The sequence below is a fragment of the Paraburkholderia strydomiana genome (genome assembly GCF_031456815.1).
Classification (GTDB): domain Bacteria; phylum Pseudomonadota; class Gammaproteobacteria; order Burkholderiales; family Burkholderiaceae; genus Paraburkholderia; species Paraburkholderia caledonica.
Map to the genome: position 1 here is coordinate 115,343 of NZ_JAVDVL010000013.1, position 57,242 is coordinate 172,584.

Here is a 57,242-nt window from a genome sequence, read left to right on the forward strand (position 1 = left end):
TTTTGCGTGCACGCGACATCAAGTTGCAGGTTTGAATGTGCACCTGACTTTGCGTTCCGCCTGGAGGTTTGGCTCGGTTGTCCGCGGGCGCGGCGCGCGCGCCTGTACAATCCCCGCCTCGCGGCTGCTGCGCTGCACCACATCGGCCGCACGAGTTTGAATCGCATTTTTGGCGCGGCAATCATGCCTGTCCAGATTCGGCTCCGTCTTGTTCAATACCGTAGAGGAACACCCGCAATGAAGATGAATTGGCGAAACACGGCCGCGCTCGCGCTGTTCGCGACCGCAACGGCGACAGTAACGGCAGGCTCCGCAGTGGCGGCGGACATCAAGGAAGTGCGCTTCGGTGTAGAGGCGTCGTATGCGCCGTTCGAATCGAAGTCGCCTTCGGGCGAGTTACAGGGTTTCGACATCGACGTGGGCAATGCTGTCTGCGCGAAGCTGAAGGCCAAATGCGTGTGGGTCGAGAATTCGTTTGATGGTCTGATCCCCGCGTTACAGGCGCGCAAATTCAACGCGATCAACTCGGACATGACGATCACGGACCAGCGCCGTCAGGCAGTGGATTTCACGGACCCGATCTACACGATCCCGAATCAGATGATCGCGAAGAAGGGCAGTGGCCTGCTGCCGACGCCTGCATCGTTGAAGGGTAAGCATGTCGGCGTGCTCCAGGGCACGATCCAGGAAACCTACGCGAAGGCGCGCTGGGCGCCGGCGGGTGTCGACGTCGTGCCGTATCAGACGCAAGACCAGATTTATGCGGATCTCGCGTCCGGTCGGCTCGACGCATCGTTCCAGGATGCTGAGGCGGCGTCGAAGGGCTTCCTGAAGAAGCCGCAAGGCGCGGGCTTCGAATTCGCCGGTCCCGCTGTCAGCGACGAGAAGCTGCTCGGCGCGGGCGTCGGCTTCGGCATCCGCAAGGGCGATGCAGCGCTGAAGGACGCCTTGAACCAGGCGCTGAAGGAACTGAAGGCAGACGGCACGATCGACCGTTTCGCGGCGAAGTACTTCGACGTGAAAGTGGTGCTGAAGTAACGCGTCGCCGCGCTACACCTGAGAGGAACGGCCGCTAGTTGCGGCCGTTTTTTATTTCGGGTTAGAAAACCGGTTCTCTGCTCTTACGAAATTTTTGCGGATATTGTTTTCTCGACATGCCCGTGCAAGACTGCCTGCGCTAGAATCGCCAGGCGTGCTGCCGTCGCAAACGATAAATCAGTCGCAATCTGTACGGTGCGACGCCAGGACAGCGACAAGACGGGCATAAGCGGCAGCAAAAATAAGCAGCAAAAATAAGCAGCAACATAAGCAGCAACATAAGCAGCAACATAAGCAGCAACATAAGCAGCAACATAAGCAGCAGCAATAAGACAGCCAAAACAGCAACAAGCGCCGGGGCGGCGCGTCGCGGGGGACCAGAATGAGCACCATTGCAGTCGAAAATCCGGGCCATGCGGGCGCCACGGACGATGAGCAGTTGAACGCCAGCTTCGCACGGCAACCCATCCTCAATCGGGACGGCATGCTGTGCGGTTACGAGCTCAAGATACGCGCGCCGGAATTGCCGCCGGAACCGCTGCCCGACCTCGATCACGACCTCGACGCTGAAAGCAACGCGGACAACGCAGGCGCCAGGGCAGGCCGCGCGCCCACGCCGGCGCAACGCGTAGCGCGAGCGATCATCCGCGGCCTCACGCAAAGCAACGTGCGCGGCGCACTGACCGGGCATCCGGCGTACATCGACATGAGCCGGGACATGCTGTTCGACGACGCAATCGAGCGGTTGCCCGCCGAGCGCTTCCTGTTCGAGCTGCCGCCCAATATGGAAGTCGACGACGAACTGGTTGCGCGCATCGTGCTCCTGCATGGGCGTCGCTACCGATTCGTGCTCGACGAAGTGACGCAGCCCAACGAGACTTTCGCGAAACTGCTGCCCTATGCGGAAGCCATCAAGATCGACATCACGCGTGCACCCGCCGCGCTATTGCCGAAGCTGACGAGCGTGCTCAAGTCGGCGGGCAAGCTGCTGATCGCATCGGGGCTCGACGCGCAAGCCGACTTCGAAACGGCGCACGGCCTCGGCTTCGACCGCTTCCAGGGGTATTTCTTCGCACGCCCGCAAACTGCACTGACCCGGCGCGTTAGTGCGCCACGCCACGCGCTGCTGAATCTGCTGCAACTGCTCGCGGGCGACCCGACGGTCGCGCAACTCGAAGCGGAGCTCAAGCTCAATCCCGTGCTGGTGATGCATCTGATGAAGCTCGCGAATTCCAGCGGGCTCGCAGTCGGTCATAAGGTGACCACGCTGCGCGAGGCGATCAACGCAACCGGCACCGACCGGATCGCACGCTGGACGCAGTTGCTGCTCTATGCCGACGGCCGCAAGGTCGCGCTCGAAGACGATCCCCTGCTGCAACTCGCGGCGACCCGCGCGCGTTTCATGGAACTGGCGATCGAACGCTTGCCCGAAGCCGGTCGAGACGAAGCCGACGCGGCGTTTCTGACGGGTGTGTTTTCATTCGTCGACGCGGTGTTCGGCGGCTCGCTGGAAAGCACGTTGAATGTGCTCACGCTGTCGCGTCCGATCCAGGCGGCGATTCTGCAACGAGAGGGCGCGCTCGGTTTGTTGCTCGACACTGTCGAGGCGCTGGAAAACGGCTCGTGGGAAGACCTTGCCGCACTCTGCACACATCTTGCGCCGTTGACGGTGGAAGAGGTCGCTCAAATGGGACTCGCCGCCGGCGCATGGGCGGGCGTTGCGGACCGCAGCGCGGAAGGTCTGGAAAGAATCGAGGATTGAAGCTCAGAAATTCGAGCGATGCCGGCATGCAGCGCAAGCCGGCATCGCGAATCTGACTTGCAAAATCAGGCGTCGGGCAAATGCAGAAGCAGGAGACTCACGTACCGTGATCAACGATCACGCCACGTCTTTACATCGTCTCCATTTCCCGCATCTGCCCCAGGCCGAAAAAACGGCCTAACTCCTTGGCCAGTTCGTTCAGCACGCTCATCTCTTTCTGCGAGATGCGCCGTGGCTCCTGAGTGTGAGACCAGTCGCCGTAAAGTAGCGCGACCGTCTGATCGGTCTCATCCACCACCGGTAACAGCACGAAGGCGCGGGCGTCGTCGAAAGAGCGGCGGAACCATTCCGGCAGACGCGCGACCATTTTCGGATCGCGCGCATTTTCGATGAAGATGCCCACCGAATTCGCTATGGCGAGGTGGAACACGTCGGGCTCGAAGGCCGAACCGAACGTGAGCTTGGGCAGCGCCGCATCGATTTTCGGGCCCAGACCCAGGCGCGCGCGGAAGGTGCCGTTGCTGTGCTTGACGAACACCACCGTGCGCGCAAAGCCAAGCGCCGCGAGCACCGTTTCCGACGCCATGCCGAGGGCCGGCGCGAGCGAACTGGTGTCGGGGAGGGCGCGCAGATCTTCGACACCTGCTGCAATGCGCGCTTCCGGATTCAGCGCCTCGCGCGCCATCGCGTCAGCATTCGCGCGCAGCTCGACGATTTCGCGCATCACGCCGTCGCCGCCTTCCTCGCGGGCAAGCGCAACGCTCATTTCGAGCAGCACTTCGGGATCGGTGTTGAGCGCGTGGCTATATTCCTGGGCGAGTTCGGCGATGCGTTCCTCGCGCTCGAAGTCGGGCACGTTCTGCTGCGTGAGGACGTCGGCGACCGCCGTCGAATAATTGGTGATCGCGCGCAGCCACTGCACCTGGCGCGGTTGCTCCGTGTCCTGCGGATCGAACTCGCCCATGCCCGAGCGGATCATGTCGGGCAGGCGCCAGCGCACTGCGGCTTCGGCGCCAATTTCGTCGAACGTCACGCCGAGCACCAGCACACAAGCGTCCGCTTCCTGCGTGCCGCTGTCGATGTGGCGGCGAATCTGATCCCATTCCGCGTCGAGATAGAAGACCACCAGCAGCTTGCCGATTTGCCGCATCAGCGTGCAGACCACGGCTTCCTCGCCGGCACGCAGATCGCCGCGCTCGGTCAGCTTGCGCGCGACGCAGCCCGAGAGCAGCGTGCGGTTCAGTTCGAGCTTCGCGTCGATGCGGCGCGGCGCACTGTGATGAAAGTGATCGACGATCTTCAGGCCAACCACGAGATGGCCGACCGCGTCCATGCCGAGCACCATCAGCGCGCGCGACACGGTGGTGATATTGCCGCCGAAGGCCATATACATGGCCGAGTTCGCGAGCCGCAACACCTTTTGCGTGAGCGCGAAGTCCGAGAGCACGACCTGCACGAGGCCGGTGAAGTCGAGGTCGTCGTTGTTCATCGCCGCCATGGTGGTGCGCAACGACTGCGACAGCATGGGGAAATCGCCGCGCTCGCTCATTCGCGTCCACAGCCGGTCGAGCACAGCCGCCTTTACCATGTGAGTCCCGCAAAAGCCATACATGTTCCAATGAATGCCACGCCGGCCTGAAGCCGGCTTGTGCCGCTGCGTAAGCGCTTCACCTGCACTGCTAGGCGCTGTGCAGGTGAAGCGAGCGCGCTTCGAAACGCTGCGCCAGTTCGTCGGAAGGCAACGCCTGGCAGACGAGCCAGCCCTGTATGTGGTCGCATCCCATTTCGGTCAGCAGGGCGCGCTGCGCTTCGGTTTCGACGCCCTCCGCGACCAGTTCCAGGTCGAGTGTCTGGGCGAGGCCGACCACCGCGCTGACAATCGCCTGGTCGTTTCGGGAGGTTAGCAGATTCTCGACAAAACTCCTGTCGATCTTGAGCTTTGCAAGGGGAAACCGTTGCAGGTAAGCCAGGCTTGAGTAGCCAGTGCCGAAATCGTCGACGGCAAAGCGGATACCCATGGCGGTCAAATCCTCCAGCAACACCTTTGCATGTGCGGGGTCGTGCATCAGCAGACTTTCGGTAATCTCGAACACGAGGCGCCGCGGGTCGATGCCGGTCAGATTGATCGCTTCGCGCACGGCGTCCTTGAAACGCGGATCGCGGAACTGCTGCGGCGACACGTTCACGGCGACGTATTGAAGCGAAATACCCTTGGCGTCCCACTGGATCAACTGCATGCACGCGATTTTCAGCACCCAGTTGCCGAGGAAGTTGATCAGGCCGATCGACTCCGCGAGGGGGATGAACATCGACGGCGGCACGAGACCGTGCACCGGATGCAGCCAGCGGATCAGCGCCTCGACCCCGACCACGCCGTGCGTGCGGCTGCTCGTGATCGGCTGGAAATGCAGCGAGAACTCGCCGTTGCGCACGCCGTCGTAGAGATCCGCCTCCAGCTTCAGGCGCTCCGCGTCGGCGGGATTGTCATCGGGCACGTAGAACGCGAGCGTATTGCCGCCGGCCGCCTTGGCCTGCAACAACGCGTGGTCGGCCCAGCGCAGCAGATGCGTGTCATGCGCGGCGGTGTCGTTGGCGTGGCGCACATCCGGATACAGCGCGATGCCGATGCTCGCCGAAAGATGCACCTGCTGGCCGCTGAATACATAGGGCTGCTGGATCGCGGTCAAGAGGCGCCGGGCCAGCGTTTCGGCGGCGGCGGCCGCGTCGGTGCGGTTCGCAGCGGGCTTCACGAGGATCGCGAACTCGTCGCTCGCCACGCGCGCCACGGTTTCGCTCGGACTCGTCATGTTCATCAGACGCCGCGCAGTGTCGCGCAGCATCTCGTCGCCGGCATCGTAGCCGAGCGCGCGGTTCACGCGCTGATAATCGTCGATGTCGAGCAGCAGCAGCGCGGCCGGGGTACCGTGCGCGTCGGCTTGCCGTTGCGCCTCGAGCACCGCGGGAATCAGCGCGGACTGATTGGCGAGGTTGGTCAGGCGGTCCAGATGCAGTGCCTGGATGAGGCGCTCCTCGCTCGCACGCCAAGCGGACACGTCGAAGCCGGCAATCGCATAGCCGCTGATGCCATTGTGGCTGCTGCGCACCACGCGCAATTCCACGGTGATCGGGTAGGTGAGCGACTTGATGAGCCCGAGCGTGGCTTTTTCCACGTTGCCCGAAGCCGCCGCGCGGGCAAGCAGCGCGTCGAGGCGCGGCACATCGGCCTGGGCCACCAGTTCATGCAGCGTGATCGTCTCGAGATATTCGCGGTGATAGCCGATAAAGCGCAGGCTCGCGTCGGACACATAGATAAAGCGCAGTTCGGTGTCCACGTGCGCGAGCAGATCGACGGCGCCCACCACCTGTTCCAGTTGCGGCGGCTGAGGCGGGGCTGCTTGCGGCGTGTCGTCCACGCGACGGCCAAGCGCAAGAAGCCGGTCGACGACCGTGCGCAAGGAGCCCCGGCGGGGCGCGGTGATCCTGTTCGCTTCCATGTTTGTCGCTGGCAACCTGTGTTCGTCTGCAGGCGGAGCGGCTTGCTTTTCGCCTGGTGAAGGCGGTCAAAAGGTATCAGGCCGCCCCATCAGAACAAGATAACGGCCCGTGCCCTGAAATCTTTAGCCGGCGACCGGGAAAAACTTTTCGTAAGGCACGGCGGGCCGCCATGGCCGGGCGTTCCGGCGATTGGGTTAAAGTGCGGCGACCCGGCGTCCGTTAATACGGCAAACCCCTTGTGCGGTGGCGGTGCGCCGCTGCCGCGCCACACTCCGACAAGCTGCACCGATGATCCATGTCTGAACTTCATTTGGTCCGTGCCACTGCCCGGCGCATCGAGGCGCGTGACTCGTCCAGCGAGGATGCCGAGCGGGCGTCCGCGCCCCAGTTCGTCTATCTTGGCCGCCAGCCGATCCTCGATCGACAGGGCGCGCTCAACGCCTATGAACTGCTGTTCCGGGCCGGCGCCCACAACTATGCGGAAATTACCGACGACGCTCAGGCGACGGCGCAGGTCGTGGCACGCGCCCTCGGCGGAATCGGTGTGCCCGCGGTACTCGGGCGGCATCGCGGCTTCGTGAATATTGATCGGGCGATGCTCTTCGACGACATTGTTCACGTCATGCCGCCCGAACGCTTCGTGCTCGAGATCCTCGAAACAGTGAAGTTCGACGCGCAACTCGCGCGCCGGCTGAACGAACTGAGGCGCAGCGGTTTCCAGGTCGCGCTCGACGACGTCAGCGAACTGTCCGGCGAACTGCTCGCCATGCTGCCGCATGCGGACATCGTCAAGATCGATTTTTTGCAGACGAAGCGAGCGGATCTGCCTGAACTCGCCGCCGCCATGCGAGGCTACGGCAAGACGCTGTTAGCCGAAAAAGTCGAGACACGCGAGGACTTCGCGCTCGCCCGCGATCTCGGCTTCGATCTGTTTCAGGGCTACTTCTTTGCGCGGCCCCAGGTGCTGGCCGCGCCGCGCAACCGGTCTCCGCGTCCGAGCCTTTTGCGACTGCTCGCGCTACTGTCGCGCGATGCGGGTATCGTCGAGCTCGAAGCCGAACTGAAGCTGAACCCGAGCGTGGTCGTCCAGTTGCTGCGGCTCGTCAATTCGAGTGCATTCGGTCTTGGGCGCAATATCGCGTCGTTGCGCGAGGCGATCATCGCGACGGGGACGCGCCAGATCGCGCGCTGGGCGCAACTGCTGCTTTATGCCGACAGCGGCGATCTGCCGTGGCGCGCCGATCCGCTCGTGCAACTGGCCGGTACCCGTTCGCGCTTCATGGAACTGGCGGCAGGCTGGATGCGTCCCGCCGACGACGAATTCGCCGATGCCGCGTTCATGACCGGGATTTTTTCGCTCGTACATGTGCTGCTCGGCAGCACGCCGAAGGCGGTGCTGGAAAAGCTCGGCCTTGCGCCGCAAATCCGCGAGGCAATCGTCACGCATCACGGAGCGCTCGGCACGCTGTTGCGCATCGCGGAGCTGGCGGGCAAAGGCGGCGACGCGGCGTCGATCGCGCTCGGACCCGATGCGCCGCCGGAATTCGCCGCGCTTACGCCCGAGGTACTCGCCGAGCTCAACCTCTCCGCGGCCGCGTGGTTTGGCGCGCACGTGGAAGAAGCGGCCGCCTGATCCGCGCCGTTGTTTGCATCCTGCAAGGGGCGGCGCACGTATTCTGCGTGTACGTGGTCCAATAGAGCGCAGGGCCGGTCGGACATGTCCGGCTTTGCCGCTTAGGTCTGTTCCGGGCTGCCGCCTGGAAGGCGCCCGGATCGTGCCGGGCCGACCGTGGTCACGCCGGACGGCGAGGCCGTAGACTCGTCGCCGGAATCGTGTGCATCAACGCTCAAAGGATCAGCAGATGACAAGAAAATTCATACCGGCGGCGCTGGCCGCTGCCGTGTCGGTGGCCTTCGCCGCGTATTCGTTGGCGGCGAACGCGACACTCAAGCCGGGCGATGCGGCACCGCAGTTCACCACGCAGGCGTCGCTGGGCGGCAAGACGTACACCTATTCGCTTGCCGACGAGCTGAAGAAGGGACCGGTGGTGCTGTACTTCTACCCGGCCGCTTTCACGAAGGGCTGCACGATCGAGGCTCATGAATTCGCCGAGGCCGTCGACGAATACAAGAAATATGGCGCGACGGTGATTGGCGTGTCGCACGACAACATCGACACGTTGACGAAATTCTCGGTGAGCGAGTGCCGCAGCAAATTCCCGGTTGCCGCGGACGCGGAGTCGAAAGTGATTGGCGCATACGACGCGGGCTTGCCGATGCATAGTTCGATGGCCAATCGCGTCTCATATGTGATCGCGCCTGACGGCAAGATCATCTACGAATACACGAGCTTGTCGCCGGAAAAGCACGTCGAGAATACGCTTAAGGCCGTGAAGGACTGGGCCGCGACGCACAAGCAGCCTTAAGGCTCATCGTCGGGAACTCGCCATGCCGATTATTGTTGCGCTACTGGCGCTGATTGCGCTGGTCTATGGCGCGGTGCGCGCATTCTATGGATTGCAGTCGGCCTTCGGCACGACGGTCGCCGTCGGTGCGGCGGTGCTGGCCGCGGTGCTGCTGATTGCCGCCGTCGCGTACTGGTTGCGCCGCCGCAAGGAAGTTGCACCGAATATTCGCGACGGCGACTGGACGCACCGGCTCGACGGCACCTGGGGCTCGGTGCGGCTCGCGTCGGGCAAGCGTCTGTGTGAGATTTATCTCGGCTCGGAGCAGGGCGCGTATATCTTTGCCGATCTGCTCGGAGCCGACATCGAGCGCGACGGCGCGCAATGGCAGGTTGCGCTGAAAGTGAAGGATGCCGCGCATGGCGTGTGGCACTTGCCGATGCAAAGCGAAGGGCAAGCGAAGCAATGGCGGCGCATTTTTCTGCTTGCTATCGACCAGAAACTTTGAGGCCGTTTTGGGCGGTGGAGAGGCGATGAAGCAGCGATGAAGCGGCGGCACTGCCGCTTCAACCGCTGTGCCCCCGCGCATGCGCGACGCTGTGGCCACACAACGCCACAACTGCACAACGCCATGCATCACGCAGACGGAGCAATCCCGCTTCTGCGCGCTTTCCTCGACTCCCAGCGAACGCGAATCCGGTCCATGTAAAGGTAGACCACCGGTGTCGTGTACAAGGTCAGCATCTGGCTGACAATCAGCCCGCCGACAATCGCAATGCCAAGCGGCGCGCGCAACTCTGCGCCTTCGCCGCGGCCGAACGCGAGCGGCACTGCGCCGAGCATGGCCGCGAACGTCGTCATCATGATCGGACGGAAACGCAGCAGGCACGCCTCGTGAATCGCATCGCGCGACGAGCGGCCTTGCCGCGACGCTTCGATAGCGAAGTCCACCATCATGATCGCGTTCTTCTTGACGATACCGATCAGCAGAATCACGCCGATCAACGCGATGATGCTGAACTCGGTCTTGAAGAGCAGCAGCGCCAGCAGCGCGCCCACGCCCGCCGAGGGCAGCGTCGACAGAATGGTCAGCGGGTGAATGTAGCTCTCGTACAGGATGCCGAGCACGATGTACACCGCAGCGAGAGCGGCCAGAATCAGAATCGGCTGGTCCGACATGGATTGCTGGAAGGCCTGCGCCGTTCCCTGGAAGCTGCCGTGGATCGTCGCCGGCATGCCGATCTGCGCCATGGTCTCGTAGATCGCCTGGGTTGCCGTGGACAGCGATACGCCGGGCGGCAGATTGAACGAGATCGTCGAGGCCACGAACTGACTCTGGTGGTTCACTGACAACGGCGTATTGCCCGGACTGAAGCTCGCAATTGCCGACAGCGGCACCATGGTTTCCTTCGAAGTCGACACGGCCGCGCCCGACGAAGCGCTCGACTTGCCACTCGCGGCGATCGAATTGATCGCCTGGTTACGCGCGGAATCGGCCGCAATCGTCGCGGCGCTCGACGCCGTGGTGCCCGCAGTGCCCCCCGCCGAGGCGCTCGTGGACGACGTGGTGGTCGCCTTCGTCACCGTGCCCGCAGGCGCGTTGGTGGTCTGCGCGCCGCTCGCACTGCCGCCCGACGTGCTGACGTAGATCTGCTTCAGCATGTCGGGGCTCTGCCAGTATTTCGGCGCGACTTCCATCACCACGTGATACTGGTTCAACGGGTTGTAGATCGTCGATACCTGGCGCTGACCGAATGCGTCGTACAGCGTGTTGTCGATCTGCGCGGGCTTGATGCCGAGTCGCGACGCGCTCGCGCGGTCGATGGTCACCATCGCTTCGAGTCCGCCTTGCTGCTGGTCGGAATTCACGTCGGTCAGTTCGTGGCGCGCCTGCAGCGCCTCGGTGAGCTTCGGTCCCCACAGGTACAGGTCGGGCGTCGAATCGGCGAGTAGCGTGAACTGATACTGCGCATTCGATTGCCGGCCGCCCACGCGGATGTCCTGCACCGATTGCAGGAACGTGCGTGCGCCGGCCACGTCGCCAAGCGGCGCGCGCAGTTGCTGGATCACCTGATCGGCGGAAAGCTTGCGCTCGCCTTTCGATTTGAGCGACACGAACATGAAGCCCGAATTGGTCTGCCGCCCGCCCGTGAAACCGACCACGCTATCCACGGCCGGGTTCTTGCTGACGATCTCCATCATCTCCGCGAACTTGCCTTTCATGGCCTGGAAAGACGTGCTCTGATCCGCCTGAATGCCGCCGATGAGCCGCCCGGTATCCTGCTGCGGGAAGAAGCCCTTCGGCACGATGATATACAGCCAGATATTCAGGCCGATGGTCGCGAGCAGAATGGTGAGGATCAGGCGCGGATGCAGAAGCGCCCAGCCCAGCGTGCGTTCGTAGCCGCGTTGCATGGACGCAAAACCGCGTTCGAGCCAGCGTCCGAAACGGCCTTCCTCTTTCTGTTCGCGGGGCTCGCGCAGCAGGCGCGAGCACATCATTGGCGTGAGCGTGAGCGAGACGATCAGCGACACGCCGATTGCGAGCGACAGCGTCAGCGCGAACTCGCGGAACAGCCGGCCCACGATGCCGCCCATCAGCAAAATCGGCAGGAACACGGCGACGAGCGAGATGCTGATCGACATGACCGTGAAGCCGACTTCCCGAGCGCCGATGAATGCAGCCTTCATGCGCGGCACGCCGTTCTCGATATGACGCGAGATGTTTTCCAGCACCACGATGGCGTCGTCCACGACGAAGCCCGTCGCGATAGTCAGCGCCATCAACGAAAGGTTGTCGATCGAGAAGCCGAGCAGGTACATCGCGCCGAACGTGCCGATGATCGAGATCGGCACCGCTACGCTCGGAATGAGCGTGGCGCGCCAGTTGCGCAGGAACAGGAACACGACCATCACGACGAGCGCGACTGCGATCATCAGCGTGTACTCGGTGTCTTTCAGCGACGCGCGGATCGTGACCGAGCGGTCGGACGTGGGCGAGATGTCGACGTCGGCCGGCAGCGACGCATGCAGTTGCGGCAGCATAGCCGTGACGCGGTCAACGGTTTCAATGATGTTCGCGCCCGGCTGGCGGTACAGGATCACGAGCACCGAACGCTTGCCGTTGAAGAGCCCGAGGTTGCGCAGATCTTCGACGGAATCGACGACTTCCGCCACGTCCGACAGCTTGACCGCCGAGCCGTTGCGATAGGCGATCACGAGGTCGCGATACTGCGACGCCTTGCTCGCCTGGTCGTTCGTATAGATCTGCACGCGGTTCGGGCCGAACTCGATTGAACCCTTGGGACTGTTCGCGTTGGCCGCGGCGAGCGCCGCGCGCACGTCTTCGAGACCGATGCCGTAGTGAAAGAGCGCCTGCGGCTCCAGTTCGACGCGAACAGCCGGATTCGCCGAGCCGCTCACGTCCACTTCGCCCACACCGTCCACTTGCGACAGCGACTGCTGCAGCACCGTGGCCGCCGAGTCGTAGAGCTGGCCGGTGGTGAGCGTTTTCGACGTAAGCGCGAGAATCATGATCGGCGCGTCAGCCGGATTGACCTTGTGATAAGTCGGATTGCTGCGCAGGCTCGCGGGCAGATCGGCGCGCGCGGCGTTGATTGCCGCTTGCACGTCGCGCGCTGCGCCGTCGATGTTGCGGTTCAGACCGAACTGCATGGTGATGCGCGTCGAGCCGACCGAACTCGTCGACGTCATTTCCGTGACGTCGGCTATCGAACCGAGATGCCGTTCGAGCGGACTCGCCACGCTGGTCGCCACCGTATCCGGGCTCGCGCCCGGCAACGATGCCTGGACCGAAATGGTCGGGAAATCGACCTGCGGGAGCGGCGCAACCGGTAGCTTCGTGAACGCGAAGATGCCGGACAGCGCAATGCCGATTGCCAGCAGTGTGGTGGCGACGGGGCGCGAGATAAACGGACGCGACAGGTTCATCGCATCAGTTCCCCGCGTCCGTGGCGGGCGGTGTTGCGCCCGCCGATGGACCGCCGCGGTTGAAGCGCTCGCGCGTGCGGCGGGCCAGCGAATCGAACGCGAGGTAAATCACCGGCGTGGTAAAGAGCGTCAGCAACTGGCTGACGATCAGACCGCCCGCGATCGCGATACCGAGCGGGCGACGCAATTCCGAACCGGCGCCGGTGCCGAGCATCAGCGGCAGCGCGCCGAGCAGCGCGGCGAGCGTGGTCATCAGGATCGGCCGGAAGCGCAGCAGGCACGCCTGATAAATGGCTTCGCGCGGCGCCTTGCCTTCTTCGCGTTCCGCATAAAGCGCGAAGTCGATCATCATGATCGCGTTTTTCTTCACGATGCCGATCAGCAGCACGATGCCGATAATGCCGATGATGTCCAGGTCGTGGCCCGTGATCAGCAGCGCGAGCAATGCGCCCACGCCTGCCGAAGGCAGCGTCGAAAGAATCGTGATCGGATGGATGAAGCTCTCATACAGCACGCCGAGCACGATATACATCGTGACGATGGCCGCCAGGATCAGGAACAGTTCGTTCGATAGCGACGCCTGGAACGCGAGCGCCGCGCCCTGATAGCGCGTCTGGAACGAGGCCGGCAAGCCGATGTCCTTTTCCGCCTGCCCAATTGCCTTGACGGCCGCGCCGAGCGACGATCCTGGCGCCAGATTGAACGACACCGTCGTGGCGGGAAACTGGCTCAGGTGCGTGACGAGCAATGGAGCCGGTTTTTCGATGAATCTCGCGATCGAGGAGAGCGGCACTTGTCCGCCCGACGAGGTGGAAGAGGGCAGATAGATCGAGTTGAGCGACTCGGTGTAGTGCTGCATCGAGGGCTGCGCTTCCAGGATCACGCGGTACTGGTTCGACTGCGTGAAAATCGTCGAGACGATGCGCTGGCCGAATGCGTCGTAAAGCGCGTTATCCACGGTGGCGGGCGTGATGCCATAACGCGACGCAGTGGCACGGTCGATTTCGATGTAGACCGACTGACCGTTGTCCTGCAGGTCGGTTGCGACGTCCGCGAGTTCCGGCGACTGCTTCAACCGCTCGACGAGCTTCGGCACCCAGGTCGTGAATTCGCTCATGTTCGGGTCGGTCAACATGAACTGGTACTGCGTGGGGCTCACGGTCGAATCGATCGTCAGATCCTGCACCGGTTGCATGTACAGCGACGCGCCCGCGATATGCGCGACGTCCCGTTGCAGTTGCCGGATCACTTCGCTCGCGGTGCTGCTACGGTCGTCGCGCGGCTTCAGGTTGATGAGCATACGGCCGCTGTTCAACGTGATATTGCTGCCGTCCACGCCGATGAAAGAGGTCAGGCTTTCCACGTCCGGGTTTTTCAGAATCTGCGCGGCGAGTTCCTGCTGGCGCTCAGCCATCGACGCATACGACACTGACTGCGGCGCCTGTGTGATCGCCTGGATCACGCCCGTATCCTGCACCGGGAAGAAGCCCTTGGGAATGAACACGTAGAGCAACGCGGTCAGCACGAGCGTCAGCACCGCAACGACCAGCGTGGCGCGCTGCCGGCTCAGGACCCACGTGAGCGCGACCGCATAACGGGCGATCACCCAGTCGATCGTGCGGTGTGCGCGCGCCTCGAAGCGGTGGCTCTCGTGCGGTGGCGTGTGGCGCAACAGTTTTGCGCACATCATGGGCACCAGCGTGAGGGACACGATTGCCGAAATGACGATGGTCACCGCGAGCGTGATCGCGAATTCATGGAACAGGCGGCCTACGACGTCGCCCATGAAGAGCAGCGGAATCAGCACGGCGATCAGCGAGACGGTCAGCGAAATGATCGTGAAGCCGATCTGCTTCGAACCTTTCAACGCGGCTTCGAGCGGCGCTTCGCCTTCCTCGACATAGCGCGCGATGTTCTCGATCATGACGATTGCGTCGTCGACCACGAAGCCGGTCGCGATCGTCAATGCCATTAGCGATAAGTTATCCAGCGAGAAGCCGCACAGATACATCACCGCGAGCGTGCCGATCAGCGAGAGCGGCACCGAGAGGCTCGGAATGATGGTCGCGTAGACGTTGGCGAGAAACAGGTACATGACGAGCACGACGAGCACGACCGACATGGCCAGTTCGAACTGCACGTCGCGCACGGAAGCGCGGATCGTGGTGGTGCGGTCGGTGACGACCTGCACCTCGAGTGCGGCCGGCAGCGATTGCTGCAACTGGGGCAGCAGTTTCTTGATGCTGTCCACGACCTGAATCACGTTCGCGCCCGGCTGGCGCTGCACGTTCAGGATGATCGCGGGCGTGCCGTCGACCCATGCGCCGAGCTTGGTGTTCTCCGCGCCCTGCACGATGGTGGCGACGTCGGTCAGCATCACGGGACGGCCGTTCTTGTACGCGACCACCGCGCTCTTGTACGCGTCGGCGTCGGTCAACTGGTCGTTCGCGTTGATCGTGTAGTTGCGCGTCGGGCCGTCGAAGTTGCCCTTCGGCGTGTTGACGTTCAGGTTCGAAATCGTGGTGCGCAAGTCGTCCAGATTCAACCCATAAGCGGCGAGCGCGCGCGGGTTCGCCTGGATTCGTACGGCCGGCCGCTGGCCGCCCGACAGACTCACGAGGCCCACGCCTGCGACCTGCGAAATTTTCTGCGCAAGACGCGTGTCGGCGAGATCCTGAACCTGCGTGAGCGGCAATGTTTTCGACGTGATTGCGAGCGTGATGATCGGCGCGTCGGCGGGATTGACCTTGGCGTAGATCGGCGGCGCGGGCAGGTCGGAGGGCAGCAGGTTGCCCGCCGCGTTGATCGCGGCCTGCACTTCCTGCTCGGCGATATCGAGCGGCAGGTCGAGGCTGAACTGCAGCGTGATGATCGACGAGCCGGCCGAGCTTTGCGACGACATCTGATTCAGCGAGGGCATCTGCCCGAATTGACGTTCGAGCGGCGCGGTGACCGACGACGTCATTACGTCCGGGCTCGCGCCCGGATAGAACGTTTGCACCTGGATGGTCGGATAGTCGACCTGCGGCAGCGCTGAGAGCGGCAAGAAGCGCAGCGCGACGAGACCGACCAGCATGATCGCCGCCATCAGCAGCGCGGTGCCGACGGGGCGCAGAATAAAGGCGCGGGATGGATTCATGCGGTAAGTGCCGTGCCCTTATTGCGAAGCTTGCGCGGCGTGCTTGCCGTGATGCGGGCGTGCAGCCGAGGCGCCGGAGGCACCCGAGGCCGTAGCTGCGGCTGCACCGCTGGCACCGCTGGCCCCGCGCGCGCCGCGCGGCTTGTCCGCCGGAATCGTGATCTTCGCGCCTTCCTTCAGGCGGTCCGAACCGTCGATCACGACGCGCTCGCCCACTTGCAGACCCGACTTGATGCTGGTGCGCTCGCCGTCGACGGGGCCGACCTTCACCGGGCGCACCGTGACGGTGTTGTCAGGCTTCACGACGTACACGAACTGGCCCATGGAGCCGTTCAGCACAGCCGATGTCGGTACGATCACTGCGTCCTTGATCGTGTTGACGAGCAAGCGTGTGTTCACAAACTGATTCGGGAACAACAGGTTCTTGTTGTTCTGGAAGATCGCGCGCAGCTTGACGGTGCCGGTCGTGGTGTCGATCTGGTTGTCGAGCGTTTCGAGCGTGCCGCCTTCGAGCGACGTGGTGTTGCTGCGGTCGTACGCGGTGACCGAGAGCTTCGTGCCGGATTGCGCCTGCTCGAGAATCTGCTGCAGGTTGTCTTCGGAGGTCGTGAAGATGACGCTGATCGGCTGCAATTGCGTAATCACGACGATGCCGTTGGTCAGGCTCGGCGTCACGTAGTTGCCGGGATCTACCTGCCGCAAGCCGACGCGCCCCGACACTGGCGCGGTGATTCGCGCATAAACGAGGTCGAGCCTGAAGGTGTCGACGTTGGCCTTGTCGGACTTCACGGTGCCTTCATATTGGCGCACGAGCGATGCCTGCGTATCGACCTGCTGGCTCGCAATCGAGTCTTGTGAAAGCAGCGTCTGATAGCGCTTGAGGTCCAGACGCGCGGTTTGCAGCAGCGCCTCGTCGCGCGCGAGCGTGCCTTCGGCGTTGCTGAGCGAGATCTGGTAGGGACGCGGGTCGATCTGCGCGAGCAGGTCGCCCTTCCTGACCATCTGGCCTTCCTTGAAATACACCTCTTGCAGCGTGCCGCTCAGTTGCGGCAATACCGTCACGCTGGCGAGCGGGGTGACGGTGCCGAGCGCAGTCAACACAACCGGCATCTCGCCTTGCGTCGCCGTGGCCACGTGGACCGGTTGCGGCATGTTTGCCATGCCGCCCGGGCCGCCGCGGCCGGAGCGCCCGCTATGTGCGCCGCTCGCGCCCGGTGCGGCGGCGCCGTCCGGCGAGCCCCACGGATGCCAGCGCCACAGCACGAAGCCGAGAATCGCGAGCGCGGCGACGATGAGTGCGATATTGCGGCCGCGATGCGATTTGACGGCGGCGGGCGGCGTGTCCCGCTTATCGCGGCTATGCAACGGACGGTCAGGCCCGCCACTGGCGGGCGTCGGGGAAACCGGAGCGGTGGGGCGTGAAGTTTCCGAATGCTGTTGTTGTTCGTCCATCGGTTCGGTCAGTGACTGGCTTGGAAGTGAGGCGTTCGCGCGATTGTGCCGCATCGGCGCGTGGCGCCTGATGCGTGCGGATCGCACGACAGGCGGTTTCGACAGCGGTCGGTCCGCAAATGTTCAGCGCGATGCTACCTGAGACGTGGCCTACGATGCATGCACAGTGCTGCGGGACACGCGTGCGCTCGGGGATTCGGCGCACCGTGCCGGACGGCCTGAAGCCCGACCGCGCGGGCGGCTCCGCGACAGGAATGCATGATCCTACGTCCCGCGCTCTGTAACAGTCCACCCGCGTATTTTTCGTTTGATTACGCCGGTTACACGATGTGGAATGGCTCCCCGCTGCGCGGGGCGGGCAGTGCGTTTGCGGCACTCCTGCTGTTCAGTTGTCGAGACGGCGCCCCGGCGTTCCCCCGATCTCCAGCACGATTCGCGCGACACAATCGAGCAGGTGGGGTCCGGCACGGTTGATGAGCCAGTCGCGCGGGCACTGGTCGGCGGAGCCCCCGCAGTTGACCGCGTACCGCTCGCCGGACGGGCCGGTGAAGCCGAGCGCGATCGCATTCAGTCCGTCGTGCCATTCGCCGGTCGCGATCGCGAAGCCGCGCTCCATGGTTTCCTGCAGCGCCGTTTCGAGCCGGCCGCCGACGTGGCCCCAGTCGTCGCCCTCGGCGGCCTGCAAACCAGTCAGCAGTTTCATGCGCTCCGGCTCGTCGAGCGCCGCCAGGTAGGCGCGGCCGATGGCAGTGCGGCTCAGGCTCATCCGCGCGCCGACTTCGAGGCGCGACACGAGCACGGCCGAACGTGGCCGGATCACGTCGATCACCACCATGTCGAGCCGGTCGCGCACGGCGAGATGCACCGAGAGCCGGGTGCGCTCCGCGAGTTCGATCAGAAACGGGCGGGCGCGCGCGCGAATGTCGAAATTGCGCAGAAAGCCATTGCTCAGTTCCAGCACCGACGAAGTCAGCACGAAGCGCTCGCTGTCCGGCAACCGGAATAGAAAGCCGGTGCCCACGAGCGTCGCGGTGATACGTGAGACGGTCGGCTTCGGGATGCCGGTGAGTTCGGTCAACTCGCGGTTGCTGAGCGGCGCGTCTGCGGCGGCAATCGCGCGGAGCACTGTCAGACCACGGGCCAGCGCGGTGACTTCGTCGCCGGAGCCGTCTTTTTCCTTGACGGGGTCGGCGAAAGTATTGAGTCGCGTGCGTGGGTTCATGTGAATTGTGAAACGTTATTTCAGATTAATGGCTCAGAGGGGCGCTTAACGGTGAGGCGTACGGTTTGAAACGCCCATCGCACAAGGTTGCTACGCCCCGGATTTTCTTCATCTGATCATTGTAGCGAAATAATTTCCGACGCCGCGCCGAAGGTTCCGAGATTTTGCTTGACTAAGTCAGCATTACCGGAAAAAATGGAACCTCATTTCGAAAGCGGGTGTCAGGGGTCGCGTTTTTTGCCTTTCAGTTTTGGCGGCTCGGAGACTGTAGTGGTCTGCCTACTTTGATACTCGTCGCTTGGCGCCGTCTGTGTTCGACACCGCTCAAGCGCGTTTGGTCACCCCGCCAATTTTTCGAAATACCTTCTCTCAGGTTCTAGCACGGCCCTCGGAATGGCTAGAACTTTTCAAGGCGTCACGGTAACGTGACGCCTTTTTTTTGCTCTTATGAGCACACAACAAAGTTTGCGCCAAAGATAGATGGGCGGTCTATGCACTCTAAAGTTTGCGCCAATCACGAACTTTATTGTGCGCCGCAGCATTGGTGAGTGGCGAGCCATCATGGAACGTGAAGCAAACTACCTAATCCCGCGCGGATTTCAGCAGGCAGCGGTGCCCCGCGAATGTGCGTTAGGTCAGATAGACAGTAACCCCGACGCGGTCCCCGGCGAACTGCGGGTCACTCTATGACAAAGCCTGAAAATTAAGCTAGCAGTTGCCACGGAAGAACGCCGAGAGCGTGAGCGACTGCATCTATGGTGTCCAGCGTAACGCTCACGTGTTTTCTTTCGATTTTGTAAACATAATTCCGCGCGAGTCCAGCCGACGTTGCCACCTCTTCCTGAGTCAAATTCAGGCGGGCCCGAAATCTCCTCAGATTATCGACCACGCAATCTGCGAGCGGTCGCGGTTGGTACTGGCCGTCGGTCGCAGCTGATTCCTGCGAAAGCAGGACGCATGGGTCGACGTCCAGTGAAATGGCCAGGCGGTCAATCGTTTCCAGGTGCACGCTGGGCGACTTCTTCTCGATGTAATACACCGTGTTTCGCGCCAAGCCGGCGGCGAGCGACAGTTCCACCTGCGACACGCCGAGGCGTGTGCGGTAGCGTTTTAGGTTTTCCGAAAGCAACGCTCGGGCAGGAGTGGGTTTCGTCATAGAGCCCACGACTCTATTTAGGTGTCACATCGCCGTCTACATCCAAGAAACGTGTGACCAAATTTCGTGCTAAGAAAGGCGCCGAACTTATCGAGCGGAAACTGCGAAGGAATCGAATTGGGTCATAGATTCAATGCGTAAGGAGACCCGACGAATTCTTGACTTAAACATCCTTTTGTAGTGGTATACAAACTTGGCGAGTTGGATGGCTCACGTTTAGCTCGCGTTTCGGGGCGTCAATCGAGCAAGTATTGAAAGCAGCGGACTCTGCAAATCGACCGAGTACTAACCCTTTAATCGGCCAAGGGTAATGGGCGAAAGTGCAGCATTCCGGTGAGGCCACATCGTCCGACGACCTTCCTGCGTCTCCTTGTGTTTCGGGTTAAAGCGGCTAAAAGTTGTGCCGCGAGCGGTTCTCAGACGTCGGCGTTGCATCCCGGGCGCTGAGCCGGACGCGGGAACTGCTTCCTTCACGCAGAGAGGGAAGGCACTGATGACCGCGGCAGGCAAGTCGGGATTAAGGGACAGGGGTAATGCGTTCAATCCGCGGGGGCCAGACGTCGTGATTCTCAGGTCGGAGTTATCTGATTTGGGGCATCCCTTGCAACTCAGTCGCGTGCTGTCAACACTGGTCAAGGCCGGAGCGTTGGTAAGAGTCGGTTCGGGTGTGTACGCGAAAACAAGGTTGAATAAGTTTTCCGGGCAACTGGCGCCCGCTGCTCCGTTCGAGGTAATCGCTGCCGAGGCGGTCCGAAAGCTTCGCATCAAGGTGAGCCTCGGGACGCTCGCGGCCGAATTCACCTTTGGCCTGTCGACACAATTGCCGATGCTTCCAATGGCGACAGGGCGCCGGCTCATCGGCCGGAAAATCCAGGGTGGAAGCAAGACTCCCATGTATGAGCGACCAACTGCGAAGCAGCGCAAGGACACGAAGTGATGGCTGCAGACAAAGTATCGGTGTCCGAAGACCCAACTTCGCTACGAGATATCACGGGTGTCCAGACGGACGTGTCCGTGTACCTGGGCGACTGTGACGGAGACACCTTAAGCGTTGTGTGCGACGGAACATCGGTGGGAATGGGAGGCTCGATATGGAAGCGAGCCGCAGATGCGCTTGAACATCCGTCGCCGCGTGGTCCGTATCCCGTGGCCTCCCGCTTCACCATTTTCGTCCATCAAACGCTTCCTGACTCCGACTGCGAAGACCGCGTCCTAGCGACCATTCGCATCGACGTCGCATGCCAGAGAAGCACGGCATATGCAACGCCCCGCAGCACCGTTATTGACAGCCCGCTTGCTGGTGTCGGCCCGATACGCTTCTCGTTGGGGGATGACGTCATCGAGATTACGCGAGCAATTTTCAGGGCGGCGTCATGACTCACATGCGCTTACAGATTCTGAGCGAGAACTGGCTGTTGCTTGCAATTTTGTTCCGTTGAGTGCGGCCGTTGCGGGCCAAGCAATAGGCCGACTTCTACGGACCTTGGCAAAAGGAGGAGCAGACTCATGAGGGTCATCGACCTAATGAACGTATTACGCGACGCAAACCCTGACGCCATCGTGATGCTGCTCTCGGATGGCGACGCTGAGGAATATGCGCAGGCCGCTCGTTATGTTTGTGGAGGCATGGAGACGTGGACGTACGAACGCGGAGTCAGCAAGGGCCGGCCGTACTATTCTCTGTACCCTGGTAGTCCGCACCGGGACCTTCGGTACGACTGCGAGCAAGTCTCTTACGAGGCTGTCTCTGTGGTGTTACTTGCAACGAAGGAGTTTCGGTGAGTGACATCGCTGTTTATTGGTGCCGACGCGACTCATGCCGGCATGACGACGTGGTCATTCCGTCGGCTCCTATCGGAGTTCGGTATGGCTAGCAGCGGTTGGGATATCGCTATGCGCGACATCGATATGGAATTCGATGTGCCTCAATTCGTCGCCTCATCGCTTGTACGCAAAATAGCCGCAAACCACTTCCGTCTACCGGCGACCGACCGTCACCGGTTCCAACCAATACCTGACGATGTGATTGCTCGCATAGAAGACATTGTTCGGCAGGCTTACATCGAAGCTGGCGAAGACGTTGGCGGCGACATCTTGCGCGAGCACCTTTGGCAGCAAGCGCTCGAAGGTCGTCGTGAGATGGTTGCAAACGGAAAATTGTTATCGACGACTGACTTCCGTAAGCGCACCGGCGTGACCGAGAAGCGACTTACGCAACTGCTAGACAACTACAGGGTCTTTACGGTCGAGGTGGACGGAGTTGAATACGTCCCCGCATTCTTGTCCCACCCGTCCCTGAATCGTAAGCGTCTGCAAGCAATCTGCCAAATCATCATGCCGGCGCCGCCGTTGAGCCGCCTCGATTTTTTGACGGCACAGAACGGCACTCTTGGCGACCGGACCCCGCTCGATATGCTCGACGATGACGGTGATTACAAGGTGCTCGAGCGAGCCGCTGCGGCTTGGGCGGCCGAATGGTCGCGGACCTCGGTAAGAGTCTACGACGGCCTGCACGAGACAGAGCCGATTGACGTCTCGCCGTTATACACAGCGAGTGCGGAAATTGACCCGCGCCGTCCGTTGTGGGAACGCGCGTCGGAGGCGCTTCACGCCCAAGGATACCAATGGCCACTTGGCCCTTATATGGACGCCCGACAATTCACCCTCTTCGTTGAGCGACAAACAGCTGGGGATGCTGCGTCGACGCCGGAGGCCTGCATACAAATCGTAGTGGACGGCGAAGATGTCCGTATCCGCATCGTTACTGCGCCCGGTGCGACGCTTAAGCCACAGACGTTTCCGGCCTTGAGGCAAACGAATCTTATTGACCTAGCTAAGCGGGTCATCGCCCACCTGAAATGAGCCGACATGTCCCTGACGACTTCCCCGAGACGTCACACCAGCGTCGCTCTCTGGCGCTCAGCCGAAGCTCGCCGGGCGTCTCATCGAGGGCAAGCTCGTTGTCGGCCTGACGGAAGGCGAGCGCTATGAGCGATGGGACATATGCGAGGACCTAGCGCAGGAGCTCGTCGGAAAGCCGCAGAAAGATGCAGGAAAAAATCAGCAGCATTCGCGAGAGGTCACTTTGCAACGCATGAGGCGTGCAATCGAAGCCAAAGGGTGGGTAAGCGTTGTGGAAGCAAACTGGCTTGTTAAACGTCTAGGAACGTTACTCGGCTGGTAGCAGCTGACCTTAAGGATGCTTCAACGTGCACCGGTTCGTCGAAGGCGCTCCGTAAGAGTCAAAAGCTGTGGACATGCGGGAGTGCTTAACTTTCCAACGGAGCAAGTATGGACGAAACAATGACCGTGGCCGAAGTCGCGGTGGTGTTGAACGTGACGCCGAAGTATGTCTTGAAGCTAATTCGAGACGGCAAGCTGCCCGCAAGCGCAAATACGGATGGCACACACACGGTCGCCGGCCGCGATGCGGAGGCGTACCGCTTGAATGCAAAACGACGTGGGCGCAAGGCGCTGGAAGAACTCGCACACGTCCCGCAGCAAGCACGAATGTATGGCAAACATGGGTGACTGCCGAGTGCGCTTCTGTGGTGCCTGAAGTGGAGGCTACGTATGACCATCGCCGAAGTCGCGAGGTTCCTATTTGTTAGCCGGGCGCACGTTAGACATCGGCTGGCGAGCGGACACCTTCACGGTGCGCTCGGCCATGACGGCGAGTACATCGTCGATGAGAGGTCCGTCATGCGTTCCCGGCGAGAGTTAGACGAGAGGGCGAGACGGTATCTCGACAGCCAGACGGAGGACGATGAACCGCCTGGCCTGTGAGATGCAGATATGGAGAGAAGTTCTGCGCCGCGAGCCTGCGGCTTGGCTAGCGCTAGATGATGACTATCTTCACTGCCCCGCTTGGTGCCGCGAAATCCTGGTATGCAGGACCCAGCTCCTCGGTATAAGCGAGCCCGCGGTGCTGGTGGAACTCAAGTCAAAACCGGAGCTGATATGCGATACGAGAACCTGATTGCCGATGCGCGCGACGCCGAGCTGACCGAGTCTACCCGCGTACGTGCCGCGTTTGATGCGATTTATTGCTGTTCTCCGCAGTTGGAATCACTGGCGCAGTCGTTGTCGGCGCTCGGGCTGAACGCAGACGACGTATCGCTTGTGCGCCGGCTGGCCGACTGGGTCTTGAACGTAGCGCCGCGTGGGCCGCTGCCGATGTCGCCAAGCGAGGCAGTGGCGCTCGCGGAGCGCGTCCACAAAGTCACCGGAGGCAAGTAGCGGCGTCTGCGAAAATTGCTCAAGGGTGGGAACGTTTTTGCGACGGAGGTCGACGACACGGCATACTACCCAGCACGTGCCTGCAGCACCCGACCTGGACCGCAACAGATTGCAGGCAGTTTGCAGAATCATTGTTCTGGCGCCGCCGGACTCCCGGCTGGACTTTATAGCGTCGCGGCGTGGAAGCCTCGGCGACCGCAGCCGGATACAAATGCTCAGCGGCGATAGTCATTTGCAATCGTTGCAACCAGCGGCTGCAGCCTGGGCCGCGGAGTGGTCGCGCACTGCCGTCAAAATGTACGAAGGCCTGCACGACACTGAGCCGACCAATGTTGAGCCACTGTACACAGTAATCGCAGTAACTGACCCTCGTAAATCATTGTTGGAACGCGCATCCGGAGCGCTCCAATTACACGGTATGAATGGCCTCTCGGGCCGTACCCTGACATTCAGAATTTCTCTCTCTTCATCGCGCGTCAAACGACTGAGGAATCCTTGTCAGCACAGGAAGCTTGATGACGAAGAGGCCGGCGCGAGTGTCTGCTCGTGCCGGCTTTTCAGAATAACGATGGTGCTATCGGCGACGATTGTTCACAAGGGTAGCCGGAACGAAGAGGACAAGCAGTCCTCCGATGACGAGGCTCACGGCCAGCGCGAGCACGCCTGCACCTGCCGAGCCGGATGCCTGCTTGATGACACCAATCAGTGACGGGCTGACCACGCCGGAAATGCTGCCGACCGAGTTGGCGAGTGCCAATCCTGCAGCCGCGGCTGCGCCACCGAGGAAGGCGGGAGGAATAACCCAAAACTGCGAGATGGTGGTCATCACGCCCATTGTGCCCACCGTCAACGCAACCATCGCCGCTAAGGTTGAGTCCGAGAACCATACGCTCATCGCGAGCCCGAACGCGCCAACGAGTCCCGGGACAATCAGATGCCAACGACGTTCGCCGGTGCGGTCTGAGTTGTGACTTACGACCACCATTGCCAGCGCGCCAGCGGCGTAGGGAACCGCAGTGAGCAAGCCCACATGGAACGGGTCGGATACGCCGCTCGATTTAATCAGAGTGGGCAGCCAGAAGCTGACGCCATATAAGCCCATTGTGTAGAAGAAGTAGACAGCGCTGACCAGTAGTACCTTCGGACTGAGCAATCCATCTTTCAGGGAATGTAACGCGCTCGTGGGAGCTTCCTCCTTGAGCTTCTCTTCAATCAAATCCTTTTGCTCTTCGCTCAGCCACTTCGCGTCCCGTACCTTATCGTCAAGGTAGAAGAATGCGGCGATACCCAGCAGCGCAGTCGGGACGCCCTCAACCAGAAAAAGCCATTGCCAGCCGGCAAATCCGTGCGAACCGTTGAATGCCGTCATAATCCAGCCGGACAGTGGCCCGCCAATGACGCCAGACATGGGGATGCCGGTGAGGAAAAGTGCGGTGACTTTCGAGCGCCGCGATGCCGGGAACCAGTACGTGAGGTAAAGCACAATCGCGGGAAAGAAGCCCGCTTCAGCAATGCCAAGGAGAAACCGCATCACGTAGAACATCGTCGGAGTGTTGACGAACATCATTGCGGCCGAGATAAGACCCCACGTGACCATGATTCGCGCAATCCAGCGCCGTGGACCGACGCGCAAAAGGAGCAGATTGCTAGGAACTTCGAAGAGCAGATAGCCGACAAAAAAGACGCTTGCACCAAATCCGTAGACCGCCTCGCTGAAGCCAAGGTCGCTAAGCATCTGCAACTTGGCGAAAGCGACGTTGATGCGGTCAAGATAGGCAAACAGGTAACAGACAAACAGGAACGGTAGTAGGCGCCACGTCGCTTTCGTAAAAGCGGACGTGTCCGCGCTTTCCATGTAGGTGGCAGGGATGTGGGAACTCACGGTATGTCTCCTAGGGGCCTTCGTGTAGGCGGCGGGCGTCTGTTTTTTGCTCTTCCCCGCCGGCGTCTGATTCGTGCGCGCGCGTAAGACATCCGGCACGCACGAACTTGCACTGCGCTCTCTGATTAGTCGAACATATCCTGCTGGGTATTGACCAGGTCGCTCCAGATGGTCTGGAAGTGCAACCAGCCAATGTAGTCGCTGCCCACGTGTTCACGGCTGTAACGGGCGCGTTCCGGCGTGACTTCCTTCGGCGTAATACCGGCGGCTTCAATCATCAACTGCTGCTGGCAGCAGCGCTCGAGTGCGATGAACCAGAACGCGGCTGAGTCGATACTGTGACGGCTTGCGGTCAGGAGCCCGTGATTCTGGTGGATGGCAGCTTTCACGCCTGCGAAGGCATTCGCGACCTTGTTGCCACCCTTGACTTCCACCGCAACCTTGCCAGCCTCGTCGCCAATGACGACGTGGTCTTCATAGAATGCCGCTGCGTCTTGCGAAATCGGAGCCAGCGGCCTGCCGAGCGAGGCGAATGCAGTTCCGTACGTCGTGTGCGCATGGCACATGGCGACGATGTCCTGATGCTGTTCATGGACCGCTGCGTGCAGGACGAATCCTGCGCGGTTGACGGCGTATTCGCCTTCGACGACGTTGCCCCGATGGTCGGCACAGATGAGATTCGACATCTTCACCTGCGAGAAGTGGATGGCCATCGGGTTCGTCCAGTACAGGCCCGGGTTTTCCGGGTCACGAACCGTCAGGTGACCGGCGAAGCCATAGTCAAAGCCCTGAAGGGCGAACGCGCGGCACGCGGCAACCAGACGCTCCTTCAGATAGGTGCGATGCTCCTGCACGCTCTTGAATTTGGGCATGGTGGGGAAAATCAGCCCTTCCTGGTCCGGCTCGTAAATCGAGACTTTGCCGGGTTTGAGAATCGATTCCTGCTTGGTTTCCGAATGCGCTTCAGTAACTGTAGACATCAAATGCTCCTTTATCGAGTAGGGGGACGCCTTTACGACCGATGATTGGATGAGAATGCACGCATAAAAGTTATGCTTTTCAATTCGCACTACATATTTATGCAAGAGAAAGTTGATTGGATGACGAGAATGTGGCTACTACCTAAAAATCACGCCGCCGCTTCCTCGGTTGATGCCTTCACTGGGCCTTGCAGTAGCACGTCGAACTCTCCAATCAGATGTTGATGAGCTCGCTTGGAATGAAGTTCGGACAGGTTCACCGCCTGAGATGCATCGCCCCGTTCAATCGCTCTTGCAATGGCGGCATGCTCTTCCCAGATAGACGCTCGCTGAGCAGACGCCTGCAGAATTGCCCCCATGACGCGCCTTAGATGCACCCAATGACCTCGTGCTGTTTCACCGATAAGCCGGTTGCCCGAAGCGCGATAGACGGCAAAATGGAAGTCCATATCTGCGTCTATCATTGCGCGAACATTGCCCGAGGTAGATGCGGCGCATCCGCGGACAAAGAGTTCCGGGTCCAACTGTGCTCTGTTGCCGGCGGCAAGCTTCGCCGCGAGTGCATCGAGCGTGCCGCGGATTTCGTAGATGTCGCTCAGGTACTGTCCATCTAGCGGCGCGACCAGTACTCCCCTGCCTGGCGTATCCTGAACCAGCCCGTCCTTCTTGAGCAATCGCAGCGCTTGATGCACGGGCGAGCGCGAAACCGCGAGTTGCTCGGCGATATCTTCCTGAGTCAATCGGGCGCCAGGACCAAGCGTCCCCTCGCAGATGGCATCGACGAGGGAGTTGTAGACCTCTTCGACGAAATCGGTGCGTGACTGAATCTTGAGCAACTTCGATGTCATCGTGTACTCCGTTGCTTTTTGCGACAGCGACCAAGCTGGGACACCGACAGAGACGTCCTTGCGCGACAAGGCCAGAAAACCTAGTTCTTCGAGCGGTCGACGAGTGCGCCCTTGCTAATCCAAGGCATCATCGCGCGCAGCTTTGCACCCACGATTTCAATCTGGTGAGAAGACGTGATGCGCCGGCGGGCCTGAAGCGTCGGAGCACCGGCCCTGTTTTCAAGAATGAAGCTCTTCGCGTATTCACCCGTCTGGATGTCATGAAGGACCGCTCTCATCGCATTCTTCGTCTCTGCCGTCACGATTCGTGGACCAGTGACGTACTCACCGAACTCGGCATTGTTTGAGATGCCGTAGTTCATGTTGCTGATGCCACCTTCGTAGATGAGGTCCACGATGAGCTTCACTTCGTGAAGACATTCGAAGTACGCCATCTCCGCGGAGTAGCCCGCTTCGACGAGGACTTCGAATCCGGCTTTGATGAGGTCGACAAGGCCGCCGCAGAGAACCGCCTGCTCACCGAAGAGGTCGGTCTCGGTTTCTTCAAGGAAGCTGGTTTCGATGATGCCCGCACGGCCGCCACCGTTTGCCGCCGCGTACGCGAGGGCAATATCGCGAGCAGTCCCAGACTTGTCCTGCGCAACCGCGATGAGATGCGGAACACCACCGCCCGAGGCGTAGGTGCTTCGAACGGTATGTCCCGGTGCTTTCGGGGCGACCATCATCACGTCGAGGTCAGCTCGCGGGTTGACCTGGGCGTAGTGGATGTTGAAACCATGTGCGAAACCGAGTACCGCCCCATTGCGAGCGTTCGGCTCGACTTCCGCCCGATAGACTCCGGCGATTTGCTCGTCGGGCAGCAGCATCATGACGATGTCGGCTTCCTTGACTGCGTCGGCAATGCTTTTCACGGGCAGGCCAGCGGCTTTTGCCTTCTCCCAGGACGCACCCTTGCGCAATCCGACGCAGACATTGATTCCGCTGTCCCTCAGGTTGAGCGCGTGAGCGTGACCTTGCGAACCGTAGCCGATGATTGCGACGCTTCGGCTTTTCAGAAGGGCCAGGTCGGCATCCTTATCGTAGAAGACTTTCATGCTATTTCCAGATTCATGCACCTACGGGTGCGTGTTTGCGCGATGACGCGTCGAAGTCGAACCACGCAGGAGACGTAGTCCGGGTTCAGTTTGTTCGTGGTTACAGGTCCAACACCAAGGTCTTGCTCACCGGTCTGGAGACACAAATCGTGAGGAATTCCTTTCGGTCGGCGTCATCCAAGATGAAATCGTTGTGCTCGACTTCGCCTTCGAGATAGCGAACCTTGCAGGTCGCGCACAGGCCGGCGCAGCATGAGGTCGGAACTTCGATACCCGCCTCATTCAGCGCTTCGCTGAAATTCTGGCTGGGTCCAACATGTACGACCTGGCCCGTGCTGGCAATCGTGACGTCGCATCCGTCCTGATTTTCGACGCCTGTGGGCTCCCGATTCGGTTGCTCGGGTGCCTTGAAATGCTCGAAGTGCACGGTGCCTTTCGGCCAATGATTTGCTGCGTCAGCACAAGCCGCCATGAATCCGCCCGGGCCGCAGTAATACACATGCGTGCCTGGCGTAGGCTCGTGCAACAGCGCGCGTAAATCCAGACGGTTCGCCTCTTCGCCATCGTCGAAGTGATAGCGGAGCCTTCCTGAGCGCTGCATGCGCTCCAGTTCTGGACCGAAGGCCGCTGCTTCCGCGCTTCGGGCGCAATAGTGCATTACAAAATCAATGCCGCGCTCTTCCAGTTCGTGTGCCATTGCCTTCAACGGGGTGACGCCGATGCCGCCGGCAATCAGGATGACCTTTTTCGCGTCTTCCGAAAGCGCAAAATGATTCCGGGGCTTGCTGATGGTAAGAATGTCCCCAGCGGCGATGCTTTCGTGAACCGCGCGCGAGCCGCCACGACCGTTTTCGTCCTTGAGTACGGCAATGACGTAGCGATTGCGCTCGGCGGGCGAGTTGCAGAGAGAGTACTGCCTGATGGTGCCGTTCTTTAGGTAAATGTCGATGTGCGACCCGGCTTCGAAGCGGGGTAGCGCCTTTCCGTTCGGGCTGGTGAGTTCGTACGAATTGATGCCTTTGCCTTCGTAACGAATCTGCTTCACACGAACATCGAGCGTAGCGGCTTCGATATCTTCAACCACCGCTTCTCTTTCCAATACAGTGTCCATGGTCTTTCCTTCCAGGCGAGTAGCCAGCCGCAAATTTCTGCGGCTGGTACCGGGTGCGCGACGATTCGCAGGAGTGGCGCGCCCGCTGTGTTAGCCCTTGAGCGACTGCTCGAGTTCTTCGAACTTGTTGCGGACGAACTCACTGCGTTCGTCACCCTTCATCCCATCGCTCTCGGTGAGAATCTGGACGACCGTCTTCAGAACCTTGCGACGACGCGTAACTTCTTCTTCGACGGTCGCGCCCTCGGCGATTTCGAAGACATTGCCTGAGCAGAAGCTATTGGGGGAGCCGCCCAGTGCACGGAACCATTCGGCGAAACCTTGAGCGGACGCCGCTGCATTCGTGCCGCGGACTGCGTCACGCAGCATCTTGCGAAACTGATAGAGGCCCGCATCGAACTTCGTCGGGTTTTCCAGCGCGTGGACTGCGATGGGGCGCTGGCTGATGATGGCTTCGTAGTCGCCCGGTGCGTATTGAGCCTGCTTGTAAATCGCGCGTTCACGATGATTCGGCGGAATCGGCGGCATGTCTTCGAGCTTGTATTTGCCGAAGCGCTCCGGACGGCGCATCGCAACCTGGCCTTCGAGGAAGTCGATGGTCTCGTAGCCGACCATTTCCTTGTTACCTACGCCGCGGGTGTCGATGCCCGGGCCCATGACACGCCAGCCAATCATCTTGCTGTTTTCGTCATCGACGGGCACCGTCCAGCGGATGATATGGAAGCGGCTAAAGTACTTCTTTTTCGAGCCATCTTCCGACGTGTATGCGTGCAGGCTCAGGTTCGGAAGGACCTGGTGCTGGACGCGCACAAACAACCTGTCCTTGTTGACACGACGTGCGCCGGCACACGCGAGACTGCGACCGCCTTGAACCGGCACGAAGTTCATGTCGGGGGCAACTTCCATCGACGCAGCACCAACTTCGTCGAACGTCGTTCCCTGGTAATTTCCGTCGACAACGTTCTTGCCGGCATGCAGCGCTGTGGGGTGATAGTTGTCCGCCGCGTTGTCCTGAACCTGCAGCCAGTTGCAGTGCTGGAAGTTGCTGTACGGGACCAACTCGTCGCCGGGCATCACGGTGTAATCGCCTTCCCATTCCGGGAACGGCGGCTCTTCTTCCGGCGGGCCCATGTAGGCAAAGACGAGGCCATTGCGCTCAACGGCCTTGTAAGCGCCCTGGCGAATCGAGCATGCGTACCTGTCGGCCTCCTTTTCTTCGCCCTTCGGGAACGGCACGTGGAGGCATGCTCCGTCCACATCGAACACCATGCCGTGGTAGCAACACATGATGCCGCGCTCCTGGATGGCGCCGTATTCGAGCGACGCGCCACGGTGCACGCAATGCGCATGCAGCACGCCGACACGGCCGCTCTTGTCGCGGAACGCGACGAGCTCTTCGTTCATGATTTTGAGGAAGCGGGGCGTGTCGGTCAGTTCCATCGACATACACACCGGATGCCAGAACCGGCGCATGAATTCGCCCGTCGGAGTGCCTGGCCCGGTTTCCGTGAGCTCGGGGTCGTGCTCGGGTGTACGGTTCGCGTAGTAACCGCCGAACGGAATCAGTTTCTTGGCGACTGGAGCCGAACCTCCTCCGGTGCGCTTCTGTTCATCCACCTTGTCCGATTTGACGCTCATGACTTCCTGCCTCCAAGAATTGATGGGACCACACTCAGATGTTATGGTCAGAACCGTCTATCGACTACTGTGTTCTGAACTCTGTATCCAAAGATTAAGCGCGCAATGCGCTGATGTCTCTATGGGTAAACACCAAGGCGCAGGATTTGTGCGGTCTAGGGTGGCGCGCGGCTGCGTCGTCCATGAATGAGCGCGTTCAACGGAGTGACGGCCGGCAAATGATTGATTTATGTGTATTCGACGTTCTATTTGCATTAAATCGCAAGGCGGAATTTAAGCCCACATTCGAGTTTTGGCTGTCGAATTGGAACAACCTGCGCCGTCCTCTGCGGGCCCTCGGTGTTTGTACCGATATGCCGTCCTTCTTCGAACACTTTACGCTCTCTGTATACCGTAATCGGTAGTCGGAATTCACTCGTTTCGAGCAATCGCCGACTGTTTCAATCTGCAGACAAAGGAACAAACGCGATGAAGATGCCCGATTACCTAATGGTGTCAGACGGCGCTGCGCCTGCACGGATGGCATACCCGATTGGCGAGACGGGCTTTTCGTTCAAGGAAACCGAACGGCCTAATTCGGCGCTCACTGGGTGGATAGACGCAGATGCGATTCCGTTGGCGGCCCGTGCAGTCTTGCAATCAAAAGGGCAGTTTGAAACACTGACCGGTCTGATACGCGTGTTAACCGAGGTTGACGGATTCGGACGGTTTCGCGCCGGATGGGTTCTTGGTCGGACGACCGGTGGTCTTGCGTCGATTGTCGTGAGGGATGCGAATTACTGCAGCGCGAAAGACCTGCTTGATGATGCTGCCTTCAGCATCAGACAAGCCGAGAGGTATTGCGCGGCTTCTGCTGTCGTACTTGTTCAGCAAAGTGACGCGAACGGTGGTCGCGAGGCACGGGAGGCGCTTGAAAGCGCGTGCATGGCGAGCTATGTGCAACCGGACGTGTTGTACGAATCCAGGCTCCATTCGGAAATCCCGCTCTGGTTCGCGTTCTTGTCCCCAGTCGTCCGTTGATACCGAATGGACAGCAGGGCAAATCTGTCCTCTTTGATTCCGGGCAACCCATCGCGCCTGGCAATGCTGGTAAGCTGACAGTATTCTGTATTCACAGCGCTTGTCATCATGCCGGCAAAACTCTTGAAATTGCAGTCGCGACCAGACTATGTAGACGAAGTCTACAGAGTGCTGCTTGACGCCATCAGCGAGGGCTCGCTTGCTCCGGGAACGCGCATCGTTCAGGAGGAAATCGCGGAGCAACTCGCCGTATCTCGGTCGCCTGTGCTGCAGGCATTTCGGCTCTTGAAGAAGGACGGTCTGGTCGAGGACGCACCCGGACGCGGGTTGCAGGTTGCGCCGCTCGATGCGCGACGAGTCGGTCACCTCTACGAACTGAGAGGCGCGCTGGACGCCCTTGCTGCCCGTCTGGCCGCGAAGCAGCGGGTTAAGCTGGATAAGTCTTTGATTGCTAACGGCCGCAAGGCATCGAAGGGCGGCGACATCAAGGCCATGATTGAGGCTGACATGGCTTTTCACACTGCTATCTATTCGGCGTCTGGGAATCCATTGATAGTCGAGAATGCGCGTCTCCATTGGATACATCTGCGGCGCGTAATGGGTGCCGTTCATCAGGTAGTAGGCCAGCGCAAGACAGTTTGGGACGAACACGCCGCGATAGCAGACGCTATCGCAGATGGAAACGAAGCGCTTGCCGCGGAACTCAGCATGCGCCACACAGAATTCGCGCGAGAAAACCTGGTTCAACACATGACCGCATCTGCCGGTCGCGAAAATGGTGCTCAAGGCTCGGTCACCTGACGGCCTACAGCAACCGCCGTCTTAACTTCTTCTCAACCGGCGGCAGTCGATGCGCTGCCGGTGACACTCCTCCCTCGTGACTCGTGCGGACGACGCGCGCCACGCCTCGGCGTCGCTGCTGCATTGCTCTTTCGAACGAGTCGATGACGAAGTAGTCGTGGCCGACTAACTGGATTGACGCGTTGCTTTCTTGGCTGCAGTGCTGGCGCCTTGATACCGAAAGCAAAAAACGCGACTGCGACGAGCCTTGGCGCCCGTGATATGGAAAGTTGTCGGCCCAGAGCAGCATCAGCGCGAAACTTCACGCGATTCTGCTCCAATTTTTTCTAACGACAATCGTCCGATTACCGACGGCGCGTTGTCCAGCACAGAACGGGTGCCTCGTTGTTCACTTTCGTGCATCCAACAAGCGCAACTGCCCCTTACCAGAACCAATAGCAAATGCAAAATGGGCAAAAGCCCGTCTATCGGTCGTTTGCTCAATTGGGCATGCAACTTGCCTCTCGATACGCGGCGCTATCAGTAACGCTAGTCTTGGCCGCCGGCTCGACGGGTTGATGCAAACGCCTAGACCATATTCGTTTTCTTCGGGAGAGCTACCACATAAGCATCCACTTTCAGCAGTGAGAAACCGCAGGAGGGCTTCATGTTTCGGTCCACGCCAGTAATTGCCAGCACAACCGTCGGCGGCGAAAAAATTCACGCTGAATTTCTTAGCGATACGGGCCGACTGCGAATTATTGGCGGCGTAACAGTGCGGGCAGAATGGTTTCCGCCGCATTCCTGGTTTGCCATTGCATCTGTTGCCGGATACAGCCGATGGGGTACGCGGCCGGACGAAACGGACTTGCTGCGGCTCATCGAAAACTTCATGCGGTTACCAGGACTGCCGGCTCGCTGAACAGAGCTGTGAGCGCGACCGGCGATTGCGCCTTCCGCCCGGCCTTAGGTAAGGCACTTCCTGCATCAGTGGTGCCGCAAATTTTTAGTCTAGGAAGCGGACAAGGGGGCAACTGCCTTCCGCACTTGACGTAGCGGCTACTTGTGAACATGTTGCCGGGCGCGCAGACCGTGAGCCTTCTGGCGCCGGCAAACTTTCAAGCATTTACCGCCCAGTTTCTTTAGACCTAGCGCTGTTGTCGGGAGTCATGCCGGGCATACCGCTGCAAACAGCGCGACAACGAGGAACATAGTCCTGTATTTAATGGTGTACTTCCCCAGAGTTGCTACGCGTAATTGCGTGGGTATGACCCATATACGGCGAATACTCGCTACTGGATTTGAAAATAGGATGCTCGCGATGACGCAGCCTGATGTCCCAGCTGGGGTGGCCGACAGTTGAGGGATTCGGCTGATGTGGCGTTAAGGCCATCGCCAAGCCTGCCGCCTCGAACCCATTCGCAGCAGTGGTGTCTTCGGCTTGGGCAAGCGTTGTCCGTGCGCCATACTCCGCGCTGTAAGCGAAAGCGTTTTACAGGCGTAACTCTCCGGAGCGAGCCCTCCGACGACCACTGATGAATGGCCGACGTTTCGAGACCGTTCCCGGGCCGCAGCCAGATGCGCATGAACCCCGCGGCCCAGGCATCCTGCTTGCTGAAGTAAGCTAGCTGTATTAAAGGCGAGGCGCAGGTTACGTAGCGTCGTACTCCGGAGCTGGTTATGAAAACGCTGGATGCAACGTCGCGTGCGGGCGGCGTCGTTGCTGTCGTAGTCCTGTGCGCAGCTTTGTCCGGTTGCTACTACTACGTGCCCTACGGCTACGTTCCGTACGGCGAAGTGCCAGCGGCAGCGCCGCAGCAGCAATATCCTTTCTCGATGACCGACGCAACCGCGACCGGTGCGGCCGCGTCAGATATAACTGCATCGACGACCTATATCGCACCAGTCGCGCCCGTCTTCGTCGTGCCTGCGTATTACCCCGTCGCGTATCCGTACTACGGCTGGCCCGCGTGGTGGGGACCATCGGTGTCACTGAGCTTCGGCTACTGGGGCGGATGCTGTTACGGCGGGGGCCGGCACGGCTACTGGGGGCACCACGGCTATTGGGGCCATGGATATCGGGGCGGTTGGGGCGGTCATGGCAGTTGGGGTGGGCACGGAAACCCAGGGCGGGGTATGGGTGGCGGCCAATACTGGGGCGGTGGCGGCGGTCACGGGCGTTCGCATTGAACGCTAACCGACATGCGCTCGTGTTCAACAGTCCCCGACAGCTGAGGCCATGGATGAACCCAACGCAGCTCGCCAACGCGCGGCAGCGTCGGCCCGTGCGGTGACCAGTTTCGGCCTCCATTGCACGTCGACGAGTCTTTGCCCATCAGGGACTAATGGAAGCAGCGGAGCCCCAAAAGCCCCCGGTTTCGCTTCAGTCGCGCGGGACGTGCCGCCGCACAGCCTCTACCTTCAGCGGCGCTCGCGACGGTGACGGGTGCGGCTTGCCCGCCTCTAGCCGAGGCAAACATGACCATCAATGAAGTCGCGAAGTTTCTATTTGTGAGCCGGCCACACGTTAGGCGACTGCAGGAGAACGGAAGCGACACTGCTAGGCCTCAATAAGCGTCTGCGCCTGGGCCAGAAGCGTGGATGCCGCGAGAAACTCGTTGCGGCCCGCCATCGTGAGTGCCGCGGTCGCGGTTTCTCTGAAGAGGTTCTGGTTCGAGATGCGTGGCGCGCCGTGCTCCGCAATGCGTGTGCGTTGAAGTCGAAAGAACGTCAGCATCCCGAGCGCATCCAGTCTCTGCTCGTCCGATGCACTAGCCACTACCAGTTCTGCCGCTGCAACCAACCGACTGATTGCACCTTCATACTCCGCTCGGTCCATGGCATCTCTCCGTGCTGCCCAGTACTATACGTTCACCCACTGATAGCGCGTACTGCACTCTGATGTCCTCTTGCTGGGACACGAAATCACTAGCTCCCATGGAGAGTCGGTAGTCTTCGCCAACTTAGACGATGCAACCGCCTTACCATAGGATATCCGCTCGCGACATTGGAGGTCGTCTTGTCTACATTCGCTCTTAAAACAAGTATCCGCCGTTTTCTGTCGTTGGTCGTCGCTAGTTCATTGACGGTTTTGTCAACTGCGTATGGCGCTAGCTTTGATTGCAAGCAGGCCAAGTCTCCAGATGAGAGGGCTATCTGTGATTCACGGCAGCTAAGTGAGTTGGACGTCGAGATGTCCGTGCGCTATGAAATGCTGACCGGTCTGGTCGCGATGGGAGCCAGAGGCGCGATGCAGGATGAACAGCAAGCATGGTTGAACATGAGACGAAAATGTCGTAGTAATCAAGCATGCCTGCTTAGCTCATACCGACATCGCATCGAGATGCTCGAGGAAGACTATGCGCGACTCGCGAGTCGCGGTCCATTTTGATGAGCGCCGCATCGGCAAACGAAGGAAGCGTCCCTTCGGGCGCTGATTCCATTGTCCTTTGACTGTAAATCGGCTACCAACCCGCAGTCGCACGCAGAAACAGACGCTACTCTATTAAATTGTCTCGTGAACGCTGCGCGTGCTGGATTGTCTTCAACCGAATTAGGGAATTTTCTTTTTTGGGTCTGTATCGTTTCCAAACTTTTCGAACATTGTTGTCACGAGCCGTTCGCTGAATCCTGCCGCGAATCCAACAGCCAGCACGACTTCCCAACTCATTTTGCTTCCTACGAACGTCGAACCGCCCAAGGTTGCCGAGGGCAGGGCGTCGCTGTGCACGAGGCAAGTAAGAGCGCCCGCACCGATTGCTCCGACAAAGACGCGAAGTGCAGCGTCGGCGAAGTTGTCTCGACCGTTCAGGTCGAGCTGAACCTTGCGCTCGCGGATATTCATCGCAATTGAAAAAAGGGCGCCCACCGCCCCTGCCCTGGCAGCAAGCCATAAAGCGTTGGTCGGACTGTACACGCCGTACATCACCTTCGCTATCCAGAACGCAAGACATAACCCTACTGCGGTAACCAGAGCACCGCACACATACTGGACTCGTCCTCTCGACATGCGCTTCGCGATGACGTCATCCTTGACGCCTTCCAAGGTAAACCTTGCGCCGACTTCATCTTTCTCCAGCAGAATCTGATTTAGTGCAGCCGCTACACGTGCGTTATATCGGGCCGCACAATGTCGGTCTTCCTCGCAGTCGCTCTTACTCCATCCATCTATAAGCCCCGCAATTTGACTGCGCAGAGGATTGATTGATGCCATCTTGGACCGTTGAGCCTCTGCACCGCTGCTCTCGTCGGCGTATTGGACAGCAACGCGCTCTGACGTTCGATAAATCGCAAACTTAGCTGGCGACTTGTAGTAAACCTCCTCGATAAGCCGTTCCGCAGTGTCCCGACCATTCAATCTGATTGAATCAACCTGCGAAACTTTGTAGCCAAGAAGGGCGCGAAGCGCATACATGGGCGCTCTATACGCTAGGTAAGTTGGCAGTAACCCGTAAACTATTGATTTGACCGGACTCGCGGGGAATATTGTCGGAGACGTGGCTTGGAGAGTTTTAACCTCTATAAGCTCACCAGCGGCAAGCCAGTTGTTCTCATCGCGACTCGAATTTGCCGAAAGCGTGATGCTGATGACAGCCGTGTGAAGCTCACATGTACGCTCCGGGTCAAACTCTCGACAAAGCGCGCTCAAAGTCTCAAGAGGCAAATCAAACAAAAGGCCCCACAACCGCTCACCCGGTGCGTCGTTAATATCAATGAGCGGCTCTGCGTGTTCGTCCTGCCGGCGCCTGTAGACAAGTCCCTTGTTAGGAATGTAGCCGGTTGCGATTGGTTCTGTCAGAGAGTAGTCGCGTAGCCTAGCCGTCGAACTTTTGGCAGTAGCGGACGACTCAACAGACGACGGAACGAGTAGAGATACGTCAGCACCTGCGGTTGCACTCGACGGGTCCGCATCCTGTCGAAGGCTTGCCGGTTGTCGCGGCGCGTTACGCATTTGACCGTCGTTGCGTTCAGCGTAGGCGTTGCCAGTCCACATCTGCGCAAGTACGTGCGGACGGTTGAGTTCGCACCCGTAGGCAAAAAAATACGCCATAACTTCGCTCCTCGTGCGCGCTTCAAAACAGGCCGTTTCGTTCGTAATGACGGCCACGGTGGCGCCGGCTCACTGTCTGAACAGCGGCCATTGTTGCTTCAGTTCAGTGCTTGTCCCAACAAAGCAACTGCGGTCAAAATGCCCATCGTTGATGTTCCGAGGCTGCGGCCCGTTCGCCCCATCGGTGTACTGCCAGAGGGCGAACTTTGCCCAGAGGCCCGGGATACCGACGGGTTTGTCGTTGTAACGCGCGTACCAGAGTGGGCACTTGGCCGCATCGCAGCTAGGATTGGCCGCGGCGAAGGTCTCTCTCAAGAGCGCGCCCCCATATATCATCGGCCAGCGCCCTGTCTTTTCCCGCACCATGCTGACAAAAGTGCACACGTCGTGAAAGCTCATATCCGGACCACTATGACTGGGCTCGAAATCTAGACAAAGCAGTGTCTTTTCGTCCAAGCCGGAATCAGCGCCCCACTGCACCGCATCCAGAAAGTTACTCACCTGCAGTTGTACAGGCATTCCGCTTGCGTAGTGATATGCACCCCATAGAAGCCCCAGCCCACGCGCTTCATGTCTGCGTTTCGCGTACTTGGCATCCTGAACGGTTGCCCCCTCACTTGCTTTGTGAATCACAGCCAATATTCCCGCAGATTTTGCATCCGCGAGCGAGATGTCGCTGCCGTGATACACGTCTAGTACCACGTCTATTGAACCATCCAGAGTGTGCGGCATGACTGCCTCCAAAATCCGTTATGACGGGAGTTGATAAAACGTTTTCGGTTGCGTCACCGGGGATGCGTGGCGACCCGCGGTTGATAAGGGAATTCTGCAACTGCCTCACTAAGTCGGTTGCCTCGCCCCTACCTCGAGAACTTTGCCGCTGAATTCGGTTCTCGAGCGAAACTCCGCGTTCATGGTCGTGCTTAGATTAGGTCTACTGACTCACTACATGCGACATGAATCTGCGAGGCTCAAGGCCTGCTTACCGGCTCATCATCGCGCTGGGTGTATTAAGAGCCTGCTGAGGACCGTCAAATATGGCTAACGAGCGAGAATCGGTGGTTTCGTCAAGACAGTGATTGCCGTTGATGACTAGGTTAGGACGTGTGCTTCGTCAAAAAAATGGACTAAATTGAGTATTCACACTTGCTCCGACCTGTGCCCACGATTTCAACAGGATGGGATAGGGAGTTCAGCACGCACTCGAAACGGTACTTGTATTTCTGTTGGTTTTCAGTGGACACTGCCGCACGAGGTGGAGGAGACAATGCATGCAGTTCCGGCACACTGTGCGTACCGCTCCGCGCTGGAGGCGGCTGCCTCCATATCGGAAGCGGAAACACCGTGGATGGAAGTGATGAGCACAGCGAAGGCCGTTGTTGGGGCAGACGCTGGCTGCTTTATGGCCTGGAACAAGTACACAAGCACCCTGGAGTCGTTCGTCCAACTCGGTCATGAAGCAAGGGCAGAAAGCGAATACCTCGAGTACTACTCGACGACGGATGTGGTCGCGCAAAAGGCGGCTAGTTTACCAGTTGGAGTATGGCTTTCTAGCGACTGGTTGTTATCTCAGGCGCAGTGGGAACAACAGGAGTTCTACGTTGATTTTTTGCAGCGATTTAAGATTGGGCAGATTTTTGGATTTGCTTTAGCCAACGACGAAAAACAGTTTGCAGCCTTGGCGTTTCACTGTCACACCAGAAACGCGCATGTGAAGAGTGTAGTCGCAGACCAACCAATGCGGCGCCTTCAACGGACGTTGATAGGTTCGTACAAGAAGCGTGTCCAGACCGTTGCCGAAGCGAATCACGTGCTTTCCTGTCTGGTTGACAACGCCTCCGAAGCTGTCATCGTTGTTCTCCGCGGAGGGCACGTAGACTTCCTGTCACCTGCGGTGAGCGAGTGGCTCGTTTGCGGGAAGCACCTGTCAGTTCGCTCGCGCAGGTTAATGCATGCAGAACCAAAAGCGCATCAGCGACTGTTGGCGACAATCGAAATCGCGTTACAGGGTGGAGCGCCGCAGTCCACGGTGTTACCGGGTCGATGGGGCGAAACGTTTCACGTCCAAGCAATGCTTCCCTCGCGCTTGCATGGTGCCGGAACGCGAAAGTGTGTTGTCTTGCGGATACAAAGGCGAGACATATTCAGCCTGCCTAGCGAAGTTAGCTTGCGAGAGACGTTCAACTTAACTGCGGCCGAAGGCAGGGTATTCCGGCAGCTCATCGCTGGCCATGACGCAGCTGCATGCGCTTCCGTGCTTAACGTTGCGGAAGGAACCGTGCGCAAACAGATTGCCTCGCTGCTCAAAAAGACGTGTTGCAACCGCCAGAGCGAGCTAATTAGGCTTTCGTCGCTGCTCTGACGGTTATAGCTCGCTTGACCGGACTCTAGGTCACCGTCAAACGACCACATCGGAGGTGGATATGTATCAGATTTCGGTCGTGAACCGCACGAGCTGCATCGCGGACAGGGAAATACACCGCGTCGTCCGCGCCATCAACCGACAGATTTCCGAGGATTTCGAGCCTTACTGGGCGTTCGGCGGAAGGTTGCGGGTCGAGGGGCCAGCGGGCCCGGATTCAGAACTGGCGCAACTCAAAGAGCTGCGGGGCGATGCGATTCTCTACATCTTGGACTCCGCGGCCCACAACGATGTGCTGGGTTACCACGACCAGAACCTGGCGGGAATACCATTTGGGTTTGTATATCTCGACCTCTGCAAGAGCGTGGGCGACGAATGGTCGACCACGTTGTCGCACGAAGCATTGGAATTGATTGGCGACCCCCAGTGCAATCTGCTAGTACAAGGACCGGACCCGGCGGACACTAACCGCACTGTTTACCACTTCTTTGAAATGTGTGATGCGGTACAGGCACAGAGCTATGTCATCGACGGCGTGACGGTCTCTGACTTCGTATTGCCCCACTACTTCACACCCGAGGAAGAGGCAGGGCTGCGGAATGACTTCTGCGCCACGGACCTCAAATCGTTTGGCGTCAGTTCGGGCGGTTATATCGGGTTCTTCGACCCCGAGAAGGGTGACTATCGTCAATATTTTGCCCACGACGAACTTGCGCAACGGCGCCTGAACGCAAAGGCAGGCGGTCTCGGGCGGGTAGTCCGCCGCAGCAGTATGCAAAATGAACCGGCGTCACGCAAATCTCAACTGGCCGGAAGATTTGCCGCGACGGCAGCAAACGGCGCCACTGTCAGCACACTTCCCGGTGACCCCATCCGTCATGTCGTTGTGCTAATGATGGAGAACCGGTCCTTCGACCACATGCTCGGGGCGCTTCAGGTTTCGAATCCAGATATCGATGGGGTCGACCCTCAAAACCCCGGCGTCAATCTCGACGCCAAAAAAGATAACGCGCCCCACAAGCAGACTCCCATGGCTGCACAGTTCGTCAGCAACGATTTCAAAGTCCCACACGAATTTGAGAACGTCACAAGACAGATTGCTGACGGGATGGCGCACTTTGTGGACGAGTTCCGAAGTTTGAACCAGAACGCACAAACTGGCGAAATCGACCAAGTGATGGCGTATTTTAAAGATGGCGACCTGCCAGCATTGCACACGTTGGCGAAATCATTCACGGTATGCGACCGATGGTTTTCTTCGATGCCGGGACCAACCTGGCCAAACCGCTTCTTCGTGCACACCGGTACAAGCCTAGGAGATGTACTCATGCCGGACGGTGTCATTGACACAGTACGCATGTTCTTCGGGCGATACAGCCAGCGAACGATTTACGACGAACTTAGCGACAAAGGCATTTCCTGGAAGATATATCATGGTGGCGTACCGCAATCCATCGTGCTTAGCCACCTGAAGCGCAGGTACTTCACTTCCAGCTTCCAGGAAATGGACGCATTTTTTGACGACTGCAAGGGGCCGGAGTCCGCTTTCCCGGCATACTCATTCATCGAGCCAAGGTATTTTGATGGGGTGCTGGGTGGCGAGAACGACCAGCATTCGCCTGCTGGCGTGGTCGCCGGCGAGCAACTTATAGCCGATGTATATAACGCAATCCGAGCAAATCAGGCGTTGTGGGAGTCCACGTTGCTTGTCATCACGTACGACGAACACGGCGGATTTTACGACCATGTGGTGCCGCCTGCGACGGTGGCGCCGGACGAGAATACCGACAACTATGCGTTTAACCAGCTAGGGGTGCGGGTTCCCGCTGTCCTGGTTTCTCCCTGGGTAGCTAAAGGAGTGGACCACACGTTGTACGACCATACAAGCGTTTTGCGTTACGTCTGCGAGAAATGGGGACTTCCGGCAATTTGTCGCCGGACCGTTTTAGCGGCGGGTGAATATCAGTCGGGCACATTCGTGTCGGCGATTTCGCAGGCAAAACTCCGCACTGACACGCCGGAGAGGATTTCGGCTCCCGCGCCTTCCAGCTTGATGGCCCGGAAGCAGATGGAAGCGCCATCGACCTTTCACGATGCACAGACTGCTCTTGTGTCATACGCCGAGCTTGTACGGCAGGAACGCGAACGCACGATGGGCCGTTTAGCACCAACGCGGCCTGCTTTGGCCATAAAGGGCAACGGGAAGAAAGCGCCGGTACCGGTTTCCGAGCGTGCGAAAGCGATAGAGACGTGGTTCGCGCAGGAAAAAGGTAGCGCAAGGCCTGCAATCATCGCCGCGCCGATTTCCGTACCGCCAGACATCTCTATGTCCATGCCGGGTAAGAAGGTGACAAGCGGTGGACAGCACAAGCGTAGCCTGAAAGCCAAGGGCCGCACCGGCACGTCGAGGTCCGGTCGTTCCTAAGCGAAAGCCTCCTCGTAATTGTAGCCATGGTTCGACGAACGGCTGTCGCCACCTCGGTGCAGCGTTCGCCGATTGCGGCTTCTTACTAGGGAACACGTTGCCAACACGCCCAACACACGCGAGCTCGGGCGCAGTGATTTTCGCAGTCTTGTCGCGCGCCGCAACGCTTCGCATTCGGCTTCGTAGTTGATTTCCTGCGTGAGCGAGTCTTCAGTAGAGCGCTTCGCAAAGGCGAGGTCTACGCGGGTGGCAGACCCCGGGGGTGGCAGGCAGACGCCGCTGGCATATGACAATCGCAAGCGAACCAATGACGAGGTAATCATGACTGCCTTTAAGAAAGCTGACTCGTCCAAATCGAGCCTCGCCGTATGGATTCCAATTGTAGTGGGCGCAATCGTCGCTATTTCAGGTGGAATCGCATGGCTGTATGCACATCACGAGCAATATCAAAGCAATGTCGTGGCTGAAGAACGCGAGAATCAGAAGCTTTGGTGCCAGCTCAAAGTCATCCAGACAAAGCTTGACGAGACGCGAGATATGTCTCGCGACCTGCAAGCAAACTATTTAGTCAAACCTTGGGGCATCCTCGAATCCTATGTTAGCAAGGCACGAAAGCTGGGTGAGACGAAGCAGGCACTTATGCGAGAAAAGATTGATTCTTTGGTTAAAGCTAACGACGAAATTGTTTCTCGGATTCGACTGTATTTACCCAACGCCATGCTCGGCGAATTTGGGAAGCAAGCGCAAGCGTATATCTACCATGCAGTTAACTATAGCGACCGTTGGAGGGCCGTGCCTCGAGTTATACAAAGTGGCGAACAGCTTCCATTTGCCGTTCCATTTCCAGAACAGTTCCCGACGGCAGTGAATGAAGAGTTGAAACGGCGTGACGCGCTCTCGAAGGCGAATCACAGTGCCTTAAAACTGTGGGTCGGGCAAGAAGACTCTTTTCCAGTGCGCAACTGTTCGTCGAGCTGAAATATCGGTCCGCGACCTTGAAAAGCGCGTGATATCTCGATGCCGACGCTTTGCCACGCCATCGAATACAAGTGTCGTGCCGATGAAAAGGCGCGCCGGTGGGGGCCCAAAAGGGGCCTTCGCGCCCAAGCGTCTGGCTCGTGGTTCCAAGGCTAGCACCTGAGCCAATTCCGCACGGGCATCCACCAGAGACCGCGGCAGTTGCGTTAGTGGCAATCGGTATCCAGTAGAGCGGAATAGACAAGGTAAGCGCGCCAGCCGACTTTCTTCGTTAGTTTTGGACTAACTGTTTTACTTTCAACAGTGCTCTAGCGTTGCCGTCCTAACTGAGTCACTATGGAAAGGCCGCAACGTCGGGCATCAGACGCGATTAGGGGCGGATGCAGGGAGATAGCGCTGCGTCGGTTCGACCTGATGTCTTCTCCCATCTGTCCGCTAACTTGTGAGCTGCGCTCTACCAGACCGAGTCCGGAATATTCTCGGCATGGCGACCTCGAGTTGGCCACCAATTCGCGACCTGCGCGTGGAAACGATGGTAACCGGCGAAAGCACCAACAGGCTCGCTGCGCGACGCACATGAAGCTATGTGCCGCAGCTTCATGATTCGAGTGCGCCATAAGTATCCTCTGGTCGAGGAAATCGCCATATCAATCAATCCTAGCCCCGATGCCCCCATTCATTCACGTCGCTCTATCCGTCCGGCCGAAATACCTTTGTAGTACTACTGCTTTTTTCGCAAAACGCCGGTAGGCATCGGGGTTGACGTATCTTGAGAACAAATGTCATTCGAGGACTGGTTGCGAAATTAAAAACGGAAATGCTTCCCGGCCCAGCGGGTAGTAGTTTGCTGACTGTGTCAGACTGCCCCAGTTGTCGTTGCTCGCATTGCGTGGCGGTCGACCCACACAGGGTCACGTGCAATCCGTCTTGTCCTGGCTGCCCCTGCGCCCCTGTGAAACCTGTGAAATCAGGGGTCAGTCGTTCGAGTGTGACTAGAACTGCACCTTCTCGCTCCAGGCGCAACGGAATACTTCTCGACGCCCCGGTCTCAAGGGTAATTGCCTCGGTCTCCGTTATCTCATCGGGAATGACGAAGGGCAGCCATACGGATTGCTGATTTATGGCGACGATGGCAAGCCCAACGATGAAAAGCAGAAACTGTCGGACTGGAGAGTTGATGATGGGCACTTCGACGCCAGCAAGCTTAAGACCTCCCCCGACGATGGCCGCCAGCACACAGACAACCCCAAGACCTAACCAAGTACCAGACACGACATCCCTCCTACTGGACACTGGGAGGCTTTGCGCGGGTTATTGAGAGTATGAGGCGAACACTGAGTTACCGACGCCTCAGTTCGCATCTACCTGTGCCGAGATTCCAAGCCAGTGTGGGATGTAACCGAATCTCCCAATGAGTACAGTTCAGTCGGCCGAAAATTTCAAGCCATTGTTGAAAACGTATGCGGGCTTCACCACACTGTATATTGCACCCGTGAGGCGCGTCCAATTTCCTCGAAGCCGACCACTTCGCGTCGAGGCAGGAATCTGCACTAGTTCTATCGGGCCGGAAAACATAAACGCTTGACTCAGCCCAGATGCATCCGACTTCACGACAATGTACGCAATACTTAATGACAGGGACCAGCCGTACTACGAGCATCGTCTTGCGACGTAGCGCCGCTGAATGGTGCTGCGTACGAATCATCTTTCCCTCTGCCTAACGCAACTTACTCGATGGCAACGGAAATAGATTCCGGGCCTTTGGCTGCATCCGAACGCAACGGTTGAGCCGCGAGCCCACGCGCACAACGCGGCGCTGCGCGCGCGTGCACAATCTCTGCGACTGGATGGCGCTAGTCTAGGTACACGGGATGGATAACTGCGGCGCGCACCGTCTGCCTGCTGGCAAGGCGGCGGCTAAGAAATGAGAGCGCGGGCGTCCTGCCGGTCAGGCAGCGAAACTGTTCGAAAGTCGATTACTACAGAATTCCAAGGCGCCGGCCCTTTTGTGAAGACGCGCGAATCTTATGTGTTGCTTTAAACCAGAGCCAACATGATTCGCTAAGCAAAGCGAATATGATTTCCCGGCCTAACTCTTTCAACGCGCAAAGAAAGGCGGAAGAAAGGCACGTGGAGGCCGGTGGCTATGTCGGCTATGAATGCGACCATGTCGGCGGTTTCCCCTACCGGCTTTGCAGCTCATTAACGGTGTTCACCAATGCGGGCGCGGTGTGCACCGGCGTACGCGTTCCGCTCGAATGCGCGCGCATGGGCCCGTGAATGCGCGCGTGTTCGTCGGTGCTGGCATGGGCGCGACATGCGTCATCCAGGGCCTTAATCAAACCTATTACGGCGTCACGTCGGCGGACTCGGCCCGAAGCGGGCTACCGGCGTTCAGTCCGGACGGCTCCCTGGCGCAGGTCACGAGCTGGGCGGCGGCCATTTGCCGCAACGAAGAAATCGAGGCTGCTTACCTGCATCACGCGGTATCTGCTACTTCCCGCGTCCTTCGCCGTTCTTCAATATGCGTGCGTGACTTATGTTTTGAGGAGAAAGGTCGTGGAACTGCTACGTATGGTCGGCATGGTTTTGGCCAGCTTCTTCGGCGTGCGCAAGCGTGCAAACCATGAAGCCGATTTGGCCAATGTCAACATGGTGCTGCTACCCTTTGTCGCAGTGGCGCTGGCTCTAATGATTGGGTTGCTCATCCTTGGTGTAGTCGAGCTGATTGTCAATGGAACAAGTTCAGCGCAGGGTTTTTGACTGCGGACATGTGTCGCAGCGCGCGTCTGTGCTTCGCGACATCGTCAGGCGCGAACTGTGGGTGAGTCCAGAATCTCGGCAAGTGCTCGAACTGCATTTTCAAAGCGGGCATCCCAAGGGTGCCCGAAATTGAGCCGCACGCAGTTCTGAAAAGCGTGTGTCGCTGAGAACATTGGGCCTGGCGCAATGCTGACGCCGCGTTCGCTCGCCAGCGCGTGAAGCTCCATCGCTTTGACAGACTGTGGGAGTTGCATCCACAGCATGTAGCCTCCGTGTGGGCGCGTCCACTTGACCGCGTCGGGCAGCCATCGGTGCAGCGCGGCCTCCATCTGTCCAAGTTGCGTTTGAAGCGATGAGCGTAGGGAGCGCAGATGCCTGTCGTAGCCGCCGTTCTCCAGGTAGTCAGCTATGCCAGCCTGGGCGGGGATACTTGCACACAGCGTTGTCATTAGTTTGAGTCGCCGAACTTTGTCCGCAAATCGGCCCGCTGTGGCCCATCCAACCCGGTAACCGGGTGCTAGCGTCTTCGAGAACGAGCTGCAATGCATGACGAGTCCTTCAGTATCGAATGCCTTTGCTGGCACGGGGCGGTCGCGGCTGAAATGGAGCTCCTGATAAACGTCGTCCTCGATGAGCGGAACCTGCTTTTCCCGCAGCATCTCAACTAGAGCCCGCTTCTTTTCAATCGACAAAGAAGTTCCCGTCGGATTCTGGAAGTTGGGCATGAACCAGCAAGCCCGGATGGGGTGCTGCTCGAGCGCGCGTCGCAGTGCGTCCAGGTCTAGGCCCAAGATGGGGTCCACGGGAATCTCGACTGCTCTCAGGTCCAAACGCTCGATTGCTTGCAAGGCGGCATAGAACCCCGGCGACTCTACCGCCACGGCGTCGCCTGGCCGCGTGACTGCCATCAGACAGAGGTTCAATGCTTCCAGAGCGCCGTTGGTCACAACGATTTCTTTGGAAGCGACTGCGAGTCCAATTCCCACATATCGCAATCTGATTTGTTGGCGAAGACGGTCGCTGCCAGGAAGGTCTTCAACCGTGCTCCAGGGACTGAGCGAGCGCGTTCCGGCGACGAGCGACTTCAACAGCCGCGACGACGGAAACAGCGTTGGCGAAGGAAACGCCGAGCCCAACGGCACAATGTCGGGATGCTGCGTCGATTCCAGGACCGAGAACACAAGGTCGCTGATGTCGACCTTCTTTGGCGCGTCGTCCTGCTTCTGCTTGGGGACCTCAGCGTGAACTGCCGCGCCAGGCGTAACGAAGTAGCCGGCGCGCTCCTCCGCGCGGACTAAACCCCATTGCTCGAGCAGATAGTAGGCTCGGAAGACCGTCGTCTGACTGACGCCATATTGCGAGATGATTTGTCGCAATGACGGAAGCCGGGCGCCCACCGGAATCTGGCCCGCGCGGATTTGTTCTGCCAGGTTGTTAGCAATGGTTTCAAACCGAGTCATTGTTGGACCTTGGTGCGCATTATCCAGGCCGGGCCCACAGCACTGCTTGACATGAGGAGCCACGAGTCGTCTCTCAGGCTGCATGCTACCCCGGAATGAACGTGTCTCAGGTCGCCGGGCCTGCCACGGCCCACTGCTACGCAGAAATCGCCGGCAACTGCTCCTTCCGGGTTGGTCTTGACGCATCTACCGTCGCTGTTTGCCTCGCGCGCGCCAAGCGCACGTTTGGAAGGACGTGACTGGAGATGCTCATCACCCATGTATCGATATACCGAGTTCGACAAAGCCTTCGTCAAAAGCCGTGCAGCACAGTTTCGCGACCAGCTAGAGCGGTGGCAAAGCGGGCAACTGAGCGAAGACGATTTTCGCCCGCTGAGACTTCAGAACGGATGGTACGTGCAGCGGCACGCCCCGATGCTGCGGGTGGCGGTTCCTTATGGTGAGTTGTCGAGCGCGCAATTGCGCGTCCTCGCCCGCATCGCACGCGAATACGATACCCCGACCGAATCTGTGTATCGCAGTGCCATGGAGGCTCAGGCGAAGCTCGGCTCGACGCAGCTGCCAACAAATACCGCGCACTTCACCACCCGGACGAACGTCCAATTCAACTGGATTCCCTTGGCCAAAGCTGCCGATGTCATGGACCTGCTGGCGTCTGTTGACATGCACGGCATTCAGACGAGCGGAAACTGCATCCGAAACATTTCATGCGACGAGCGTGCTGGCGTGGCCGTTGACGAAATTGCCGACCCACGGCCTTTCGCTGAGCTGATGCGGCAGTGGACAACACTGCACCCTGAATTTGCCTATCTGCCGCGCAAGTTCAAGATTGCAGTCACCGGCGCCACCGATGACCGAGCGGCGACCGACTGGCACGACGTAGGTCTCCGACTGGTGCGGAACAGCTCGGGCGACCTGGGATTCCGCGTTTCGGTCGGCGGCGGTATGGGCCGAACGCCAATGATTGCAATGGTTCTGCGGGAGTTCCTGCCATGGAACCAAATCATGAACTACATTGAAGCGGTCGTGCGGGTGTATAACCGCTACGGCAGGCGCGACAACAAGTACAAGGCGCGCATCAAGATTCTGGTAAAGGCAGAAGGACAGCGCTACATCGCCGACGTCGAGCGGGAGTTCCGGCAAATCGTTGAACTTGACGGCGCTCCGCACACCATCACACAAGCAGAACTCGACCGTGTGACCGCCGCATTTGTGCCGCCCGAGACAGTCGCCGAGGCTACCGGCAGTTCGCAAGCAGATGCACCCGCCGTCCCGGACCGTTTTGCGCGCTGGATGCGGCGGAACGTGGCGCCGCATAGGGAACCGGCGCTGCGCATCGTGACGCTGTCGTTCAAACGGCTGGGCCACGCGCCAGGAGACGCTTCGGCGGAGCAGTTGGAGCGCCTGGCAGACTTGGCAGACCGTTTCTCCGGTGGTGAGGCGCGGGTCACCCACACCCAGAACATCGTTTTGCCCTGGGTGCCCGCGTCCAGGCTATTCGCGCTGTGGGAGGCTGCGAGCGCTCTCGGTCTCGCCAGCACAAACATCGGTTTGATGACAGACATCATCGCGTGCCCGGGAGGAGACTTTTGCGCGCTGGCCAACGCGCGTTCGATTCCTGTCGCGCAGGCTCTTGCCGAACGGTATCAAGACATCGACGAACTCGACGACATCGGTGACATCGATGTCCATATCAGTGGATGCATCAACTCCTGCGGCCATCACCATAGCGGGCATATCGGAGTGCTAGGCGTCGACAAGGATGGGAAGGAGTGGTACCAGATTACGTTGGGCGGGGCCGACGGGAGCCGGGCCAGCGGCACCGCGCAGCCCGGCAAGGTAATTGGTCCGTCGTTTTCTGCTGCCGAAGTTCCTGATGCAATCGAGGCCATCCTCAGCGCATATCGCGACCTTCGGGAACACCAGGAACAGGGGCGGTACGAACGCTTCATCGAGACGTTGCGTCGCGTCGGCCTTGACCCCTTCAAGGCGGCGGCTAATGGCGCTCGAAACCAAGATGAGGTGCTGGCGTGAACAATATTCCCCGCTTTAAAGTCATCGACAGGCGCGCGGCTCAAGATGGCGAACAACTGAGCGTTCTGAGGCTGCCCAACGATGCGGACCCCATGACGCTAGCAGGCGAGCTCGCCGGCGTGGAGCGAATTGAACTGCATTTTCCGCATTTCACCGACGGCCGAGCATATAGCCAGGCGTATCTCTTGCGCCGGAGGCTACGCTTCTTGGGAGATTTGCGGGCAACGGGTGACGTCCAGGTCGACCAACTGCTGCAGATGGCGCGAACCGGCTTCTCCAGCGCCGTGCTTAACGACGGACTCAACCCGGCGGAGGCGGCCCGCCACCTGGAGCAATTTTCCGGCTTCTATCAACGCGACCTCACTGTAGACTCTCTGCCTCTTGCCGCAGGCCCAGCGCTTAAACCTGCTTCCACGTCCGATTGAAGGTATCGTAAAACCACTGCCGCGCCGACGAGGCCTCAGCGTACCGGGAAAACAAGAAATAGCAGGGCGATATTTCGACACTCAGACGGAAGACGACGAACCGTCTACGCTTTAACAACCGGCTGGAGACTAGCTAGGCCTCAATAAGCGTCTGTGCTTGGGTCAGAAGCGCGGATGCCGCGAGAAACTCGTTGCGGCCCGCCATCGTGAGTGCGGCGGTCGCGATTTCCCCGAAGAGGTCCTGGTTCGCGATATGTGGCGCGCCGTGCTCCGCAATGCGTGTGCGTCGAAGTCGAAAGAACGCCAGCATCGGAAGCGCATCCAGTCTCTGCTCGTCCGATGCACCAGACACTACCAGTTCTGCCGCTGCAACCAACCGGTTGATTGCACCTTCATACTCCGCTCGGCCCATGGCATGTCTCCGTGCTGCTCAGTACTATAGGTTCACCCACTGAGAGTGCGCACTGCATTGTGATGCCTTCCTCAGTCGGGCGGCACCGCCCATTATCGGCACTCGGACGAGACATGTTGCGGACCGTTACGCCTTTTGCCTCTGCAAGCGGTCCGTCCTCCCGCAACTCAGCAAACAGGCTGTGGGAGAGGAGCATTGGTCTCGTAGTAACAGCCAGCTTCCCGAAGAGATGTGGCTCAGGTCGAGCAGGTCCTCGACGAGCCCGGTTTGCGATGCAACGTTTCGCCGGACCAACTCCTCGCTTCCCGAAGTCCGGTTCTTAGGCGCGACACTCCAGCTGCTAGTGTTGGCTGGCGTTCAGCAACAACCAAATCCGGAGTTTCGCCGGCCCTCTGAGAATCCGCGCAAACACTGCGCGGCATCGTTCGCACGTGTAATGCTCCTCCGCACCGGTGACGGCGCTGGCGCTGTTCAAACTGAGGCCGGCGTGCGGCGGCTCAGTGGCAGGTTGCCCGTAAAGGTCAACGCACCGACTACAAGGTTGAATCGGAAGGTCCATCGTCCGGCGCAGGTATTGCGCTGCCATAAAGTGCAACTGAGAAGGTTCAGGTCCGGACAGCGGAACCCATATGGGTGACACCATGGCGGGCGTTGTGTCTCAGAGCTGATTCGCTCTGGCGGTAGCGCGACGAGCGCCGCGCTGGTGGAGAGAACTGCTTCGAAGACCCCGCATAACGCATTCCAGCCGCTGCGAGCGTCTGACAAGCCCTCACTCCTGCGGGTATGCGGACTGCGCGACCAAGAGGCACATCTGCAGCTGGGAGGGTGTTGCCGTAAAAGGTCAACTGCCCTTCGTCGGACGTGTCAGCGCGGCCGGTGTGTCCGAACCTGGGAGTCAGATAGTCGTATCCCCGCTGCGGACCTGCTTACCGCTTGCGGGCGGCAGCGCGACCTGCACCCTTTCTGCGTGAATGTTGGTCCGTGGCGCAGCGGGAGGAGCATTGACCGGTAGCTTAACGGCCCGGGAACCTTCCAGATGGCTTCGTTGGTGATGACATTGGACCACTTCAGTTGGCCACATCTACAATGCTGAAATAGCTGTGTCGAAGGTAATCTCGCGATGAGTAACTCGCTAAATACGGACTTGCGTGCTCGCGCCGAACTCCTGGCCTATCTGGTCGTGTCGCAGCTGCTTGCACGGCAGATGTCGGGCAAATGGCTATCGGTGGAGCATCTCGCCGACTCGACAATGCTGTGGTTAAAGGCGAACGACGTATCAGTCGAAGGAATGCAACGGGTCCTGCTCGGTGCTCAGGCATTAGATGTCGCTGAAGGTCTTGAGGACTCGCGGCAATTTGACGTGACGCCAGAATCAGTGAGGACGCTGTTTTGTGAGAATCTGCACCTCGATTTTCGCTCGCCGGTTGCAAGAGAAATTTATCAGCGCTGCCTCATTCATCTGGTCGATTCGGGCGACTTTTGAAGCGGGATGTCCTCTGCGGCCCAGACGAGGGCGCGGCGGTCCAAACGCAGGCTCTGCCCAAGAACTGCGCCCTAGCGTTCAACTGCCAAAGAGTACACGTCACGCCGGAGCAACTCTGCCCCCAGAAAGTCTTGCAGGACATCCCCTGGCGGAACTCCGCAGGCGTTGCCCTCTAGAGCATCATCACGACAGACGTCGCCGGACTGGGGTCGTTGGCAAACGACTCGGCAACGTTGATTGCATTGACGCCCACGCGCCTGCACGCATTCTCATAGCAAGCCGCTTCGTCGACAAACATCCGGAAAGCGTCGTCAACGTCTCACGGCTAAAACGACGACCGCGTTGACCCACGTTTCCCGTTCTCAATTTCGCAGTGGTTCAGAGGCCGCGTCGTTGCCTAAGGCGAGGCAGCTGATACGGGCATCCACCGCAGGCGACGGTCCGTCGACAGGCGGTGCGTGCGCGGAAAAACTCGCGTGTCGGAGTGCCGAGACCTGTGCGAATGGCGACTTCACGCCTCTGCGAGGCACGCGATTTGCTCAAGCTGTGGACCATTCAAACGTAATTGGGAGGTTCAAATGACCGAGTCGCATCAACCCACCGCCCTGGCAGCCGTGCCCCAACCGGTCGCGTCCGACCGGTCCGGCGGCCCGGAGTCATCTCCACAGCGCAACGATGCCCAAACCAGTGCGGGGAGGCTCTCAGACCTGAAGGACAAGATTGCCTGTGCGCAGGAGGCGGTCAGGACGAAGTACCGCGTCGTGTCAGAATCGACCGATGATTATGTTCATGAAGCTCCGTGGAAAGCAGTCACGATGGCGCTCATTGGCGGCCTCATCATTGGAATGCTTGCCAGCCGCTGACCCAGATTTTGCCTAACTGGAGGAATCGTGGACGTCGCCTCCATCCGGGCCAGTCCTGCAGTCAGTTCACGCGGTTGCGCGTCCCTGCGGCGCTTCGCGCTCCGGCGGGATGTCGCCGGGGGAAGGCTCGGATGGCGTCTCTTCGTCCGGAATGTCCTCGTCCGGGTCAGTACCGGGAACATCACTCTCCTCGGCATTCTGGTCCGTCGATTTGTCGTCGGGGTCAATGCGGCTCACGCTTCCGGCCGACGATGCGTCATTTGCCGCAAACGTGTCTTCGACTACATGGCCGACACTTCTTCCGGGTTTGTCTTCAGTAGCGAGTTGCTCTGTCGGTTGATTTGCCATGATGAACTCCAATAGGGTGTGTGCATGTTCAGCAAGGCACGTTCCGCACGTGTGCGACGCTTTTGCACTGCGGTGGTTGACCCGCGACGCACCTAGGCGAAGTGCGATGTGAAGCTCCCCAAGGGAGCGGCGGACCAACTGCCGTCGGGCAGACATGACAGAGGACGAGGCTTACGGTGGGCCCGCTATAACGGTTGCGCGGAGTACAGCGTCAAACCTGATTTCGCCACCGGTCGGACGAGTTTACTGTTGTTTGCGTCGGCAAAACAGTAGAGGAATGCTGACCAAGCGGACCCGCATCCACGCTACTCGTCATGACGCCACGAGCGGCGCGCCGGTCGCGACGTCCGGCCGGGTCACCCTCGCATCTACCCAGCGCGCCGAAGGCGCCGCATTGCGGCGTTGTCGGGCATCGCGCGATGCATGCCGCAAGCGCTCTAACCGCGGTGCTCCGGCAGGCTAACGTCTCGTCCGTGCGATTTCCCATTCGCAAAGCCTGCAACCTCGCCTGTCGCCTCTGCTTCACGAAGGAGGCGCTTTTCCTATACTGAATGTGTCGCAACTGTTAGCGCGACGTTGGTCGCATATTCGGAGGAATGCATCATGAACAAGGACCAGGTCAAAGGCGTTGCTCAGAAGATGAGGGGCAAGGTTAACGAGGCAATGGGCAAGGTCATGGGTAGACCGTCCCGGGAACTGAAAGGTGATGTGGAGCAGGCTGCGGGAGCAGCCAGGAAGGACGTTGGTGACGCCAGGGAAGCGGCGAAGGACCGGACGACGCGTCACCATTAACCGCGTGCCTTCGAGGCTGCGCTGAAGGCATTGCGCCGCAGCGTCGAAGCTGTGTCAGGCGGCCGACTCGCAAGTAGGCCGCCGTCCTTTTCAACGGAGACAGTTCGTCGCCTGACGCGCTATTCGCCAAGGCTGGGCCGGGGCGCGCCGGTGGCTTGAATCTGGCGTTGATTTCCACGACGTACAGCGGTCAGCTCCTCGTCTTTGGGTCGGGCCAGGGCCAACCCCTCCGCTCCCCGGGCGAGTTCCGCGTCGCGGACGGCGCAACGCCGGCTGGAGTCAGTTCGTCCGCGACATTATTTGTCATTTCGTGAAGCCCGCTCCCGAACCACTTTACCTTTTTCTGCATGTGAGCGACATACGCGTTCCAGCCGTCGGCGTTACCGTCAAAGAGCTCGTGCTGAACGGTTGACGCCACGGCTTTCCGGTTCAGCTCGGTATCGAGCAGTGTCTTTGGCCACAGAAAGAACGCGCTGGCGACGCGTTCGCTGAATTCGGCCACCGTCATCTTCGGGGCAATCGCCCGGAGGAAACCAAAATCCCGGAACAAGTCCTGTTCCTTTGCAAGCTGCACCACCGGCGTATCGGGCGCACCCGTCCGGGCCAGACAGCTCAAAGCTTCAAGCATGTCTCCGAGGTGAAGCAGCAACTCACGTCTGTCGAATCGGTCGTCCATTGAAAATCTCCGCTCGCGGCGCCCCTTCCGGGAACAGGTCAGCTTGTTCAGCGCGCGTCTTCGTCGGCCAATGCGTCGTCATCCTGCGACTGCAGGTCAGGTGCAGCGCCGTCTGGCGCGGCGAGTTGAGGGCGTCGCCAGACCGCATCTGTTCGGCGACGGGCGGTCCGCGTCGCGTATCTGCATTTTTCGATGAGCGGTCATGGTTTCGTCCGTAAGGAAGGTGGCGGCCCGCGGTACTGGGTGCCTGCCATGTTGCGCTATCCAGCGGCGGCGGCCGCTTCGCATCACGCCTGTCCAGCAGATGCTTTATAAGTCAGTGGGGTCTTCACTTTCGGGAGCCGTGCGGGCAGGAGACCAGTACGGCGCGCGGTTGTAGTACTGATGAACCGTAGCGCCCCATTGCGCGTCCGCCATGGATGGCCAGTGGTCTTTGTCAAAACCGGGCTCGTTCCTGATTTCTTCGGCCGTCATGTCGACGAAAAAACACTTCTCGTCAGCGTCCAGCATCAGCGCGCTCCACGGAATGGCGTGCAATGTGCAACAGATGCCTAGAAAGCCGCCCTCTGCCAGGACGGCGTATGCGACGCGGCCGCTTTGCACGTCGAGCATGATGTCGGATATTTTCCCAACATGTTCTCCGTCAGCCGACATCACCCTGGCGTCGTCCAGGGTTGAGGCGGCCATCACATCCGCGAGCGGCCCATCGCGGACTCCGCCGGTAACTGTATCCGCATCTTTGCCGCCTGTCTTCTGCTGCTTCGTGGGGTCAAGAATTGTCATGGTCTTTCCCACACAGAGATGCATCTTTGGCCCGCAACTCCCATGCCACGGCTGAAGCCGTTTCCCGGACGTTGCGACGCCAGACGCCGGTAACGCAAATGAGACTGACATATGCGAGCACTTCGCCAACTGCAGATTGGAAGGATTGACCAGGTCGTCGAAGCCAGCCGAATCGACTCCAGTGCATCAAGTGCGTTGCAATGGACGGTCTCGTCGAAGAGGGGCAGGAGCAGATTGCCGAAATCGAGAATGGCCCGGTTCTCGACACGGCGCGCATCGCGTCAGCCCAGAAGGTGGAGCACTACGAAATTGCATCGTACGGCTCGTTGATTGCCTTGGCGAAACGGCTCGGGGAAACGGCTGCCGTCGAACTGCTTCACTGCGACCCCTGGCGTCTGGCGTCCCATGGGGTTGCGACCGACGGTCGACGTGCCCTCCATGAAGCGGAACGTCCGACAGACACTCCAATGATGTGAATGAGAAGACAAATCTGCGGCCCGGCGGCACGCAAATTGCGCGACTCTACGCAGCGGGAGTTGCACCGACCTAGGCCGCAACTGGTCGCTTGCACGAGGGGACCATCATGCGAGTTGCTACGAAAGGACTACTGTTTTCAGGACTCATTCTGATTTTGTCCGGCACCGCCTTCGCCCAGGGTGCGGGTACAAGTGGTGGTGCCGCCGGTGCAGGCCAAGGCGGCACCGGAATGGGAACGCCGAATGCCAGCGGAGCCACGGAGTCACCATCGGGCGCGTCTGGCGCAAATACCATGAGCAAGTCGGGCGACATCTCGCAGAAGCAGATGAAGCCGAAGATACAGAAGAAGGGAGGAATGGAGGCACCGGCTTCGGGCAGTGGTGGCATGAAGAAGGCTTACTGACAGTGATGCTGTTGCAGAAGCAATAAGTGAATTCGTCGCGAGACCCGTCATGGAGGTGCCTGCACTACTCGACAGAACCGGACTGCTTGCTGCATGGCGCCGCGCTACGACAGCGGTGACATCGGGCGGGACGCAGGCGTATGAGCTTGACGGGTACGGAAAACTGGTGACAAATCCACTGCCATCTGCGCGACGGCAGATGAGCCTGTCAGATATTTCGTGTGAAGAGGTCATGAGACGATAACGGAAATAACGTCCAATGACCGACACAAACGTGACCAAGAAGAGCAAGAACC

Annotated in this window: 46 protein-coding genes and 1 pseudogene; 26 read left to right on the forward strand and 21 right to left on the reverse strand. The window is 59.6% G+C overall.

Annotated features, from left to right (window positions below; all coding sequences use genetic code 11):
* Positions 1-237: 237 nt before the first annotated feature.
* Together J2W46_RS27970 and J2W46_RS27975 are read left to right on the forward strand one after the other, a co-directional pair.
* Positions 238-1,038 (forward strand): ABC transporter substrate-binding protein, encoded by an 801-nt coding sequence (locus J2W46_RS27970; protein ID WP_088175212.1) that lies wholly within the window; start codon positions 238-240, stop codon positions 1,036-1,038.
* Positions 1,039-1,420: 382 nt separating this feature from the next.
* Positions 1,421-2,800 carry an EAL and HDOD domain-containing protein gene (locus J2W46_RS27975; RefSeq protein ID WP_310358080.1) on the forward strand — a complete coding sequence of 460 codons (1,380 nt, stop codon included), beginning with the start codon at positions 1,421-1,423 and terminating at the stop codon, positions 2,798-2,800.
* 130 nt (positions 2,801-2,930) lie between these two features.
* Here J2W46_RS27975 and J2W46_RS27980 read toward each other — a convergent pair whose 3' ends face one another.
* Together J2W46_RS27980 and J2W46_RS27985 are read right to left on the reverse strand one after the other, a co-directional pair.
* Positions 2,931-4,388: an HDOD domain-containing protein gene (locus J2W46_RS27980; protein WP_020071463.1), complete on the reverse strand. Its 1,458-nt coding sequence runs from the start codon at positions 4,386-4,388 to the stop codon at positions 2,931-2,933.
* 91 nt (positions 4,389-4,479) lie between these two features.
* Positions 4,480-6,294: a putative bifunctional diguanylate cyclase/phosphodiesterase gene (locus J2W46_RS27985; RefSeq protein ID WP_310358082.1), complete on the reverse strand. Its 1,815-nt coding sequence runs from the start codon at positions 6,292-6,294 to the stop codon at positions 4,480-4,482.
* A 296-nt stretch (positions 6,295-6,590) separates the two neighbouring features.
* Between J2W46_RS27985 and J2W46_RS27990 the strand changes: the two genes are divergently transcribed.
* The 3 genes from J2W46_RS27990 to J2W46_RS28000 all read left to right on the forward strand — a co-directional run bounded on the left by J2W46_RS27990 (position 6,591) and on the right by J2W46_RS28000 (position 9,208).
* Positions 6,591-7,928, forward strand: coding sequence for an EAL and HDOD domain-containing protein (locus J2W46_RS27990; protein WP_087750336.1), 1,338 nt, complete (start codon positions 6,591-6,593; stop codon positions 7,926-7,928).
* Between the two features lie 229 nt (positions 7,929-8,157).
* Positions 8,158-8,721, forward strand: a complete 564-nt coding sequence (locus J2W46_RS27995) for a peroxiredoxin (protein ID WP_087750335.1) — start codon at positions 8,158-8,160, stop codon at positions 8,719-8,721.
* 22 nt (positions 8,722-8,743) lie between these two features.
* A complete protein-coding gene (locus J2W46_RS28000; protein ID WP_310358085.1) occupies positions 8,744-9,208 on the forward strand; it encodes a hypothetical protein in 465 nt (154 codons plus the stop codon).
* A 128-nt stretch (positions 9,209-9,336) separates the two neighbouring features.
* Here J2W46_RS28000 and J2W46_RS28005 read toward each other — a convergent pair whose 3' ends face one another.
* From J2W46_RS28005 to J2W46_RS28025, 5 genes are all read right to left on the reverse strand, one after another.
* Positions 9,337-12,651: an efflux RND transporter permease subunit gene (locus J2W46_RS28005; RefSeq protein ID WP_310358087.1), complete on the reverse strand. Its 3,315-nt coding sequence runs from the start codon at positions 12,649-12,651 to the stop codon at positions 9,337-9,339.
* 4 nt (positions 12,652-12,655) lie between these two features.
* The gene (locus tag J2W46_RS28010; RefSeq protein ID WP_020071469.1) at positions 12,656-15,790 is read right to left on the reverse strand and encodes an MdtB/MuxB family multidrug efflux RND transporter permease subunit; all 3,135 of its coding nucleotides are present in this window, start codon (positions 15,788-15,790) and stop codon (positions 12,656-12,658) included.
* A gap of 18 nt (positions 15,791-15,808) precedes the next feature.
* The gene (locus J2W46_RS28015) at positions 15,809-17,242 is read right to left on the reverse strand and encodes an MdtA/MuxA family multidrug efflux RND transporter periplasmic adaptor subunit (protein WP_310358090.1); all 1,434 of its coding nucleotides are present in this window, start codon (positions 17,240-17,242) and stop codon (positions 15,809-15,811) included.
* 385 nt (positions 17,243-17,627) lie between these two features.
* Complete coding sequence (locus J2W46_RS28020; protein ID WP_214878966.1) at positions 17,628-18,464, reverse strand: IclR family transcriptional regulator; 837 nt, start codon at positions 18,462-18,464, stop codon at positions 17,628-17,630.
* Positions 18,465-19,167: 703 nt separating this feature from the next.
* Complete coding sequence (locus J2W46_RS28025) at positions 19,168-19,620, reverse strand: helix-turn-helix domain-containing protein (RefSeq protein ID WP_310358095.1); 453 nt, start codon at positions 19,618-19,620, stop codon at positions 19,168-19,170.
* Between the two features lie 493 nt (positions 19,621-20,113).
* Here J2W46_RS28025 and J2W46_RS28030 point away from each other — a divergent pair, with 493 nt between their 5' ends.
* From J2W46_RS28030 to J2W46_RS28045, 4 genes are all read left to right on the forward strand, one after another.
* Positions 20,114-20,557, forward strand: a complete 444-nt coding sequence (locus tag J2W46_RS28030) for a DUF6088 family protein (RefSeq protein WP_310358098.1) — start codon at positions 20,114-20,116, stop codon at positions 20,555-20,557.
* An 845-nt stretch (positions 20,558-21,402) separates the two neighbouring features.
* Positions 21,403-22,482, forward strand: coding sequence for a hypothetical protein (locus J2W46_RS28035; protein WP_310358101.1), 1,080 nt, complete (start codon positions 21,403-21,405; stop codon positions 22,480-22,482).
* 429 nt (positions 22,483-22,911) lie between these two features.
* The gene (locus J2W46_RS28040) at positions 22,912-23,151 is read left to right on the forward strand and encodes a helix-turn-helix domain-containing protein (RefSeq protein ID WP_310358104.1); all 240 of its coding nucleotides are present in this window, start codon (positions 22,912-22,914) and stop codon (positions 23,149-23,151) included.
* A 429-nt stretch (positions 23,152-23,580) separates the two neighbouring features.
* Positions 23,581-23,859 carry a hypothetical protein gene (locus J2W46_RS28045; protein ID WP_310358107.1) on the forward strand — a complete coding sequence of 93 codons (279 nt, stop codon included), beginning with the start codon at positions 23,581-23,583 and terminating at the stop codon, positions 23,857-23,859.
* 574 nt (positions 23,860-24,433) lie between these two features.
* Here the strand turns inward: J2W46_RS28045 and J2W46_RS28050 are convergent.
* The 6 genes from J2W46_RS28050 to J2W46_RS28075 form a co-directional block, all read right to left on the reverse strand.
* A complete protein-coding gene (locus J2W46_RS28050) occupies positions 24,434-25,741 on the reverse strand; it encodes an MFS transporter (protein ID WP_310358110.1) in 1,308 nt (435 codons plus the stop codon).
* A gap of 125 nt (positions 25,742-25,866) precedes the next feature.
* Positions 25,867-26,721 (reverse strand): class II aldolase/adducin family protein, encoded by an 855-nt coding sequence (locus J2W46_RS28055; RefSeq protein WP_310358116.1) that lies wholly within the window; start codon positions 26,719-26,721, stop codon positions 25,867-25,869.
* A 149-nt stretch (positions 26,722-26,870) separates the two neighbouring features.
* Positions 26,871-27,569 carry a GntR family transcriptional regulator gene (locus J2W46_RS28060; protein ID WP_310358117.1) on the reverse strand — a complete coding sequence of 233 codons (699 nt, stop codon included), beginning with the start codon at positions 27,567-27,569 and terminating at the stop codon, positions 26,871-26,873.
* Between the two features lie 80 nt (positions 27,570-27,649).
* Positions 27,650-28,663: a ketol-acid reductoisomerase gene (ilvC, locus tag J2W46_RS28065; protein ID WP_310358121.1), complete on the reverse strand. Its 1,014-nt coding sequence runs from the start codon at positions 28,661-28,663 to the stop codon at positions 27,650-27,652.
* A gap of 100 nt (positions 28,664-28,763) precedes the next feature.
* Entirely contained in the window at positions 28,764-29,774 is a 1,011-nt protein-coding gene (locus J2W46_RS28070; protein WP_310358185.1) for a PDR/VanB family oxidoreductase, read from the reverse strand.
* Between the two features lie 90 nt (positions 29,775-29,864).
* Positions 29,865-31,412: a Rieske 2Fe-2S domain-containing protein gene (locus tag J2W46_RS28075; protein ID WP_310358125.1), complete on the reverse strand. Its 1,548-nt coding sequence runs from the start codon at positions 31,410-31,412 to the stop codon at positions 29,865-29,867.
* Between the two features lie 468 nt (positions 31,413-31,880).
* On the opposite strand from J2W46_RS28075, the gene J2W46_RS28080 reads away from it, so the two are divergent.
* The 4 genes from J2W46_RS28080 to J2W46_RS28095 all read left to right on the forward strand — a co-directional run bounded on the left by J2W46_RS28080 (position 31,881) and on the right by J2W46_RS28095 (position 35,402).
* Positions 31,881-32,432 (forward strand): hypothetical protein, encoded by a 552-nt coding sequence (locus J2W46_RS28080; protein ID WP_310358128.1) that lies wholly within the window; start codon positions 31,881-31,883, stop codon positions 32,430-32,432.
* Between the two features lie 108 nt (positions 32,433-32,540).
* Entirely contained in the window at positions 32,541-33,233 is a 693-nt protein-coding gene (locus tag J2W46_RS28085; protein ID WP_006046830.1) for a GntR family transcriptional regulator, read from the forward strand.
* Between the two features lie 646 nt (positions 33,234-33,879).
* Positions 33,880-34,134 (forward strand): hypothetical protein, encoded by a 255-nt coding sequence (locus J2W46_RS28090; protein ID WP_310358131.1) that lies wholly within the window; start codon positions 33,880-33,882, stop codon positions 34,132-34,134.
* Between the two features lie 758 nt (positions 34,135-34,892).
* Complete coding sequence (locus J2W46_RS28095; protein WP_310358133.1) at positions 34,893-35,402, forward strand: hypothetical protein; 510 nt, start codon at positions 34,893-34,895, stop codon at positions 35,400-35,402.
* Positions 35,403-35,772: 370 nt separating this feature from the next.
* On the opposite strand, the gene J2W46_RS28100 is transcribed toward J2W46_RS28095, so the two are convergent.
* Positions 35,773-36,051 carry a hypothetical protein gene (locus J2W46_RS28100; RefSeq protein WP_310358135.1) on the reverse strand — a complete coding sequence of 93 codons (279 nt, stop codon included), beginning with the start codon at positions 36,049-36,051 and terminating at the stop codon, positions 35,773-35,775.
* A 180-nt stretch (positions 36,052-36,231) separates the two neighbouring features.
* On the opposite strand from J2W46_RS28100, the gene J2W46_RS28105 reads away from it, so the two are divergent.
* Positions 36,232-36,603 carry a lysozyme inhibitor LprI family protein gene (locus J2W46_RS28105; RefSeq protein WP_310358138.1) on the forward strand — a complete coding sequence of 124 codons (372 nt, stop codon included), beginning with the start codon at positions 36,232-36,234 and terminating at the stop codon, positions 36,601-36,603.
* Between the two features lie 162 nt (positions 36,604-36,765).
* Here J2W46_RS28105 and J2W46_RS28110 read toward each other — a convergent pair whose 3' ends face one another.
* Together J2W46_RS28110 and J2W46_RS28115 are read right to left on the reverse strand one after the other, a co-directional pair.
* Positions 36,766-38,319 carry a hypothetical protein gene (locus tag J2W46_RS28110; RefSeq protein WP_310358141.1) on the reverse strand — a complete coding sequence of 518 codons (1,554 nt, stop codon included), beginning with the start codon at positions 38,317-38,319 and terminating at the stop codon, positions 36,766-36,768.
* A gap of 12 nt (positions 38,320-38,331) precedes the next feature.
* Complete coding sequence (locus J2W46_RS28115) at positions 38,332-38,994, reverse strand: glycoside hydrolase family 25 protein (RefSeq protein WP_310358143.1); 663 nt, start codon at positions 38,992-38,994, stop codon at positions 38,332-38,334.
* A gap of 535 nt (positions 38,995-39,529) precedes the next feature.
* Here J2W46_RS28115 and J2W46_RS28120 point away from each other — a divergent pair.
* The 5 genes from J2W46_RS28120 (at position 39,530) to J2W46_RS28135 (ending at position 46,790) form a co-directional block, all read left to right on the forward strand.
* The gene (locus tag J2W46_RS28120; protein WP_310358145.1) at positions 39,530-40,624 is read left to right on the forward strand and encodes a helix-turn-helix transcriptional regulator; all 1,095 of its coding nucleotides are present in this window, start codon (positions 39,530-39,532) and stop codon (positions 40,622-40,624) included.
* 61 nt (positions 40,625-40,685) lie between these two features.
* A complete protein-coding gene (locus J2W46_RS28125; protein WP_310358148.1) occupies positions 40,686-43,049 on the forward strand; it encodes an alkaline phosphatase family protein in 2,364 nt (787 codons plus the stop codon).
* A 321-nt stretch (positions 43,050-43,370) separates the two neighbouring features.
* Positions 43,371-44,027, forward strand: a complete 657-nt coding sequence (locus tag J2W46_RS28130) for a hypothetical protein (RefSeq protein WP_310358150.1) — start codon at positions 43,371-43,373, stop codon at positions 44,025-44,027.
* Between the two features lie 2,258 nt (positions 44,028-46,285).
* Complete coding sequence (locus tag J2W46_RS34390) at positions 46,286-46,657, forward strand: MipA/OmpV family protein (protein WP_374726872.1); 372 nt, start codon at positions 46,286-46,288, stop codon at positions 46,655-46,657.
* The gene (locus tag J2W46_RS28135) at positions 46,587-46,790 is read left to right on the forward strand and encodes a DUF2970 domain-containing protein (protein ID WP_310358153.1); all 204 of its coding nucleotides are present in this window, start codon (positions 46,587-46,589) and stop codon (positions 46,788-46,790) included. The genes J2W46_RS34390 and J2W46_RS28135 overlap by 71 nt, the downstream gene beginning before the upstream one ends.
* 44 nt (positions 46,791-46,834) lie before the next feature.
* Here J2W46_RS28135 and J2W46_RS28140 read toward each other — a convergent pair whose 3' ends face one another.
* On the reverse strand, positions 46,835-48,250 hold the full coding sequence (locus J2W46_RS28140; RefSeq protein WP_310358156.1) for an aminotransferase-like domain-containing protein: 1,416 nt from the start codon (positions 48,248-48,250) through the stop codon (positions 46,835-46,837).
* Positions 48,251-48,508: 258 nt separating this feature from the next.
* Here J2W46_RS28140 and J2W46_RS28145 point away from each other — a divergent pair, with 258 nt between their 5' ends.
* Both J2W46_RS28145 and J2W46_RS28150 read left to right on the forward strand, forming a co-directional pair.
* Positions 48,509-50,284 (forward strand): nitrite/sulfite reductase, encoded by a 1,776-nt coding sequence (locus tag J2W46_RS28145; protein WP_310358160.1) that lies wholly within the window; start codon positions 48,509-48,511, stop codon positions 50,282-50,284.
* On the forward strand, positions 50,281-50,709 hold the full coding sequence (locus J2W46_RS28150; protein WP_374726873.1) for a DUF934 domain-containing protein: 429 nt from the start codon (positions 50,281-50,283) through the stop codon (positions 50,707-50,709). The genes J2W46_RS28145 and J2W46_RS28150 overlap by 4 nt, the downstream gene beginning before the upstream one ends.
* Before the next feature lie 133 nt (positions 50,710-50,842).
* Here J2W46_RS28150 and J2W46_RS28155 read toward each other — a convergent pair whose 3' ends face one another.
* A complete protein-coding gene (locus J2W46_RS28155; protein ID WP_310358163.1) occupies positions 50,843-51,121 on the reverse strand; it encodes a hypothetical protein in 279 nt (92 codons plus the stop codon).
* A 1,120-nt stretch (positions 51,122-52,241) separates the two neighbouring features.
* Here J2W46_RS28155 and J2W46_RS28160 point away from each other — a divergent pair.
* Together J2W46_RS28160 and J2W46_RS28165 are read left to right on the forward strand one after the other, a co-directional pair.
* Positions 52,242-52,604 carry a hypothetical protein gene (locus J2W46_RS28160; RefSeq protein ID WP_310358165.1) on the forward strand — a complete coding sequence of 121 codons (363 nt, stop codon included), beginning with the start codon at positions 52,242-52,244 and terminating at the stop codon, positions 52,602-52,604.
* A gap of 578 nt (positions 52,605-53,182) precedes the next feature.
* Positions 53,183-53,467 carry a DUF883 family protein gene (locus J2W46_RS28165; RefSeq protein WP_310358168.1) on the forward strand — a complete coding sequence of 95 codons (285 nt, stop codon included), beginning with the start codon at positions 53,183-53,185 and terminating at the stop codon, positions 53,465-53,467.
* Positions 53,468-53,533: 66 nt separating this feature from the next.
* Here J2W46_RS28165 and J2W46_RS28170 read toward each other — a convergent pair whose 3' ends face one another.
* Complete coding sequence (locus J2W46_RS28170) at positions 53,534-53,815, reverse strand: hypothetical protein (protein WP_310358169.1); 282 nt, start codon at positions 53,813-53,815, stop codon at positions 53,534-53,536.
* A gap of 603 nt (positions 53,816-54,418) precedes the next feature.
* On the opposite strand from J2W46_RS28170, the gene J2W46_RS28175 reads away from it, so the two are divergent.
* Positions 54,419-54,607 (forward strand): CsbD family protein, encoded by a 189-nt coding sequence (locus tag J2W46_RS28175; protein ID WP_310358171.1) that lies wholly within the window; start codon positions 54,419-54,421, stop codon positions 54,605-54,607.
* A 190-nt stretch (positions 54,608-54,797) separates the two neighbouring features.
* Here the strand turns inward: J2W46_RS28175 and J2W46_RS28180 are convergent, their stop codons facing one another.
* Both J2W46_RS28180 and J2W46_RS28185 read right to left on the reverse strand, forming a co-directional pair.
* On the reverse strand, positions 54,798-55,283 hold the full coding sequence (locus J2W46_RS28180; RefSeq protein WP_310358172.1) for a Mov34/MPN/PAD-1 family protein: 486 nt from the start codon (positions 55,281-55,283) through the stop codon (positions 54,798-54,800).
* 309 nt (positions 55,284-55,592) lie between these two features.
* A complete protein-coding gene (locus J2W46_RS28185; protein ID WP_310358174.1) occupies positions 55,593-56,066 on the reverse strand; it encodes a PRC-barrel domain-containing protein in 474 nt (157 codons plus the stop codon).
* 132 nt (positions 56,067-56,198) lie between these two features.
* Here J2W46_RS28185 and J2W46_RS28190 point away from each other — a divergent pair.
* Both J2W46_RS28190 and J2W46_RS28195 read left to right on the forward strand, forming a co-directional pair.
* A pseudogene (locus tag J2W46_RS28190) lies at positions 56,199-56,443 on the forward strand (YciE/YciF ferroxidase family protein); the annotation flags it as partial.
* 206 nt (positions 56,444-56,649) lie between these two features.
* The gene (locus tag J2W46_RS28195) at positions 56,650-56,946 is read left to right on the forward strand and encodes a hypothetical protein (protein ID WP_310358176.1); all 297 of its coding nucleotides are present in this window, start codon (positions 56,650-56,652) and stop codon (positions 56,944-56,946) included.
* Positions 56,947-57,242: the final 296 nt, after the last annotated feature.

Bases quoted from the DNA above. Each gene is read 5' to 3' on its own strand.
- J2W46_RS28075 (WP_310358125.1), bottom strand. From the start codon at position 31,412: ATGAGCGTCAAATCGGACAAGGTGGATGAACAGAAGCGCACCGGAGGA.
- J2W46_RS28010 (WP_020071469.1), bottom strand. From the start codon at position 15,790: ATGAATCCATCCCGCGCCTTTATTCTGCGCCCCGTCGGCACCGCGCTG.
- J2W46_RS28145 (WP_310358160.1), top strand. From the start codon at position 48,509: ATGTATCGATATACCGAGTTCGACAAAGCCTTCGTCAAAAGCCGTGCA.
- J2W46_RS28060 (WP_310358117.1), bottom strand. From the start codon at position 27,569: ATGACATCGAAGTTGCTCAAGATTCAGTCACGCACCGATTTCGTCGAA.
- J2W46_RS28095 (WP_310358133.1), top strand. From the start codon at position 34,893: ATGAAAACGCTGGATGCAACGTCGCGTGCGGGCGGCGTCGTTGCTGTC.
- J2W46_RS28180 (WP_310358172.1), bottom strand. From the start codon at position 55,283: ATGGACGACCGATTCGACAGACGTGAGTTGCTGCTTCACCTCGGAGAC.
- J2W46_RS28140 (WP_310358156.1), bottom strand. From the start codon at position 48,250: ATGACTCGGTTTGAAACCATTGCTAACAACCTGGCAGAACAAATCCGC.
- J2W46_RS28080 (WP_310358128.1), top strand. From the start codon at position 31,881: ATGAAGATGCCCGATTACCTAATGGTGTCAGACGGCGCTGCGCCTGCA.
- J2W46_RS27970 (WP_088175212.1), top strand. From the start codon at position 238: ATGAAGATGAATTGGCGAAACACGGCCGCGCTCGCGCTGTTCGCGACC.
- J2W46_RS27975 (WP_310358080.1), top strand. From the start codon at position 1,421: ATGAGCACCATTGCAGTCGAAAATCCGGGCCATGCGGGCGCCACGGAC.
- J2W46_RS27990 (WP_087750336.1), top strand. From the start codon at position 6,591: ATGTCTGAACTTCATTTGGTCCGTGCCACTGCCCGGCGCATCGAGGCG.
- J2W46_RS28195 (WP_310358176.1), top strand. From the start codon at position 56,650: ATGCGAGTTGCTACGAAAGGACTACTGTTTTCAGGACTCATTCTGATT.
- J2W46_RS28165 (WP_310358168.1), top strand. From the start codon at position 53,183: ATGACCGAGTCGCATCAACCCACCGCCCTGGCAGCCGTGCCCCAACCG.
- J2W46_RS28155 (WP_310358163.1), bottom strand. From the start codon at position 51,121: ATGGGCCGAGCGGAGTATGAAGGTGCAATCAACCGGTTGGTTGCAGCG.
- J2W46_RS28070 (WP_310358185.1), bottom strand. From the start codon at position 29,774: ATGGACACTGTATTGGAAAGAGAAGCGGTGGTTGAAGATATCGAAGCC.
- J2W46_RS28185 (WP_310358174.1), bottom strand. From the start codon at position 56,066: ATGACAATTCTTGACCCCACGAAGCAGCAGAAGACAGGCGGCAAAGAT.
- J2W46_RS27985 (WP_310358082.1), bottom strand. From the start codon at position 6,294: ATGGAAGCGAACAGGATCACCGCGCCCCGCCGGGGCTCCTTGCGCACG.
- J2W46_RS28090 (WP_310358131.1), top strand. From the start codon at position 33,880: ATGTTTCGGTCCACGCCAGTAATTGCCAGCACAACCGTCGGCGGCGAA.
- J2W46_RS28120 (WP_310358145.1), top strand. From the start codon at position 39,530: ATGCATGCAGTTCCGGCACACTGTGCGTACCGCTCCGCGCTGGAGGCG.
- J2W46_RS28025 (WP_310358095.1), bottom strand. From the start codon at position 19,620: ATGACGAAACCCACTCCTGCCCGAGCGTTGCTTTCGGAAAACCTAAAA.
- J2W46_RS28125 (WP_310358148.1), top strand. From the start codon at position 40,686: ATGTATCAGATTTCGGTCGTGAACCGCACGAGCTGCATCGCGGACAGG.
- J2W46_RS28000 (WP_310358085.1), top strand. From the start codon at position 8,744: ATGCCGATTATTGTTGCGCTACTGGCGCTGATTGCGCTGGTCTATGGC.
- J2W46_RS28015 (WP_310358090.1), bottom strand. From the start codon at position 17,242: ATGGACGAACAACAACAGCATTCGGAAACTTCACGCCCCACCGCTCCG.
- J2W46_RS34390 (WP_374726872.1), top strand. From the start codon at position 46,286: ATGCGCGCGCATGGGCCCGTGAATGCGCGCGTGTTCGTCGGTGCTGGC.
- J2W46_RS28085 (WP_006046830.1), top strand. From the start codon at position 32,541: ATGCCGGCAAAACTCTTGAAATTGCAGTCGCGACCAGACTATGTAGAC.
- J2W46_RS28130 (WP_310358150.1), top strand. From the start codon at position 43,371: ATGACTGCCTTTAAGAAAGCTGACTCGTCCAAATCGAGCCTCGCCGTA.
- J2W46_RS28030 (WP_310358098.1), top strand. From the start codon at position 20,114: ATGACCGCGGCAGGCAAGTCGGGATTAAGGGACAGGGGTAATGCGTTC.
- J2W46_RS28040 (WP_310358104.1), top strand. From the start codon at position 22,912: ATGGACGAAACAATGACCGTGGCCGAAGTCGCGGTGGTGTTGAACGTG.
- J2W46_RS27980 (WP_020071463.1), bottom strand. From the start codon at position 4,388: ATGGTAAAGGCGGCTGTGCTCGACCGGCTGTGGACGCGAATGAGCGAG.
- J2W46_RS28020 (WP_214878966.1), bottom strand. From the start codon at position 18,464: ATGAACCCACGCACGCGACTCAATACTTTCGCCGACCCCGTCAAGGAA.
- J2W46_RS28175 (WP_310358171.1), top strand. From the start codon at position 54,419: ATGAACAAGGACCAGGTCAAAGGCGTTGCTCAGAAGATGAGGGGCAAG.
- J2W46_RS28160 (WP_310358165.1), top strand. From the start codon at position 52,242: ATGAGTAACTCGCTAAATACGGACTTGCGTGCTCGCGCCGAACTCCTG.
- J2W46_RS27995 (WP_087750335.1), top strand. From the start codon at position 8,158: ATGACAAGAAAATTCATACCGGCGGCGCTGGCCGCTGCCGTGTCGGTG.
- J2W46_RS28100 (WP_310358135.1), bottom strand. From the start codon at position 36,051: ATGGACCGAGCGGAGTATGAAGGTGCAATCAGTCGGTTGGTTGCAGCG.
- J2W46_RS28055 (WP_310358116.1), bottom strand. From the start codon at position 26,721: ATGTCTACAGTTACTGAAGCGCATTCGGAAACCAAGCAGGAATCGATT.
- J2W46_RS28115 (WP_310358143.1), bottom strand. From the start codon at position 38,994: ATGCCGCACACTCTGGATGGTTCAATAGACGTGGTACTAGACGTGTAT.
- J2W46_RS28170 (WP_310358169.1), bottom strand. From the start codon at position 53,815: ATGGCAAATCAACCGACAGAGCAACTCGCTACTGAAGACAAACCCGGA.
- ilvC (WP_310358121.1), bottom strand. From the start codon at position 28,663: ATGAAAGTCTTCTACGATAAGGATGCCGACCTGGCCCTTCTGAAAAGC.
- J2W46_RS28045 (WP_310358107.1), top strand. From the start codon at position 23,581: ATGCGATACGAGAACCTGATTGCCGATGCGCGCGACGCCGAGCTGACC.
- J2W46_RS28005 (WP_310358087.1), bottom strand. From the start codon at position 12,651: ATGAACCTGTCGCGTCCGTTTATCTCGCGCCCCGTCGCCACCACACTG.